Annotated in this window: 57 protein-coding genes (2 of these 57 only partly in view); 22 read left to right on the top strand and 35 right to left on the bottom strand. The window is 67.5% G+C overall.

Annotated elements, in window-relative coordinates:
- The 8 genes from HCT51_RS05715 to HCT51_RS05680 all read right to left on the bottom strand — a co-directional run.
- A protein-coding gene (locus HCT51_RS05715) for an ABC transporter permease (protein WP_370626941.1) crosses the window boundary here: on the bottom strand, positions 1-361 show its 5' portion. 857 nt of this gene lie to the left of the window's left edge; only the first 361 of its 1218 coding nucleotides appear in the window; its start codon is at positions 359-361; its stop codon lies beyond the left edge, outside the window.
- Positions 358-1080 (bottom strand): ABC transporter ATP-binding protein, encoded by a 723-nt coding sequence (locus HCT51_RS05710; protein WP_166871178.1) that lies wholly within the window; start codon positions 1078-1080, stop codon positions 358-360. The genes HCT51_RS05715 and HCT51_RS05710 overlap by 4 nt, the downstream gene beginning before the upstream one ends.
- Positions 1081-1082: 2 nt before the next feature.
- Entirely contained in the window at positions 1083-2102 is a 1020-nt protein-coding gene (locus HCT51_RS05705; RefSeq protein ID WP_191413777.1) for an efflux RND transporter periplasmic adaptor subunit, read from the bottom strand.
- A 185-nt stretch (positions 2103-2287) separates the two neighbouring features.
- A complete protein-coding gene (locus tag HCT51_RS05700; protein ID WP_166871176.1) occupies positions 2288-3964 on the bottom strand; it encodes a ribonuclease J in 1677 nt (558 codons plus the stop codon).
- Positions 3965-4014: 50 nt separating this feature from the next.
- Positions 4015-4992, bottom strand: coding sequence for a 4-hydroxy-tetrahydrodipicolinate synthase (gene dapA / locus HCT51_RS05695; RefSeq protein WP_166871174.1), 978 nt, complete (start codon positions 4990-4992; stop codon positions 4015-4017).
- 53 nt (positions 4993-5045) lie between these two features.
- Positions 5046-5777 (bottom strand): DedA family protein, encoded by a 732-nt coding sequence (locus HCT51_RS05690; RefSeq protein ID WP_166871172.1) that lies wholly within the window; start codon positions 5775-5777, stop codon positions 5046-5048.
- Positions 5778-6005: 228 nt separating this feature from the next.
- The gene (locus tag HCT51_RS05685; protein WP_166871170.1) at positions 6006-6524 is read right to left on the bottom strand and encodes a dihydrofolate reductase; all 519 of its coding nucleotides are present in this window, start codon (positions 6522-6524) and stop codon (positions 6006-6008) included.
- 11 nt (positions 6525-6535) lie between these two features.
- Positions 6536-7339: a thymidylate synthase gene (locus HCT51_RS05680; protein ID WP_166871400.1), complete on the bottom strand. Its 804-nt coding sequence runs from the start codon at positions 7337-7339 to the stop codon at positions 6536-6538.
- Between the two features lie 176 nt (positions 7340-7515).
- Here HCT51_RS05680 and HCT51_RS05675 point away from each other — a divergent pair, with 176 nt between their 5' ends.
- Both HCT51_RS05675 and HCT51_RS05670 read left to right on the top strand, forming a co-directional pair.
- Positions 7516-7941, top strand: a complete 426-nt coding sequence (locus tag HCT51_RS05675; RefSeq protein WP_166871168.1) for an OsmC family peroxiredoxin — start codon at positions 7516-7518, stop codon at positions 7939-7941.
- Positions 7941-8879: a TIGR01777 family oxidoreductase gene (locus tag HCT51_RS05670; protein ID WP_224760695.1), complete on the top strand. Its 939-nt coding sequence runs from the start codon at positions 7941-7943 to the stop codon at positions 8877-8879. The genes HCT51_RS05675 and HCT51_RS05670 overlap by 1 nt, the downstream gene beginning before the upstream one ends.
- Positions 8880-8882: 3 nt before the next feature.
- Here the strand turns inward: HCT51_RS05670 and HCT51_RS05665 are convergent, their stop codons facing one another.
- Both HCT51_RS05665 and dapB read right to left on the bottom strand, forming a co-directional pair.
- Positions 8883-9317, bottom strand: a complete 435-nt coding sequence (locus HCT51_RS05665) for a tetratricopeptide repeat protein (protein WP_370626938.1) — start codon at positions 9315-9317, stop codon at positions 8883-8885.
- A complete protein-coding gene (gene dapB / locus HCT51_RS05660; RefSeq protein WP_166871166.1) occupies positions 9314-10054 on the bottom strand; it encodes a 4-hydroxy-tetrahydrodipicolinate reductase in 741 nt (246 codons plus the stop codon). The genes HCT51_RS05665 and dapB overlap by 4 nt, the downstream gene beginning before the upstream one ends.
- Positions 10055-10080: 26 nt before the next feature.
- On the opposite strand from dapB, the gene HCT51_RS05655 reads away from it, so the two are divergent.
- The 3 genes from HCT51_RS05655 (at position 10081) to HCT51_RS05645 (ending at position 13211) form a co-directional block, all read left to right on the top strand.
- Positions 10081-10611, top strand: coding sequence for a GNAT family N-acetyltransferase (locus HCT51_RS05655; RefSeq protein ID WP_166871163.1), 531 nt, complete (start codon positions 10081-10083; stop codon positions 10609-10611).
- Positions 10592-11524: a Ppx/GppA family phosphatase gene (locus HCT51_RS05650; protein ID WP_166871161.1), complete on the top strand. Its 933-nt coding sequence runs from the start codon at positions 10592-10594 to the stop codon at positions 11522-11524. Before HCT51_RS05655 ends, HCT51_RS05650 begins: the two co-directional genes overlap by 20 nt.
- Before the next feature lie 256 nt (positions 11525-11780).
- Positions 11781-13211 carry an HNH endonuclease signature motif containing protein gene (locus tag HCT51_RS05645; RefSeq protein WP_166871159.1) on the top strand — a complete coding sequence of 477 codons (1431 nt, stop codon included), beginning with the start codon at positions 11781-11783 and terminating at the stop codon, positions 13209-13211.
- Between the two features lie 20 nt (positions 13212-13231).
- On the opposite strand, the gene HCT51_RS05640 is transcribed toward HCT51_RS05645, so the two are convergent.
- Positions 13232-13834: a histidine phosphatase family protein gene (locus HCT51_RS05640; protein ID WP_166871157.1), complete on the bottom strand. Its 603-nt coding sequence runs from the start codon at positions 13832-13834 to the stop codon at positions 13232-13234.
- A gap of 15 nt (positions 13835-13849) precedes the next feature.
- Positions 13850-15205, bottom strand: coding sequence for a M16 family metallopeptidase (locus HCT51_RS05635; protein ID WP_166871155.1), 1356 nt, complete (start codon positions 15203-15205; stop codon positions 13850-13852).
- Between the two features lie 336 nt (positions 15206-15541).
- On the opposite strand from HCT51_RS05635, the gene HCT51_RS05630 reads away from it, so the two are divergent.
- Positions 15542-16138, top strand: coding sequence for a TetR/AcrR family transcriptional regulator (locus HCT51_RS05630; protein ID WP_166871153.1), 597 nt, complete (start codon positions 15542-15544; stop codon positions 16136-16138).
- A gap of 46 nt (positions 16139-16184) precedes the next feature.
- Here HCT51_RS05630 and HCT51_RS05625 read toward each other — a convergent pair whose 3' ends face one another.
- A complete protein-coding gene (locus HCT51_RS05625) occupies positions 16185-17204 on the bottom strand; it encodes an aldo/keto reductase (RefSeq protein WP_166871151.1) in 1020 nt (339 codons plus the stop codon).
- A gap of 146 nt (positions 17205-17350) precedes the next feature.
- Between HCT51_RS05625 and HCT51_RS05620 the strand changes: the two genes are divergently transcribed.
- Positions 17351-17755, top strand: coding sequence for a hypothetical protein (locus tag HCT51_RS05620; RefSeq protein WP_166871149.1), 405 nt, complete (start codon positions 17351-17353; stop codon positions 17753-17755).
- Positions 17756-17788: 33 nt separating this feature from the next.
- Here HCT51_RS05620 and HCT51_RS05615 read toward each other — a convergent pair whose 3' ends face one another.
- From HCT51_RS05615 to HCT51_RS05580, 8 genes are all read right to left on the bottom strand, one after another.
- Positions 17789-18820, bottom strand: coding sequence for an aldo/keto reductase (locus HCT51_RS05615; protein ID WP_166871147.1), 1032 nt, complete (start codon positions 18818-18820; stop codon positions 17789-17791).
- Positions 18821-18982: 162 nt separating this feature from the next.
- On the bottom strand, positions 18983-19153 hold the full coding sequence (locus HCT51_RS05610) for a hypothetical protein (RefSeq protein ID WP_166871145.1): 171 nt from the start codon (positions 19151-19153) through the stop codon (positions 18983-18985).
- A 144-nt stretch (positions 19154-19297) separates the two neighbouring features.
- Positions 19298-21586 carry a polyribonucleotide nucleotidyltransferase gene (locus HCT51_RS05605; protein WP_166871143.1) on the bottom strand — a complete coding sequence of 763 codons (2289 nt, stop codon included), beginning with the start codon at positions 21584-21586 and terminating at the stop codon, positions 19298-19300.
- A gap of 262 nt (positions 21587-21848) precedes the next feature.
- Positions 21849-22556: a TetR/AcrR family transcriptional regulator gene (locus HCT51_RS05600; protein WP_224760694.1), complete on the bottom strand. Its 708-nt coding sequence runs from the start codon at positions 22554-22556 to the stop codon at positions 21849-21851.
- Positions 22504-23271 (bottom strand): tyrosine-protein phosphatase, encoded by a 768-nt coding sequence (locus HCT51_RS05595; RefSeq protein WP_166871140.1) that lies wholly within the window; start codon positions 23269-23271, stop codon positions 22504-22506. Before HCT51_RS05595 ends, HCT51_RS05600 begins: the two co-directional genes overlap by 53 nt.
- Positions 23268-24125: a phosphonate ABC transporter, permease protein PhnE gene (gene phnE / locus HCT51_RS05590; RefSeq protein ID WP_224760693.1), complete on the bottom strand. Its 858-nt coding sequence runs from the start codon at positions 24123-24125 to the stop codon at positions 23268-23270. The genes HCT51_RS05595 and phnE overlap by 4 nt, the downstream gene beginning before the upstream one ends.
- Positions 24118-24930, bottom strand: coding sequence for a phosphonate ABC transporter ATP-binding protein (phnC, locus tag HCT51_RS05585; RefSeq protein WP_166871138.1), 813 nt, complete (start codon positions 24928-24930; stop codon positions 24118-24120). Before phnC ends, phnE begins: the two co-directional genes overlap by 8 nt.
- Positions 24927-25823, bottom strand: coding sequence for a phosphate/phosphite/phosphonate ABC transporter substrate-binding protein (locus HCT51_RS05580; RefSeq protein WP_166871136.1), 897 nt, complete (start codon positions 25821-25823; stop codon positions 24927-24929). Before HCT51_RS05580 ends, phnC begins: the two co-directional genes overlap by 4 nt.
- 179 nt (positions 25824-26002) lie before the next feature.
- On the opposite strand from HCT51_RS05580, the gene HCT51_RS05575 reads away from it, so the two are divergent.
- The 4 genes from HCT51_RS05575 (at position 26003) to HCT51_RS05560 (ending at position 29227) form a co-directional block, all read left to right on the top strand.
- Complete coding sequence (locus tag HCT51_RS05575) at positions 26003-26206, top strand: dodecin family protein (RefSeq protein WP_166871134.1); 204 nt, start codon at positions 26003-26005, stop codon at positions 26204-26206.
- Positions 26207-26379: 173 nt separating this feature from the next.
- Positions 26380-27525 (top strand): Re/Si-specific NAD(P)(+) transhydrogenase subunit alpha, encoded by a 1146-nt coding sequence (locus HCT51_RS05570; protein WP_166871132.1) that lies wholly within the window; start codon positions 26380-26382, stop codon positions 27523-27525.
- Positions 27525-27854, top strand: a complete 330-nt coding sequence (locus HCT51_RS05565) for an NAD(P) transhydrogenase subunit alpha part 2 (protein WP_166871130.1) — start codon at positions 27525-27527, stop codon at positions 27852-27854. The genes HCT51_RS05570 and HCT51_RS05565 overlap by 1 nt, the downstream gene beginning before the upstream one ends.
- Positions 27851-29227: an NAD(P)(+) transhydrogenase (Re/Si-specific) subunit beta gene (locus HCT51_RS05560; protein WP_166871129.1), complete on the top strand. Its 1377-nt coding sequence runs from the start codon at positions 27851-27853 to the stop codon at positions 29225-29227. The genes HCT51_RS05565 and HCT51_RS05560 overlap by 4 nt, the downstream gene beginning before the upstream one ends.
- A 78-nt stretch (positions 29228-29305) precedes the next feature.
- Here HCT51_RS05560 and HCT51_RS05555 read toward each other — a convergent pair whose 3' ends face one another.
- Positions 29306-29932, bottom strand: coding sequence for an FMN reductase (locus HCT51_RS05555; protein ID WP_166871127.1), 627 nt, complete (start codon positions 29930-29932; stop codon positions 29306-29308).
- Positions 29932-31047, bottom strand: coding sequence for an LLM class flavin-dependent oxidoreductase (locus HCT51_RS05550; protein ID WP_166871125.1), 1116 nt, complete (start codon positions 31045-31047; stop codon positions 29932-29934). Before HCT51_RS05550 ends, HCT51_RS05555 begins: the two co-directional genes overlap by 1 nt.
- Before the next feature lie 190 nt (positions 31048-31237).
- On the opposite strand from HCT51_RS05550, the gene HCT51_RS05545 reads away from it, so the two are divergent.
- Positions 31238-31792, top strand: coding sequence for a type 1 glutamine amidotransferase domain-containing protein (locus HCT51_RS05545; protein ID WP_166871123.1), 555 nt, complete (start codon positions 31238-31240; stop codon positions 31790-31792).
- A 6-nt stretch (positions 31793-31798) separates the two neighbouring features.
- Here the strand turns inward: HCT51_RS05545 and HCT51_RS05540 are convergent, their stop codons facing one another.
- Positions 31799-32620 carry an aldo/keto reductase gene (locus HCT51_RS05540; RefSeq protein ID WP_166871121.1) on the bottom strand — a complete coding sequence of 274 codons (822 nt, stop codon included), beginning with the start codon at positions 32618-32620 and terminating at the stop codon, positions 31799-31801.
- 29 nt (positions 32621-32649) lie between these two features.
- Positions 32650-33699 carry an LLM class flavin-dependent oxidoreductase gene (locus HCT51_RS05535; RefSeq protein ID WP_224760692.1) on the bottom strand — a complete coding sequence of 350 codons (1050 nt, stop codon included), beginning with the start codon at positions 33697-33699 and terminating at the stop codon, positions 32650-32652.
- A gap of 182 nt (positions 33700-33881) precedes the next feature.
- Here HCT51_RS05535 and HCT51_RS05530 point away from each other — a divergent pair, with 182 nt between their 5' ends.
- The gene (locus tag HCT51_RS05530; protein ID WP_166871119.1) at positions 33882-34997 is read left to right on the top strand and encodes a baeRF11 domain-containing protein; all 1116 of its coding nucleotides are present in this window, start codon (positions 33882-33884) and stop codon (positions 34995-34997) included.
- Positions 34998-35472: 475 nt separating this feature from the next.
- Here the strand turns inward: HCT51_RS05530 and rpsO are convergent, their stop codons facing one another.
- Positions 35473-35742, bottom strand: coding sequence for a 30S ribosomal protein S15 (gene rpsO, locus HCT51_RS05525; RefSeq protein ID WP_166871117.1), 270 nt, complete (start codon positions 35740-35742; stop codon positions 35473-35475).
- 213 nt (positions 35743-35955) lie between these two features.
- On the opposite strand from rpsO, the gene HCT51_RS05520 reads away from it, so the two are divergent.
- The 4 genes from HCT51_RS05520 to HCT51_RS05505 all read left to right on the top strand — a co-directional run bounded on the left by HCT51_RS05520 (position 35956) and on the right by HCT51_RS05505 (position 39941).
- Positions 35956-37140: a MarP family serine protease gene (locus HCT51_RS05520; RefSeq protein WP_166871115.1), complete on the top strand. Its 1185-nt coding sequence runs from the start codon at positions 35956-35958 to the stop codon at positions 37138-37140.
- 33 nt (positions 37141-37173) lie between these two features.
- The gene (locus HCT51_RS05515) at positions 37174-37974 is read left to right on the top strand and encodes an SDR family NAD(P)-dependent oxidoreductase (RefSeq protein WP_166871113.1); all 801 of its coding nucleotides are present in this window, start codon (positions 37174-37176) and stop codon (positions 37972-37974) included.
- Between the two features lie 98 nt (positions 37975-38072).
- Complete coding sequence (locus HCT51_RS05510) at positions 38073-38636, top strand: HdeD family acid-resistance protein (protein ID WP_166871111.1); 564 nt, start codon at positions 38073-38075, stop codon at positions 38634-38636.
- An 81-nt stretch (positions 38637-38717) separates the two neighbouring features.
- Positions 38718-39941, top strand: coding sequence for a cobalamin-independent methionine synthase II family protein (locus HCT51_RS05505; protein WP_166871110.1), 1224 nt, complete (start codon positions 38718-38720; stop codon positions 39939-39941).
- A gap of 12 nt (positions 39942-39953) precedes the next feature.
- Here the strand turns inward: HCT51_RS05505 and HCT51_RS05500 are convergent, their stop codons facing one another.
- The 7 genes from HCT51_RS05500 to HCT51_RS05470 all read right to left on the bottom strand — a co-directional run bounded on the left by HCT51_RS05500 (position 39954) and on the right by HCT51_RS05470 (position 46852).
- On the bottom strand, positions 39954-40427 hold the full coding sequence (locus tag HCT51_RS05500) for a VanZ family protein (RefSeq protein WP_166871107.1): 474 nt from the start codon (positions 40425-40427) through the stop codon (positions 39954-39956).
- 43 nt (positions 40428-40470) lie between these two features.
- On the bottom strand, positions 40471-41337 hold the full coding sequence (locus HCT51_RS05495) for a nuclease-related domain-containing protein (protein WP_166871105.1): 867 nt from the start codon (positions 41335-41337) through the stop codon (positions 40471-40473).
- A 126-nt stretch (positions 41338-41463) separates the two neighbouring features.
- Positions 41464-42372, bottom strand: a complete 909-nt coding sequence (locus HCT51_RS05490) for an NADP-dependent oxidoreductase (RefSeq protein ID WP_166871103.1) — start codon at positions 42370-42372, stop codon at positions 41464-41466.
- Between the two features lie 6 nt (positions 42373-42378).
- The gene (locus HCT51_RS05485) at positions 42379-43104 is read right to left on the bottom strand and encodes a GntR family transcriptional regulator (protein ID WP_166871101.1); all 726 of its coding nucleotides are present in this window, start codon (positions 43102-43104) and stop codon (positions 42379-42381) included.
- 71 nt (positions 43105-43175) lie between these two features.
- On the bottom strand, positions 43176-44126 hold the full coding sequence (locus HCT51_RS05480) for a 3-carboxyethylcatechol 2,3-dioxygenase (RefSeq protein WP_166871099.1): 951 nt from the start codon (positions 44124-44126) through the stop codon (positions 43176-43178).
- A 30-nt stretch (positions 44127-44156) separates the two neighbouring features.
- Positions 44157-45029: an alpha/beta fold hydrolase gene (locus HCT51_RS05475; RefSeq protein ID WP_166871097.1), complete on the bottom strand. Its 873-nt coding sequence runs from the start codon at positions 45027-45029 to the stop codon at positions 44157-44159.
- Positions 45026-46852, bottom strand: a complete 1827-nt coding sequence (locus tag HCT51_RS05470; RefSeq protein WP_224760691.1) for an FAD-dependent oxidoreductase — start codon at positions 46850-46852, stop codon at positions 45026-45028. Before HCT51_RS05470 ends, HCT51_RS05475 begins: the two co-directional genes overlap by 4 nt.
- 181 nt (positions 46853-47033) lie before the next feature.
- Here HCT51_RS05470 and HCT51_RS05465 point away from each other — a divergent pair, with 181 nt between their 5' ends.
- Both HCT51_RS05465 and HCT51_RS05460 read left to right on the top strand, forming a co-directional pair.
- Positions 47034-47846, top strand: a complete 813-nt coding sequence (locus tag HCT51_RS05465) for a 2-keto-4-pentenoate hydratase (RefSeq protein ID WP_166871092.1) — start codon at positions 47034-47036, stop codon at positions 47844-47846.
- A gap of 41 nt (positions 47847-47887) precedes the next feature.
- Positions 47888-49246 carry an MFS transporter gene (locus tag HCT51_RS05460; protein WP_166871090.1) on the top strand — a complete coding sequence of 453 codons (1359 nt, stop codon included), beginning with the start codon at positions 47888-47890 and terminating at the stop codon, positions 49244-49246.
- 63 nt (positions 49247-49309) lie between these two features.
- Here the strand turns inward: HCT51_RS05460 and HCT51_RS05455 are convergent, their stop codons facing one another.
- Positions 49310-51514 (bottom strand): HelD family protein, encoded by a 2205-nt coding sequence (locus HCT51_RS05455; RefSeq protein ID WP_166871088.1) that lies wholly within the window; start codon positions 51512-51514, stop codon positions 49310-49312.
- Between the two features lie 178 nt (positions 51515-51692).
- Complete coding sequence (locus tag HCT51_RS05450; protein WP_224760690.1) at positions 51693-52886, bottom strand: PrsW family intramembrane metalloprotease; 1194 nt, start codon at positions 52884-52886, stop codon at positions 51693-51695.
- 106 nt (positions 52887-52992) lie between these two features.
- Between HCT51_RS05450 and HCT51_RS05445 the strand changes: the two genes are divergently transcribed.
- The 3 genes from HCT51_RS05445 to HCT51_RS05435 form a co-directional block, all read left to right on the top strand.
- The gene (locus tag HCT51_RS05445; RefSeq protein ID WP_166871086.1) at positions 52993-53472 is read left to right on the top strand and encodes a DUF6328 family protein; all 480 of its coding nucleotides are present in this window, start codon (positions 52993-52995) and stop codon (positions 53470-53472) included.
- Positions 53473-53479: 7 nt separating this feature from the next.
- Entirely contained in the window at positions 53480-54505 is a 1026-nt protein-coding gene (locus tag HCT51_RS05440; RefSeq protein WP_224760689.1) for a YihY/virulence factor BrkB family protein, read from the top strand.
- A 70-nt stretch (positions 54506-54575) separates the two neighbouring features.
- Positions 54576-55321: the 5' portion of an SDR family oxidoreductase gene (locus HCT51_RS05435; protein ID WP_166871083.1), read on the top strand. It continues 127 nt past the right edge of the window; the window shows 746 of its 873 coding nt (coding positions 1-746); the start codon lies at positions 54576-54578; its stop codon lies beyond the right edge, outside the window.

The raw sequence follows: 55321 nt of genomic DNA, 5'->3' as shown, positions 1-55321 counted from the left end.
GCGCCTGCACCGGTTCGGTGCCCTCGGTGAACTGCGTGGACACGCTCGAGTAGACGGATCGGGAGGCGAAACTGATCTCGTATCGGTCGATCGCCGTCTGCATGGCGGCGTTGAAGTCGTCCGGGTTGGGCTGCCCCTGCATCTGGTTGGCCATCACCACGACCGTCGCCGGACGCCCGCCGGACCGCTCGTACCCCTCCTGCATCGCCTGCCGAGCCATCGAGCTGACGCCGACGACCGAGGTGAGGGCGGCCACGGCCACGGCAACCCCGATCAGGCTGAGCAGCACGCGGGTGCGGTGGATCCGCAGCTCCGACCACGCCTCGAGGACGGCGCCGACGAAGCCGGTCAGCCAGCTCACGAGGCGACCCCCACCAGGGAGGCCAGCTCCGGGGTCGCGACGACGGGCGTGAGCACCCCGTTATCCAGCCGATAGTGCCGTCTGGCCAGGGCCGCGACGTTCACGTCGTGTGTGATGGTGATCAGGGCCGCCCCGGACTGCTCGGCGACGTCGTCGAGCAGGCGCATCACGGTGGCGCCGGTCTCCACATCGAGCGCGCCGGTCGGTTCGTCGGCGAGGATCAGCCGCGGCCCACGCACCAGCGCCCTGGCGATCGACACCCGCTGCTGCTCACCGCCGGACAGCTTGTCCGGCATCGACTGCAGCCGGTGGCCGAGGCCGACCCGCTCGAGCATCTCGGTGGCGATCCGCTCCCGCTGCCAGAACTGCTTGCCCCGCGCGTAGAGCAGCGGCATCATCGCGTTCTCGAGCGCCGTGCGGCCCTGCAGCAGGTTGAACTGCTGGAAGATGAAGCCGATGTCGCGTCCGCGGCGCTTGTCGCGGGTGCCGGAGCTGAGCCCGCCGACCGGTTGGTCGTCGAGGTAGAGGGCTCCGGATGTCGGTTCGTCCAGCAGCCCGAGCAGGTTCAGCAGCGTGGTCTTGCCGCTACCGGATCGTCCGACGATGCTGACGTGGTCGCCGACGTTGACCTCCAGGTCAACTCCTTTGAGGATGTCGAGGCGAGCGTCATCCGGAAGCTCGACCGTGCGGGTCACCGCCTCGAGACGTAACAGGCTCATGCTCAGCCGCCCATGCAGGTCATGCTGCCGTCAGGATTTACCATGCAGCCATCCGGACCCATCATCCCTTGCTGAGCCGGGGCGCCCGGAATGAACTGCAGCACCATGTCGCCCTCGGCGAGCCCGTCGAGCACCTGCACGTTGATGCCGTCGGTGAGGCCCAGCGCGACGGTGCGTTCCTCGGCGGCGCCGTCGGCGCTGAACACGTGCACGATGCCGCTGCCCGCTGATCCTTCGACCGCGGTGGTCGGCACGATGAGCACGTTCTCGGCGAGACCGCCGGCGATGGTGAGCTTCGCGGCGAGGCCGGCGAACACCGTGATGTCGGCGGGCACGGCGCAGCGCACGGTGGTGCCGCTGGTGGCGCCGGCGGCGGCTTCGCCGGCGCCGGAGCCCGCCCCGGACAGTGCGGTGCTGATGCTGAGGCCGGTGCAGGTGAACGGGGCGGGGCCGCCCGCGATGGTGACGGTGGCCTCCGTGGGCTGGTTGAGCAGGCGGTACTGCTGCTCGGGGGCCAGGCTGCCGCTAACGTGGAACGACGGCGGGGCGACCTTACCGGTCTCCTCGCCCACGCTGACCAGCTGCCCGAGGATGATCGGGAAACTCGACAGGGTGCCGGCGATCGGCGACTTGACGATCTCGGTCTTCACCTTCGCGGCGCCCATCGTGCCGTCGGCGAGCATCTCCCCCGGGGTCTCCGAGCGCACCGTGTAGAGGGCGGTGCCGGCCTCGACCCACTGGCCGACCGACGCGCTGACCTTGCGCACCTCGCCGGCGAGCGTGGCGCGCACCGGGACTGCCTCGTCGGCACTGACCGTGGCCTGCAGGCTCACGTCGTTCTTGATCGTGCCGGTCGACACCGGGATCTGCGGTTCAACGATCGACCCGGTCGGCGACAGCAGTCCCTGACCGTCAGCGGTCGCCGGATCGGCGAAGAACGCGATCTTGACGAGCGCCGCGGCGATCGCGGCGAAGATCACCAGTCGGATGATCGGAAATACCCATTTGCGCGCAACGCTCACACGAGCCCCCTCGTTCGCCAATATCGAGCAAACCCTACTGGGTGCGAGAGATATTCGTCTATGCCGGGGATGCGGTGGCACCTATAAGGGGCTACTGGGTCAGCACATCGCTGAGTCAACCGAAAATGCTAGCGCTGGGCATCCAGCACTAGCATTGTCGACTCACTCACGAGGGGCGGGGCGGATTACGCCTCGATGACCACCGGCACGATCATTGGACGGCGGCGGTGCTGGGTGTTCACCCAACGGCCGACGGTGCGGCGCACCACCTGCTGGTACTGGGCAGGGTCGCGAGTGCCGTTCGCCGCGGCATCCGACATCGCCTTCAAAATCTGCGGCTTGACCGCGTCGAACACGGCCTCGTCCTCGGCGAATCCGCGGGACTGGATCTCCGGTCCGACGATCGCCTTGCCGGTCTGCGCGTCCACCGCGATAAAGATGGAGATGAAGCCCTCTTCGGCGAGGATGCGGCGGTCCTTGAGGTCGGCGTCGGTGATCTCGCCGACGCTGGAGCCGTCGACGTAGACGAAGCCGAGGTCGAGCTGGCCGACCACGCGGGCCTCGCCGTCCTTCAGGTCGACGACCATGCCGTCTTCGCCGATAAAGGTGTTCTCCGCCGGCACGCCGGTGTCGATCGCCAACTGGGCGCTGGCGCGCAGGTGCCGGTACTCGCCGTGCACCGGCAGCACGTTCTTCGGCTGGATGATGTTGTAGCAGTAGAGCAGCTCGCCGGCGGCGGCGTGGCCGGAGACGTGCACCTTGGCGTTGGCCTTGTGCACGACCTTGGCGCCGAGCTTCATCAGCCCGTTGATCACCCGGTACACGGCGTTCTCGTTGCCGGGGATGAGGCTGGAGGCCAGGATGACGGTGTCGCCCTCGCCCACCTCGATCTGGTGCTCGAGGTTCGCCATCCGCGACAGCACGGCCATCGGTTCACCCTGCGAGCCGGTGCTCATGTACACGATTTCGTTGTCCGGTAGGTGCTGCGACTTCTTGTAGTCGATCAGCACGCCCTCTGGCACGTCGAGGTAGCCGAGGTCGGCGGCGATGCCCATGTTGCGGATCATCGAGCGCCCCATCAGCGCCACCTTGCGGCCGTTGGCGGCCGCGGCATCCAGAACCTGCTGCACCCGGTGCACGTGGCTGGAGAAGCTGGCCACGATCACCCGGCGCGGAGCGCGGGCGATCACGTTCTCCAGCACCGGGCCGATGTCGCGTTCCAGCGGGGTGAACCCCGGCACGTCGGCGTTGGTGGAGTCGGGCAGGAACAGGTCGACGCCCTCCTCGCCGAGCCGGGCGAAGGCGCGCAGGTCGGTGATGCGGTCATCGAGCGGCAGCTGGTCCATCTTGAAGTCACCGGTGTGCAGCACGAGGCCCGCGGTGGTGCGGATGGCGACGGCCAGCGCGTCGGGGATGGAGTGGTTGACCGCGATGAACTCGAGATCGAACGGGCCGAGCTGCTCGCGCTGGCCTTCGGTCACCGTCAGGCTGTACGCCTTGATGCGGTGTTCCTTCAACTTCGCCTCGACAAAGGCCAGGGTCAGCTGCGAGCCGATCAGGGGGATGTCGTTCTTCAGCTTCAGCACATAGGGCACCGCGCCGATGTGGTCTTCGTGGCCGTGGGTGAGCACGATGCCCACGACGTCGTCCAGGCGCGCCTTGATCGGCGAGAGATCGGGCAGGATCAGGTCGACACCGGGCTGGTGTTCCTCGGGGAACAGCACGCCGGCGTCGACGATCAGCACCTTGCCGTCGATTTCGTACAGCGTCATGTTGCGGCCGATCTCGCCGAGACCGCCGACCGGGATGACGCGCAGGGTTCCTGGCTCGAGGGCGGGCGGATCGAAAACTGTGACTGGCATATGCACCTGACGTCGAGAGCGGTGGGACCGTGTGTCCCTGGATGAAGTTGTTAGCGGGTGGTGCCGGCGACCTTCGGCAGCGCTCCACCGGCGGCCGCGTTGCGGTCGGGTCGGAAGTTGGAGAAGTCGACGCCGGCAATGTCCTTGACCAGCGCCAGTTCGTCTTCGATCAGGGCGGCCTCGAAGTCCTCGGGGCCGACCAGGGGGAGACGCACCCGCGGGGTGTGGATGCGGCCGAGGCCGTGCAGGATGTACTTGGTCGCGACCGTACCAGGCACGTGTGTCATCGTGGCGCGTACTAGCGGTTCGAGCGCCTTGTGCGCCGCCGTGGCGGTGGGCAGGTCGCCGGCATTGACCGCGTCGACCATGTGCCGGTATGGCGCCGGGGCGATGTTCGCGGTCACCCCGATCAGGCCGCTGCCGCCGATCGCGAGGGTGGGCAGTGCGTTGGCGTCGTCGCCGGCGAAGTAGATGAGGTCGGTCTGGTTGAGCACCCGGCTGACCTCGCTGAGGTCGCCCTTGGCGTCTTTCACCGCGAGGATGTTGGGGTGCTTGGCGGCGCGCAGGATCGTTTCGTACTCGATCGGGATGCCGGTGCGCCCCGGGATGTCGTACAGGATCACCGGAAGGTCGGTGGCATCCGCGATCATCCGGAAGTGGGTGAGCACACCGGACTGGGTCGGCTTGTTGTAGTAGGGAGTGACGATCATGACGGCGTCGGCGCCGGCCTTCTCGCTGGCCTTGTACAACTCGATGGCGTGCGCGGTCTCGTTGGATCCGCCGCCGGTGATGATCTTCGCCCGTCCGGCCGCGACATCCTTCGCCACCTCAACCAGGCGGAGCTTCTCAGAGTCGGTGAGGGTGGAGGTCTCGCCGGTGGTGCCGGTGACGACGATGCCGTCGGCGCCGCCCGAGATCACGTCATCGACGTGCTTCTCGACGTCGGCCCAGTGCACTTCACCGTCGGCGGTGAACGGAGTAACGAGCGCGACGAGCACCTGACCGAAAGGATTGTTCTGGTTGACCACGGATACCAGCGTATCGGTCTCGCAGAGAGGCAGGTACCCGGAGCGGTCCGGCGTTAGCGGGCGACCGAGTCGGATTCGAGGAGATCGGCCGGGTCGGGGGTCGCGTTGGGTGTCGCGTCGGGGGTCGCGGCAGCGATCACCGCGGCTCGTCGCGAGCGCAGGATCCGCCGGGTGACCAGCCACACCACGACGCCGATGATCACCGCGTAGACGACGTAGTCGATGTAGTGCATGTACTCCTCGACCAGCTCGTGCTGGGTGCCGAGCAGGTATCCGGCGCCGACGAGCAGCAGGTTCCAGATGGCGCTGCCGACCAGGGTGTACAGGGTGAACGACCAGAGGTTCATCTTCGCCGCACCGGCGGGCAGCGAGATCAGGCTGCGCACGAGGGGCACGAACCGTCCGAAGAACACCGCCGATCGGCCGTGTCGATGGAACCAGTCTGCCGCCTTGATGAAGTCCTCCTCATCCACCAGCGGCAGCATGCCGAGCCAGCGGATTGCCCGCGCCTCACCCAGTATCGCGCCGAAGGCGTACAGGATGACGGCGCCGATGTAGCCGCCGAGGGTGGCCGCGATCATCACCCAGAGAAAGCTCATCTGCCCGGTGTGCGACAGGTAGCCGGCGAGCGGCAGGATCAGCTCGCTGGGGATGGGCGGGAACAGGGTCTCGGCGGCGGCGAGAAAGCCGACTCCGACCTCGCCGAGGGCGTCGATCGTGTCGAGCACGAACTGGGTGATTCCCCCTGAGGAGGCATCGGCGGCAGCTTGAATCACGATAGACATCCCCTCGATGTTAGACGGCGCCGGCTGACGAAAGGCTGCGTACCCCGTGTGGTGGAGCGTGGCGCGCGCGGCGCGCGTGGTGGTCGCGGCGCGCGTGGAGCGTGGTGGGCGGCGCTAAATAAGGATGGCTGCAACACGCCGCGCTGCGCCGCCACTGTGAGAGGGCAAGTCGCCGCATCTCCTCCGGGGAGTGCCGAGCGCCGCACCGACCGCGGCATCCTCAGACCCTCAGCGCGGCTCGTAGCGGAGGAAGCGGTAGTCGAGGCCGGTCTTCGAGGTGTGCCATCCGCTCTGCGGGTCGGCATCGACCTGGTGGAAGCGTTCGGTGATCGTCGGCGCGATGGTGTCGCCGCTGATCGTGGCGCGGATCTCGGTGACTTCCAGTCGATCGGCCTCGCCGATCAGCTCGGTGAACAGTTGCGCGCCGCCGATCACCCAGGTGAATCCGGTGTCGGTCGGCTGTGCCGCCGCCAGCGCGAGCGCGTCCGGCACAGAGTGCGCGGTCTCGACATCCGCTTCTCGCCAGTCCGGCTGCCGGGTGACGACGATGTTGCGGCGTCCGGGCAGCGGCCGGAACCGCGGCGGCAGCGAATCCCAGGTGCGTCGGCCCATCACCACGGCGCTGTTCAGGGTGATCGACTTGAAGTGGGCGAGGTCCTCGGGCAGGTGCCACGGCATGACGCCGTCTCGGCCGATCACTCCCCCGTCGGCTTCGGCCCAGATCAGCCCGATTTTCGGCGGTGTCATGCCGGCTCCGCTCAGACCGCGACGGCGGCGCGGATGGCGGGATGGTGCTGGTAGTTCAGCACCTCCAGGTCGGAGTACTCGTAGTCGAAGATGCTGTCGCGGGGCGCGATCCGCAGGTGCGGGTACGGGTACGGGTCGCGGCTGAGCTGCTCGGTGACCTGCTCGACGTGGTTGTCGTAGATGTGGCAGTCACCGCCGGTCCAGACGAACTCGCCGAGCTCGAGCCCGACCTGCTCTGCGACCAGCTGGGTGAGCAGCGCGTAGCTGGCGATGTTGAACGGCACCCCGAGGAACAGGTCGGCGCTGCGCTGGTAGAGCTGGCAGGACAGCTTGCCGTCTGCCACGTAGAACTGGAACAGGGCGTGGCAGGGCGCCAGTGCCATGTTCGGGATGTCGGCGGGGTTCCATGCCGACACGATCAGGCGCCGGGAATCGGGGGTGGCCTTGATCGCCTCGATCACGTCGGAGATCTGGTCGATCTGCTCACCGTTCGGCGTCGGCCAGGACCGCCACTGCACCCCATAGACCGGGCCGAGTTCGCCCGCGGCATCCGCCCATTCGTCCCAGATCGTGACGCCATGCTCCCGCAACCAGCCGACGTTGCTCTCGCCGCGCAGGAACCACAGCAGTTCGTATGCGATCGACTTGAAGTGCACCCGCTTGGTTGTAATGAGCGGGAAGCCCTTGGCCAGGTCGAAGCGGATCTGGCGGCCGAAGACGCTGCGGGTTCCGGTGCCGGTGCGGTCGGACTTGCGGGTTCCGTTCGCGAGCACGTCGCGGAGCAGGTCCTCGTACGGGGTAGGAATCGGGGTCACGGCTACAGTCTCGTCCACGTCTTTCACCCTAGCCGCCCGCGACCGACCCGTTTGTGCGCGACGTGGCGCTTAGCGCCGGGCCTGTGCGCCGCTTTGGCGCACAGGCGCCTTGCTCATTCGCAGGCGCGCCGTCGGTCGCACCGCCTAGGCTGGAGACTTCCTGAAGGAGGAGCACAATGGCAGTGACCAGCGAAGCGACCACCCTGTGGTTCGGAGACCTCGAGTCCGGCAAGGGAACCACCTCACTCGACACCTCAGACGCGGCGGAGTTCCCCGTGACCTGGGCCGCACGGTCGCAGGGGGTAGCCGGCAAGACCAACCCGGAAGAGCTCATCGGCGCCGCGCACAGCGCCTGCTACTCGATGGCGTTCTCGGGCATTCTCGCGAAGAACGGCACCCCGCCGGAGAGCCTGCAGGTGACCGCCGCGGTCACCTTCCAGCCGGGCGAGGGCATCACCGGCAGCCACCTGCTGGTCAGCGCCAAGGTCGCCGGCATCAGCGAGGAAGACTTCGAACGCCTCGCCGAAGACGCCAAGCAGAACTGCCCGGTGTCACAGGCGCTTACCGGCGTGCCGATCACGCTCGAAGCCAGCCTCGCGTAGTGACCCCGGATCGGCCCACACCGCCGCGTGATCTGCGCGGCAAACGACAACAGCGCATCCTCATCTCCGGCGCGGACGGGTTCATCGGCACCGAGCTGACCCGTCAGCTGCGGGCCGACGGGCACACCGTGCTTAAACTGGTGCGCCGTCAACCGCGGGCGGATGACGAGGTGAACTGGGCGCCGGCGGCGAAGGTGATCGATTTCCGGGTGCTCGATACGGTCGACGCCGTCGTAAACCTGTCCGGCGCGTCGGCCGGGCGCATCCCGTGGACCGCCAACTACAAGCGCACGCTGTACAGCTCGCGGGTGACCTCCACGCAGGCGTTGGCCGAGGCGATGAACATGGCCAGCAAGCCGCCCGCGGTGTTCCTCAGCGCGTCGGCGGTGGGCTACTACGGCGACCGACCCGGTGAACGCCTGACCGAGCAGTCGCCGAAGGGCGTCGGGTTCTTCTCCGACCTGGTGCAGGCGTGGGAGCAGGTGGCCGAACTGGCGCCGGAGAAGACCAGGGTGGTGTCGATGCGCTCTGGCGTCGTGATCGGCCGCGGCGGCGGGGCACTCGCGCCGCTGCTGCCGCTCACCCGGCTGGGCCTCGCTGCCCGGATCGGCAGCGGTGGTCAGCACTGGCCGTGGATCAGCCTGTACGACGAGGCGGCGGCCATCCGGCATCTGCTGGTGTCCCGGCTGCACGGACCGGTGAACCTGGCAGGTCCGGTGCCGGCAACCAGCGACCGGATCACCAGCCAGCTGGCCAAGGCCATGCACCGTTGGCAGAAGCTGGTGCTGCCGGAGAGCCTAGTGTCCACGGTGATGGGCGAGGCGGGTAGGGAACTGCTGCTGGCCAGCCAAAAGGTGGCTCCGACCCGGCTGCTGGCCGACGGGTTCGAGTTCCGTCACCAGACGGTGGACGAGGCGATCGCGGCGCTCGTTCGCTGAGCGCTACCGCCGGGCGAGCTCGATGGCCTTGCGGGTGGCCCAGCGGGCGCGCTTGCGGTCTCCGCTCGCCTCGTAGGCGATGCCCAGCCTGAACCAGGCGCGCCATGAGTCCGGGGCTGCCTCCACCTCGCCCTGGTAGCGCGGAAACACTCCGTCGGCCGCGGTCTGGTCGACCCGGCCGCTCGGCAGCAGCGGCAGCTCCTCGTCGGGCATGCCGCCCTCGGCCTCCAGCGTCTTCGCCAGCTTCTGGGCGCGCAGCATGAACAGCACCTCGGCCACCAGCGCCCAGAAGCCGACCAGCGGCAGCACAAACAGGGCGATGCCGAGCGCCAGCGTGACCGGCTGCCCGTCGAGGATGAGGATCACGGCATACTGCACCGTGAACAGCAGGTACAGCACGAGCAGGGCCGCCATGATGGCGACGCCAATACGCTTCACGCGGCGCCGCTCAGGTCGATCAGCCGGTCAAGCCCGACCACCACGCCGCGGGTGTCGCCGAGAGCGCGCAGCGCCAGCAGGATGCCGGCCTCGTATGCGGCGGGCGACAGGGTGTCGTGGGTGATGCTGAGCTGCTCGCCCAGCCCGCCGAGGATGACCTGCTGCTTGGCCACGACGCCCTGCATACGCAGGCTGTGGATCGGCACGCTGGAGACCTGCTGGCCGCGGGCTCGCTGGTCGGCGTGCGGCGCGATCACCGGGCCGAGCGCGCGGCGCGCCTCGCCGATGAGCTCGGCGGTGCGCACCGCCGTGCCGGATGGGGAGTCGATCTTGCCGGCGTGGTGCGCCTCGATGATCTCGATCGACTCGTAGAACCGGGCCGCCATGGCGGAGAAGAAGGTGGCGAGCACCGAGCCGAGCGAGAAGTTCGGCACGATGATGACCCCGACCTCTGGCGCGTCGGCGACGGTGCGCTCCAAGCTGATGATGCGCTCGGCCGACCAGCCGCTGGTGCCGACCAGCACCGACTTGCCGTGCTCGACCGCGTACTCGACGATGCCAGGCGAGACCTGCGGCACCGTGAAATCGATGACCACGTCGGCGCCGAGCAACTCGGCCAGGTCACCGCCGGAGCCGAGACGGGCGACCAGCTCGAAGCCGTCGGTCTCCTCCACCAGGCGGCACGCGAGCGTGCCCATCTTGCCCGTCGCCCCGACAACAGCAACCTTCGTAGTCATCCTGCAATGCTAGCTAGCCTTGAGACATGGTGAGTTTCCGTGAGGTTGACGTGACCGACCGTGCCGCGCAGTCGCTGCTCGACGAGTATTTCGCGAGCCGGGCGCTCGGATTCCCCGAGGACATGGGCCAGTACGAGGTGAACCGACCTGATCCGGTGCAGTTCCGGGCACCGCGCGGGGTGTTCCTGGTGGTGGAGGGTGAGGACCTCGCCGGCGACGCCGCGGATGTCGGCTGTGGCGGCATCCGGATGCTGCCGACTATGCAAGATCACCCGCTGCGCTACGAGGTGAAGCACCTGTTCCTGCAGCCGCACACCCGTGGCCGCGGGTACGGCCGGCTGCTGCTGGCAGAGCTCGAACGGCGGGCCCTGGCCTTCGGCGCGCACGAGCTGGTGCTCGATACCAACGCCAGTCTGGAGGCCGCGGGCCGGCTGTACCGCTCGAGCGGTTACACGGAGACCGAGCCGTACAACGACAACCGCAACGCCACCCACTGGTTCGTCAAATCGTTGCAACCCGGTGCCGTATCGTCGCAGGATGCGCCTCGGAGTACTTGACGTCGGCTCGAACACCGTCCACCTGCTGATCGTTGACGCCCACCCGGGCGCGCGACCGGTGCCGACGGCCTCGCAGAAGTGGGTGCTGCGGCTGATGCGGCATCTCACTCCGGAGGGCGCGATTACCGAGCAGGGCGTGCAGGCGCTGCTGAGCTCAGTGGCGGCGGCCGCGGAACAGGCCAAGGCCGCCGACGTCGACGAGTTTCTGCCGATGGCCACGTCGGCGATCCGCGAGGCCCTGAACGGCCCGGAGGTGCTGGACCGAGTGGCCCGCGAGACCGGCGTCACCCTGCGCGTGCTCTCCGGCGAGGACGAGGCCCGGCTTACCTTCCTGGCCGTGCGCCGCTGGTATGGCTGGTCGTCCGGCCACATCCTGCTGTTCGACATCGGCGGCGGGTCGCTGGAGATCACGTCGGGATCGGATGAGATTCCGGATGTCGCGTTGTCGCTGCCGCTCGGAGCCGGCCGCTCCACGGTGGGATTCTTGCGCGACGACCCGCCGCAGCCGGAACAGGTGGACGCGCTGCGGGCGCACGCCAGGGCGGTGATCCGCGACGTGCTGCCGCAGTTCCGCGGTCAGCCGGACGCCGACCACATGATCGGTTCCTCGAAGACCATCCGGTCGCTGGCCAGGCTCGCCGGGTCGACGGTGCGCGGTTTCGGTGCGGAGGATCGCAGCATCCTGCGTCTCAAGGAACTTAGCGATTGGGTGCCACGGCTGGCGCGGATTCCTGCCGATTCCCGGCCCGCCCTGCCCGGCGTGACCGAGGACAGGGCGTTCCAGATCGTCGCCGGCGCCGTGGTGCTCGAGGAGGCGATGCGCGCGTTCAAGGTGGACTCGATCGAGGTGTCACCGTGGGCGATGCGCGAGGGCGTGATGCTGCGCTACCTGGACCAGCTGGAGAGCGTGTGACCGCCTGAGGGCGGCTCCTCACTCCATCGCACGGCGCCGGCTGCTGAGCGCACCGTCGCCGGCTGCTGAGCGCACCGTCGCTGGCTGCTGAGCGCACTTTCGCTGGCTGCTGAGCGCACTGTTGCTGGCGCCACTGGGTGGCTGTTGCGCCCCTTTCTTGCGGCGTCTTCTCCTCCACAGGCGCTGGCTCGGTGACTTGTCCCAAGATTTGCGACATTCCTTCGTATCTGTGTTCTAGAGGAGGAACATAGAAGGCATGGAAACCCTCGCAGACCAGTTCGACCAGCTCGGCGCGGAACTCTCCGCCCTGCTCGGACCGGTCGGCGTCCGGACGCTGACCGATGAGGAGCTGCTGATCCTGACCGGCGCGGTGGAGCGGCTCGGCCGCGCCGTGGACGGGGCCCGGGTGCTGGCCGCCGGCGAGATCGGCGACCGCTCCCGCCGCGAGCTCGGCCCGGACGGCCTGGCCTACCAGAAGGGCTGCCGGAACGCGATCGAGCTGCTGGAACGGGTCACCCTGATCGGCGGCCTGACCGCCAACCAACGGCTGAAACTCGGCCGGCAACTGCACCCGGACACCACCCTCAGCGGCGAAGCACTGCCGGGCCGGTTCCCGCAGGTCGCCGAGGCCCTCACCGCCGGCCGGATCGGTATCGATGCCGCCGCGGCGATCGTCAAGGGCCTGCAACCGGCCAACGCCCACCCGGACGAGCTGGCCGCCGCCGAGGCCGAACTGGTCGCCGCCGCCACCGGAACCCACCCCACCAGCACCGACCCGGACACCGACCCCGATGCTGACCCTGCTGTCGATGCCGACCCGGATGCCACCGCCGTGGCGCCGTTGCCCTGCGCGGCCGATGAGATCGCCATCCAGGCCTCCGTCTGGCGGGCCGTGATCGACCCCGACGGGCTACAACCCTCCGAGGAACGCGCCATGCGCAGCCGCATGTTCGGCAAAGGCCACCTGCGCGACGGACTGGTCCGCGGCCAATACGCCCTGCTCCCCGAGATCGCCGCGAAACTGGACCGGCTCTTCGACGCCTACCTCTCCCCGAACACCACCGGGGTGTTCCTCACCGACGACGAACGCGCCACCGCCGAGGCCCTCGGCGATGACCGCACCCCCGACCAGCAACGCCACGACGTACTCGCCGCCCTGGTCGACGGCCACGCCCGCTCCGGCACGGCCCCCCGCATCGGCGGCGCCTCCCCCACCGTGCTGGTCAGCGTCAAAGCCGCCGACCTGAACAGCGGCCGCGGACCCGGCTGGATCGACGGACTCACCACCCCGATCTCGATGGCCGCGATCAACCAGATGACCTGCACCGGCGGCATCCAACCGGTCAGATTCGACTCCTTCGGCCGGATCATCGAACTCGGCACCAAACAACGCGTGTTCACCCCCGCCCAACGCCGCGCCATCAACCTCCGCGACGGCAGCTGCATCTGCTGCAACATCCCCGCCGGCTGGACCGAGATCCACCACGTCCTGGACTGGGCCAAAAACGGCCTCACCCACACCGACAACGGGGTCAGCCTGTGCTGGTTCCACCACCGCACCATCGAAACCTCCGGCTGGGACATCCGCATGATCCGCGGCGTCCCCCACCTCAAGGCACCACCCTGGATCGACCCCACCGGCACCTGGCGACCCGCCAGCAAAGCCCGCACCGACAAGGGAAACTGACCACCCCTAACCCGGGAAAGTTAGAACGGCTGGTTCTCCGGCAGCCCGGTGCGCAGTTCCGCCGGCAGGTGACCGAGGTCGTTGTGCGTCACGAGCACCGGCGGTTTGGCGCTCCGTACCCGGATGATGGTCAGCCCGCAGTGGGCCTGGTTCAGCCCCATCCACCGCCAGGTCGGGGCGCCGAACGCCTCGCGCACGAACCAGGAGATCACGAAGTTGTGCGTGATCAGCAGCTCGTGCCGGTCATCGCGCGAGGGACGCATCCATTCGGCCACAGCGTCGGCCATCTGCGCCTCACCGGCGGCGATTTCCTCCGGGGTGACCGACCCGTAGAACGGCTCGAACGCGTGCGGCATGTCTGGCGTGGGTCCGGCCGGGATGCAGTCCATCAGCAGCGCGGTCGGCTCGGGCTCGATCGCCGGCATCCGCTCAGTCATGATGCGGGCCGTCTCCTGGGCCCGCTGCAACGGCGACGTCCAGGCGGCCGTGAACGGCACGCCACCGAGACGCTCGGCGATCGCTTCGGCTTGCCGGATGCCGCGTCCGCTCAGTGGCCCGTCAGGCAGACCGTGTTCGGCGTCGACCTGTTCGCCGTGGCGAACGAGGTAGAGGTAGTGGACCATTCAATCCTGCTTCGATCAGGCCGCGGATGGCTCCTCTTCGAGTCCCGCGAACAGTGATTCGTCGACCGCGCCAACGGCGGCGATCGACAATGGACGGCTGGTGAGGTCGGAGGCAAGCTCGCGTACCCCATCGGCCGTCACCTCATCCAGACGGTGTAGCGACTCGTCCAGGTCGGCGAACTCCCCGAGGGTGAGCTCGCTGCGACCGAGACGCGTCATACGAGTGTCTGAGTCTTCGAGAGCGAGCGCCGACGCGCCGCTCAGCTGGCCCTTAGCGCGACGCAGCTCGTCATCGGTGACGCCGTCGGCGCCAATCCGGCGGAACTCGGAGCGCAGCAGCTCGGCCACCTCAGTGACCCGCGACGGCGAGCATCCGGCGTACAGGCCGAACACGCCCGCGTCGGAATAGCTCGGCGCGAACGAGTACACCGAGTAGGCAAGGCCGCGCTTCTCCCGCACCTCCTGGAACAGCCGGCTCGACATCCCGCCGCCGAGGATGCTGCTGAGCACGCTCAGCGTCGGCCGCCGCGGGTCGGTCGCCGACAGCGCGGGAACCCCCATCAGGATGTTGGCCTGCTCGATCGGGCGACGGGTGACCGACAGCGCCGATCCGCGCTCGATCACGGTATCGCCGCCGGTGCGGCGTTCGACCGGGCGGGCGGGCGTCGCGAGATCCCAGCCGGCCGCGGACAGCGCCCGCTGCGCAGCCTCGACGATGAGGTCGTGGTCGAGCGCGCCGGCGACGGTGATCACCAGGTCTTGCGGGCGGTAGTTGGCCCGGTAGTGGCGCATCACGGCGTCCCGGGTCACCGCGCGAATGGTGGCCGGGTTGCCGCCGATCGGCCGGCCGAGCGGGTGCCCACCCATCACGGCCTCGAAGAACCGCTCGCTGGTGACATCCGTCGGGTCGTCGTCGGCCATGGCCAGCTCTTCGAGGATCACGCCGCGTTCGTTCTCGAAGTCGGTGGGATCGATGACGGATGACGTGAACATGTCGGCCAGCACGTCGACGGCCATCAGCAGGTCACGGTCGCGCACCTTGGCGTAGTAGCAGGTGTACTCCTTCGCGGTCATGGCGTTGTGCTCGCCACCCACACCGTCGAAGCTGACCGCGATATCGAGGGCGCTGCGCGATGCGGTGCCCTTGAACAGCAGATGTTCCAGAAAATGGGTCGACCCGAAGGTTTCCGGCTGTTCGTCGCGGGATCCCACGGCCACCCAGAAGCCGATCGTGGCGCTGCGGGCGCCGGGAACCTGTTCGCTCAGGATGCGGACGCCGCTCGGCAGAACGCTTCGGCGAACCAGCGCGTCGCCGGTTGCCAGGAAAGACAACTCGGGCAGGTCAAGGGGAAATGCAACAGCGCCGTTCATCGTCCCCAGCCTAGGTCATCACCCGCCGGCTCCCCGAGACCTGAGCGATGCTCCCCCAAATTGGGGGTGACTAAAAATGCCGACAGACAGCTCTGTCTGTCCTCACTACGTATAGTGTGATCGCAGACAAGCAATTGGCGCGGTAACCGCCGGTGTGAGAACTCAGGATCCCCTCGTGAGCCTCGCCCGGTCGAACCCGAAACGACACGCGGCCACCGCACACCGATTGCCGGTCTCGCGACACCCCTGCTCGCGACGAAATACCCCGGCTGGACCGGGTTGCACGACACCTGAAGGCTTGGAGCACCCCGGCCGATAAGCCAGAAGGAGCACGCTGTGGCGGTCGATTTCCCCCCATCGACCGCCCAGCCTGCGCCCGGCGCCAAGGTTCGAATTCTCGAGACCGCCGACCGGCTGTTCTATCTCGAGGGCATCAACGGCGTCGGCGTCGACCGGCTAATCAGCGAGTCTGCGGTCACGAAGGCCACCTTCTACAAGCATTACGGGGCGAAAGACAGCCTGATCCTCGCGTACATCCGCGGCAGGTCGGCTGCGATGCGCGACCGGTTCGAGCAGATCGCTGCCGCGCACACACCTGACGACACGATCCGTCGCATCTTCCGCTCAGCCGGCGAAGAGATCACGGAACCCGGTTTCCGCGGCTGTGCGTTCACGAACGCCGCGGTCGAGTTCGCCCGCCCGGCGCATCCGGTACGGCTGATCGTGGCTGAGCACCGCGAGTGGTTCACCGACTTCCTGGTCGAGCGGCTGCGCGCGCTCGGGCACCCGCTGCCCGGCGACGCGGCAGACGACCTGCAACTCGCCTATGACGGTGCGATGACCGGCGGTTACGCCGGTGACCCGATCGCGGCCTCGGTGGCGCTGTCGCGCGCCGTCGACCGTGTGCTGGAGTCGGTTCCGGCCGTCGCCTGACCGGTCCGGACGTCGCCTGACCGGCCGGACGTAGTCTGACCTGCTGCTAGGTGGCGCTCACCCGGTCGAGCTCCGTAATCTGCTGACGGCTGAGCTGGATCGACGCGGATGCCGTCAGGTCGCTGACCTGATCTGGCTCGCTTGCCGACACCACCGTCGCGGCCACCAGCGGCTTGGTCAGCAGCCAGGCCAGCGCGATGCTCGCCGGTGTCGCGTCGTGCTGGGCCGCGATCCTGTCGAGCGAGGCCAGCACACGGAGCCCGCGCCGGGTCAGGTGCTGAGCCAGTTCACCGCCGCGCTCGCTGCGCTGTAGGTCGGCCTTGCTGCGGTACTTGCCGGTGAGGAACCCGCTGGCCAGCGCATAGCGCGGCAGCACGCCGAGCCCCTGCTGTCTGGCCACGTGCGCCAGCCCACCCTCGTACTCCGCCCGGTGCATCAGGTTGTACTGATTCTGCAGCGCCACCATCGGCGCCACACCCAGCTGGGCCGAGGCGATCCTGGCCTCCATCAGACGGTTGCCGGTGTGATCGGAGCCGCCGAAATAGCGCACCTTGCCCGCACGGATCAGCTCGTCGACGGCGAGGAGTGTCTCCTCGAAGTCGACGCTGGGGTCATCGATGTGCAGATACAGCAGATCGATGTGGCTGGTGCGCAATCGTTTCAGCGACGCCTCCACCGAGCGGCGCACCGCGACCGTGCCGAGACCAGGGTTCTCGGCGCTTTTGCCCACCTTGGTGGCCACGATGATCTCGGATCGGTTGCCGCGGGCGTGCATCCATTCGCCGATCAAGCTCTCGCTCTGGCCGTCAGAGTAGCTGTCGGCCGTGTCAACGAAGTTGCCGCCCTGCGACACGTACGCGTCCAGGATCGCGTGGACGGCATCGCGATCGGCGGTGAAACCGAACACGTTGCCGCTCATGGCAATCGGGAACACGCGAAGTTCAGACTGGCCGACCTGTCGTCGGCGCACGGGTATGGTTCCGACGACAGTCGCCGTTTCCGCGGTCGAGGGCGTGACCTCGTAATGCGCTGTCGTTGACGGCAACCCGGGTATCAGTTGCGTCATGAATCGTTCTCCAAAATCCACTCCTGGTACTTCGGGTCGTGGGAGCGGGTTCACTACGAGACTACGTCGGGAACGCCCCGAATATCTCGTGATTTCCGCCAATCGTTATCAACGGGTTTATCTTCGTAATAGCGGGAGGCATGAGCATGACTGATTCGCCTAATCTCTCCGACTCACCGAGGGTGACCGAGCAGGCGGCGCTGACCACATCGAGTGGTCTGATCTGGCTCGTCATCGCCGGCATCCTGAGCGTCGTGAGCATCGGCTTTCTCTGGCCGATGACCCAATTGACCCGGATGTGCCCGCTGATGGAGCCCGCAGCGGCGTACTGCTCGGACGGCACGGTGCCCACCGTGCCGCTGGTCGGCATCGCCCTGATCGTGCTCATCTACGCGGCCATGGTGGTGATCCGGTACACGGTCGAGCGGCTGCGGTTCCGGCTCGCGCTGATGGCCATCCTGACCGCGCTGATCCCGATCGTGTTCCTGATCTGCGGCAGTCTGGTGATCCTGTCGCAGGAGGGTCCGATCGATCCGATGCCGCTGGGCTGAGCCGGTCGCGCCACGTCGCCCCGGTCGTGCCGCTTAGGAGGCGGCCTTCTCCAGCTGCGCCATCTGCTGGCGGGTGAGCTGGATCGCCACCGCACCGAGGTGCTCGGCCAGTTGCTCGCGGCTCTTGGCGCGCACCAGCGCGGCAATCACGCCCGGCTTCGCCAGCAGCCAGGCCAGGGCGATGCGGCCGGGGATCTGCTCGTGCTCTGCCGCGACGGCCTCCAGCGCGTCAAGCACCTTGTTGCCGCGCTTGCCGATGTACTGCATCGCCTGGCCGAACATGGGCGATGAGGGTAGGTCGTCGCGGGTGCGGAACTGACCGGACAGGTACCCGCTCGCGAGCGGTGTCTTGGCGAACAGGCTGATCCCGCGCGGCACGGTCACCGGCAGCAGGTCCTTCTCTACGACGTCCCGTTCCATCAGCGAGTATTCGGCGACGACCGACCGGAACATCGGGTAGCCCTCGGCCTCGGCGATGGCGTGCACTTCGGCCAGACGAGTGCCGGAGTACCCGGCGGCGCTGAGGTAGCGCACCTTGCCCTCGGCCACCAGCTCGGCGGCAGCGGCCAGGCTCTCCTCCGCGGGGGTCTCGGGATGATCGCCGTCAAACGACAGGAAGTCGATGCGGTCGGTGGCCAGGCGCTCGAGGGATGCCTCGACGGCCGCCTTGATGCTGTTGGCGCCCAGGCCGGGGTGATCCGGATGCCTACCCACCTTGGTGGCGATGAGGAAACGGTCACGGTCCGGCTGGTCTCTCAACCAGTTGCCGATCATCAGTTCGCTGCGTCCAGCGGCGTAATGGTTTGAGGTGCTGATGAACGTGCCGCCGGCCTCGCTGAACGCGTCGAGCACGTCGACACTGTCCTCTGCCCCGGCGGCCCAACCGAAGATGGCGCCGTCCAGGCCGAGCGGCAGAATGCGCACACCGGTGCTGTCGATCTCTCGTTCGCCCATCACCGGCGAGGCCGGAACGAGGTGGCCTGGCTGCCCGTGCGAGTCGTCGGTAGCGACATCCGGAATCGACGCGTTCTCGATCGGTTCGACGGGGCTGTCCGAAGCGGTCATGCTGGCCCTCCGCTATGACAATGCCCGCCCCTGGGTCAGGTAGCGGGCAACTGGCTGATGCCGACAGCATAGGCTTGAGACGCGCCAGCGGCCCGGCGGCGCGCCGAAACCACCCCCCGATCGGGGGAATCCGGCACCCGGTTAGCGGATCACCGACTGCATCTACTCCTGGAACACCGGCGTGGTGCCGACCAGCAGCACGATCAGCATCGCTCCCGCCGTGGTCAGCAGCAGCGAATGCTTGCCCGCCGCAACCAGACGCTCGACCGACCCTGGCGCACGGTGGCGCGCAGTTGACCACCACGGTGACTGATACGCGCTGTGCCGACCCATGTTTTCCCCTTGTGACAAGCACCCTCTCTGTGCTGGGTCAAGTTTCACGCTCAGGTTGATGGTTAACCGCGCGACACGCCGGGACTTAACGCGGGAATGCCCGCCCCCGGTTTCGGGGGCGGGCATCACCTGCTGCGGAAGGGTTTAGCCTTCGGCCGGCTCCAGCGGGCCTTCGCTGTGTGCAGCGGAGCCCTCCTGGTCTGCGGCCTCTTCGAGCACCGGGGCGAGCGACAGCTTTCCACGGTCGTCGATCTTGGTGATCTCCACCAGGATCTTCTGGCCGACGCCGAGCACGTCTTCGACGTTCTCGACACGCTTGCCACCGGCGAGCTTGCGCACCTCAGAGATGTGCAGCAGGCCGTCCTTGCCCGGGAGCAGCGACACGAAGGCGCCAAAGGTGGCGAGCTTCACGACGGTTCCGAGGAACTGCTCGCCAACCTCGGGGTTGGTCGGGTTCGCGATGGCGTTGACCTGCGCGCGGGCGGCCTCGGCCGAGGGTCCGTCGACAGCGCCGATGTACACGGTGCCGTCTTCCTCGATCGAGATGTCTGCGCCGGTCTCGTCCTGGATGGCGTTGATCGTCTTGCCCTTCGGGCCGATCAGCTCGCCGATCTTGTCGACCGGGATCTGCACGCTGATGACGCGCGGCGCGGTGGGCGCCATCTCGTCAGGCGTGTCGATGGCCTGGTTGATCACGTTCAGGATCGCGGTACGCGCGTCCTTCGCCTGCTGCAGCGCACCATCAAGCACCGACGACGGGATGCCGTCGAGCTTGGTGTCCAGCTGGATCGCGGTGACGAATTCGCTGGTACCGGCGACCTTGAAGTCCATGTCGCCGAGTGCGTCTTCTGCACCGAGGATGTCGGTAAGTGCCGCGTAGCGGGTCTCACCGTCGACCTGGTCGGAGACGAGGCCCATGGCGATACCGGCGACGGGAGCCTTCAGCGGCACACCGGCGTTCAGCAGCGACAGGGTCGACGCGCAGACGGAGCCCATCGAGGTGGAACCGTTGGAGCTGAGCGCCTCAGACACCTGACGGATCGCGTAGGGGAACTCCTCGCGGCTCGGCAGCACCGGCACGAGGGCGCGCTCGGCGAGGAAGCCGTGCCCGATCTCGCGACGCTTCGGCGAACCAACCCGGCCGGTCTCACCGGTCGAGTAGGGCGGGAAGTTGTAGTGGTGCAGGTAACGCTTCTTCGTGATCGGGCTCAGCGAGTCGATCTGCTGCTCCATCTTGAGCATGTTCAGCGTGGTGACACCCAGGATCTGTGTCTCGCCGCGCTGGAAGATCGCGGAACCGTGCACGCGCGGGATGACCTGAACCTCGGCGTCGAGCGCGCGGATGTCGGACAGCCCACGACCGTCGATGCGGACACCCTCTGAGAGGATGCGGCCGCGGACGATCTTCTTGGTGGCCGACTTGTACGCGGCGCTGACCTGGCCGTTGGCTTCGGCAGGCAGTTCGCCCGCTTCAACCTTGGCGGCGATGGCGTCCTTGACGCGAGCCTTGAGCGCGTCATCCGCGTTCTGGCGCTCGACCTTGTCGGCGATCTTGTACACCGAGGCGAGTTCCTCGCTGGCGAGGGCGTCGACGGCGGCGAGGGTCTCGTCGCTGTACGGCAGGAACACCGGGTAGTCGGCGATCTCCTTGGCGCTCTGCGCTGCCAGCTCGGCCTGGGCCTTCACCAGCTGGGCGAGGAACGGCTTGGCCGCTTCCAGACCCTGCGCCACGACGGACTCGTCGGGCTTGACGGCGCCGCCCTTGATCAGGTCCCAGCTGTGCTCGGTGGCCTCAGCTTCGACCATCATGATCGCGACATCCTCGTTGCCGTTCTTGTCGGTGACAAGGCGGCCGGCGACGGTGAGGTCGAACACGGCGTCAGCGAGCTGCGCCACGTTCGGGAATGCGACCCACTGGCCGGAACCGTTGGTGTCGGGGATGAGCGCCAGGCGCACGCCACCGATCGGGCCGCTGAACGGCAGACCGGAGATCTGGGTCGACGCAGATGCCGCGTTGATGGCCAGCGCGTCGTAGAACTCACCGGGGGCGATCGACAGCACGGTGATAACGATCTGCACCTCGTTGCGGAGGCCGTCGACGAACGACGGACGCAGCGGGCGGTCGATCAGCCGGCAGACCAGGATCGCCTCGGTGGACGGGCGTCCTTCACGGCGGAAGAACGAGCCGGGGATCTTGCCGGCCGCGTAGCTCCGCTCTTCGACATCCACCGTCAGCGGGAAGAAGTCGAAGTTCTCTTTGGGGTGCTTGCTGGCGCTGGTGGCGCTCAGCAGCATGGTTTCTTCGTCGAGGTAGGCAGCAACGGCGCCCTGCGCCTGCTGGGCGAGTCGTCCGGTTTCGAACCGGATGGTGCGCTTGCCGAACTTGCCGTTATCGAGAACGGCTTCAGCGAACTTGATTTCTGGACCTTCCATTAAGGTCTCTCTCCTTTGCTAGTCACGCCCCACGTGGGGCGCGGCGTAATGCAGCGGAGCAGGAGCGGGCAGGAAGGGACACGACACATGGGTGCCGGGCGTCTGTTCTGGCCAACAGTAGAAACACACCGTTCGAGACGGGATGCCACCACCGGTGACCAGCTTCGAGCCGGCCTGCTCCGTTTTGATGCTCAATGTTAAGTTGAATGCATACTGCGATGGCTCGGCTGCCGCGAACGCGGGCCGAACCTCGGTCATCCTATCAGGGCAGCCCTGAGTGCCCCAGCGGTGACGCGCCGTCCTCACGGTCCGCGAGCATCCCCCGCCACAGCATCCGGATAGCGTCGTGCACTCGACGCTGCGTTTCCGGATCGGTTGTGCGCTCGCCGCGCACCACCATCTGGTAGTAGTAGACCCCAGCGATCAGGTCCAGTGCGGCATCGATGTCGAGGTCCGTCCGCAGGAGACCGGAGTCGATGCCCCGCCGAAGCGCTGCCGCGACCGGCACTCGGCGACGCGATACATGTGCCCGCCAGTATGTGAGCTGCAACTCACGATCTTCGAGGGCAAGCACGAGCCGCTTGCGGAGCAGCTGGTCAAACCCGCGTGGCGTTGACGTCAGATCAATTGTGTACGCGGTGATGATATCGGCTAGCAGGTCACCTGTATCGAGCATTTGCACGTCGCTGCGAACACTGTCGAGGGCGGCCGCGATCAGTTCCTCGCGACTCATCCACCGTCGGTAAAGCGCCGCACGACTCACGCCGCTCCGGGCCACGATCGCGGCGACGGTCAACGGTGCGCCATCTTCGCTCTCGATCAGCAGTTCCACGGTGGCCGCGATGAGCCGGTCATCGATGTCCTCAGCGCGCGGACGCCCCGGTCGTCGCACGGGATCATCGCGACCGGTCTCCAGGTCAAGCATCCCGCTGCCCCACGAGGCGGCTTCGCAGTACCGCGATCGTGTCATCGCTCAGCCCGGCACCCTGCAGCACGGCGAGCACGCCGCCATGCTCCTCATTGACGCACGCGAGCATGGCCGCCATCGTCTCTGCGGAGGCCGACAGGAGCGGACTCTCTATGCTCAGCTCTCCCGATTCGATCAGCGCCAGCGACGCCCCCGCTCGAAGACGCTCCAGAATCGCCGGGAGTGCGGCGTGCGTTAGGGCATAGTCGGCAATGATTTCGTGATCAGGCACTTCCAGCACCGACAGCACGCTCGCCGCGAAAACGCCGGTTCGATCCTTCCCTGCGGCGCAGTGGAAGAGTGTCGCACCGGTCGTTGTCGCGATGGCGTCGAGCCCCCGAACCACTGATCCGGCAGTGCGAACCAGCATGGCGGCGTACCACTGCCCCATCAGTTCCTTGCTCGAAAGTTCTGACAGGAGGAGCCGCATTGCGTCGGGGTCCGTGGCGTTCTCTGTGAGGGGCAGCGAAAGGTAGTCCGCCCCATGCCCGGCAAGGTGACCGCGGCCGCTGTCGGCGACTTCCTCGCGCGAGCGGAGATCGAGGACGAGGCTCAGTCCGTCCCCGATCAGCCGCGCCGCCTGCTCCGGTGTGGTGCGCGAGACGTCGTCGCTGCGCCAAAGCATTCCCGTGCGCACAGCACCGTCTGGAGTGGGTAGGCCCCCGAGGTCTCGCAAGTTGGCGAGGTCGGACGCGACGTGGGGTGACTCGAGGCTCATGTGACCTTCTTTCTGATGATGGCGCTGATGCGGTCGATCACCGTGACGAGCACGATGATGCTGATGAGGATGGCGAGCAGGTGCCCGTAGTCGTACATGCGCATCGCGGTGGTGAGCTCCATGCCGATGCCGCCCGCTCCGACGAGTCCCAGGATGGTGGCTCCCCGCACGTTGCCCTCGAACAGCAGCAGCGAGTAGCTGACCAGCAATGGAGACGCCTGCGGAAGCACGCCATAGGTGATCACCTGGCGTTTGGACGCGCCGGATGCGTTGAGCGCCTCCAGTGGGCCGTTCGGCACCGACTCCATTGCCTCGGCGTAGATCTTGCCGATCGAACCGATCGAACCGAGGATGAGAGCGAGGATCCCGGCGAACGGCCCGAGCCCGACGGCGGACACGAACATGAGGGCGAAGATCAGGTCAGGAACCGAGCGCAGCACATTCAGCACGAACCGGCTGATGCCGTAAAGCCAGCGGGGTGCGATATTACTGGCCGCGCCGAAGCTCACGATGAGCGAGAGCAGCGCTCCGATCAGTGTGCCGACGACGGCCATCTGCAGGGTTTCGATGAGCAGCTCGACGATGGTGCCGAACTTGTCGAACGACGGCGGCCACATGCGTGAGAGGAACTCCCCCATGCGCGGGAGGCCGGTGAGGAAGCGTTCGAGGTTCACGCCGGAGCCCGCGACGCTCCACGCAACCAGCGCAACCACGACAACAAGGCCGATGACTCCGCCGGTGCCGGGCACTTGCAGACTGCGCGATAACCGTGCCCGGTCGGCGGCGGACAGCCGCTCATCGAACCGCGGCCCGTTGTCGGAGGTGTCCCGCGGTCGAATCAACGTTTCAGGCACCAAATTCTCCTTCGAATCCGTAGATGTCAGAGACAACGGCAGGCGTCAGCTCCGCGGGAGTGCCGTCGAACACCGTGCGCCCGGCGTGCAGACCAACAATTCGGTCGGCATATCGCTTGGCGAGCGCCACGACATGCAAGCTCACGATCACGGGGATGTTCTGTTCATGAGCGATCTCGCGCAGCAGCCCGAGCACAGAACCTGCCAGACGCGGGTCGAGGGATGCCACCGGCTCGTCGGCGAGGATCAGTTTCGGCTGCTGCATCAGGGCACGTGCGATGGCGACACGCTGCTGCTGGCCGCCACTCAGCGTGCGCGCCTGCTGACGTGCCTTGTGTTCCAAGCCCACACGGTCAAGGAGGCGCAGTGCCTCGTCACGCTGGGTGGAGCTGAACCCACCGAACAGGTTCACGGTTCCCGACCGGTACAGCCCACCCGTCAGCACATTGGTCAGCGCGCTCAGGTTGGGCACCAGGTTGAAGTGCTGGAAGACGTAGCCCACTTCAGACCTGAGTGCCCGGAGCTCGGCGCCGTGCTGGGCCAGCACGTCGCGACCGCCGACCCGCAGTTCATCTGCTGTCGCCGGCGCCATCTGGGTGAGCGAGCGCATCAGCGTCGACTTTCCGGAACCGGAATGACCGAGCAACGCGACGACCTCACCCGGTGAAACGCTGAGGTCGAGCCCGTCGAGCGCAAGCGTGTTGCCGTAGTGGACGCGCACATTGCGCGCAGTCACCACCGCCTCGGCGGCAGCCGGGAGCACGAGGCTCCCCGCTGCCGACGAGGTGTTGATCAGATGGGTCATCGCATGTCCTCGAGAGACACACCAACATCTTTCGCGACCTGCAGCAGGGGCGCGTACACGTCAGCGTCCGGGTTCACGATGTACTCACGGCTGCCACCGAAGAGGTCAAGCGTGCCCTCATCCGCCATCAACTTGCCGGGCAGTCCATCGATGAGCTGCTGCCGCGTGGCATCATCCAGGTCGGTGCGCACCACCAGAGATATGCCGATCGGGATGGGGTCCGTTTCAGCGAGCTGCCGAACCTGATCCTCGGCGAACAGCCCACCCTCAAGGAAAACGGGGTACAGCTGGCTCGCGGTGCAAGCCATGTCGACTGACCCGTTCACCATGGCGAGGATTGCGGAGTCGTGACTGCCAGCAAACGTCGATTCGTAGTCCTTGCCGTCGATCAGGCCGTTCTGCGTGAGCATCGACTTGGGCATGAAGTGACCGGTTGTCGATCCCGGATCGACGAAGGCGATCGAGTGCCCGGCGAAGTCATCGATTGTCTGAATCTCGCTGTCCGCACGGACGAGACACACCGCAGCGGGTCGCTTCTCGGACTCCCACACCAGGATTGGGGAGACAGCTCCGTTCTCGACAGCGAGCGCTGTTGAGAATTGACTCATCAGCGCGACATCCACGAAACCACTGCGTACAGCCTCGACAACGGCCATGTAATCCGCGGGGTTTTCGACCTCGACCTCGCGGCCGGTGGCCTCTTCGATCATCGCGGCTACCGCGTCGACTTGAAGGAGAGTGTCGGGGTCGTCGGTTCCCGGCGGCATCGCGAACGTGAGCGGCCCTGTGGTGTCTTCGGCCTCTGCAGTGGCTGCGTCACCGGCGCAGCTGGCGAGCATCAGCACGGCGGCAACCGATGCCGCTACGGCGATCGTGGCTCTCTGGCGAATCATGGGTGTCCTTCCAACGGGAGACGAGGTGTCGGAATTACGGAACCAGCCGTCTCTATACGGGAATTACGAGACTGCTGTACTCGGAATGGAGCACAGGTGAACAGTTGGCGGGCGAGGGCTGGACAGGTGCGACCCGTGGGCGTTGACTGAACGCACGTCAGCCGATTCAAGGAGGAATCATGGGATCAGTCGCACGAGTCACCACCATCAGCGCCCGCTCGGAGACGAGCTTCGAAGACGCCATCAAGGTGGGTGTTGAGCGGGCTAGCGCGACACTGCGTCATGTCCAGGGCGCCTGGGTCAAGGAACAGGAAGTCGAGATCAATGAGGGCCAGATCGTGGCCTGGCAGGTGGTTCTCGAGGTCACCTTCGTTCTGGAGTAGCCAGCGCGCATCGACAGGATGCCCGTTTCTCAACGCCGAGAGACGGGCTTTTGGCGTGCGCACCGTCGCTTTTTCGAAAGATCGAGGATTCTTTCACGTCGTGTCTTGGCAATCAGGCCCGGGCGCGCTGTGGCGGATCACTACGCTGGGGGCCGTCAGAGAGGACACACCCCGTGCACGTTGGAATAGTACGAGAGAGACGCCCCGGCGAACGGCGCGTCTCAGCAACACCAGAAACGGTCAAGCAACTGCAATCGCTTGGGCTCGACGTGATCGTCGAAGCCGGAGCGGGCAGTGAGGCAGGATACGCGGATGCCGCGTACGGTGAGGCGGGAGCGCGGATCACACCGACGCTCGCCCTCGCCGAGCTAGACGTGCTCTGCCACGTGGCGCCGCTCACCCCCGAGACCGCGTCGCAGCTGAAGCGCGGCGCGGTGACGGTCGGACTCGCCTCCCCCGCGTCCGAGCGCGACACCGTGCGCGCCCTCGCCGACGCGGAGGTGACCGCGTTCGCCCTGGAGCTGGTGCCGCGCATCTCGCGGGCGCAGTCGATGGACGCGCTCAGCTCGCAGGCGCTGGTCGCCGGCTACCGCGCCGTACTTGAGGCGGCAACCCGGTTCCCCCGGTTCTTCCCGCTCTACATGACCGCCGCCGGCACCATCCCGCCGGCCAAGGTGCTCGTGCTCGGCGCGGGAGTTGCCGGGCTGCAGGCGATCGGCACCGCGAAGCGCCTCGGCGCACGGGTGTCGGCGAACGACATCCGCCCCTCCTCGGCCGATGAGGTCACCTCGATGGGCGGCACGTTCATCAACCTCGATGTGGAAACCGCGCAGGACACCAGCGGGTACGCGAAGAGTCTGAGCGATGACCGCGCGGAACGGCAGCGGCAACTGCTGGCGCCGCATGTGGCGGCCGCCGACATCCTGATCACCACGGCCGCGATCCCCGGCCGCCCTGCTCCGCTGCTGGTGACCGCCGACATGGTGGCCGGCATGCGCGCCGGATCCGTCATCGTCGACCTCGCCGCCGAGACCGGCGGCAACGTGGAGGGCGTGATCGCCGGCCGCGACGTCGCCGTGCCGACCGCCGCCGGTGACGGGCACGTCACCCTGGTCGGGCTGAAGGATGCGGCATCCGCAATTCCCTTCGACGCCTCGCGGCTGTTCGCGAAGAACGTGGCGAATCTGCTCGCGTTGATGACCGAGCAGGGCGTGGTCGCCCCCGACTTCGACGATGAGGTCATCGCCGGAGCGTGCCTCACCCACGACGGTGCCGTGCGTCACGCACCCACCGCCGAACTGCTGCAAGGAGCCAAGTAATGGATGCCGTGACCCTGCTCACCGTGGTGGTGCTCGCCGTGTTCGTCGGCTTCGAGGTGGTCTCGAAGGTGACGAGCAAGCTGCACACACCGCTGATGTCTGGCGCGAACGCGATCCACGGCATCATCCTGGTCGGCGCCATCATCGTCGCCGGTCAGGCGACGGATGCCTGGCTGCTGACGATCGCGCTGGTCGCCGTGGTGCTGGCGACCGCGAACCTGGTCGGCGGCTTCGTTGTCACCGACCGGATGCTTGAGATGTTCCGGCAGCGGAAGCCCGCGCCGAAGGATGCTGCAGCCCAGGCTGTGGCGAAGGAGGAGGCGAAGTGAGCATTCTGTCACCGGAATGGACCGCATTCCTCTATCTCATTGCGGCGGTGTGCTTCATCCTCGCGCTGAAGGGGCTGAGCTCTCCGCACTCCGCCAGGCGCGGTAACGCGATCGGCGCGGCCGGAGCCCTGCTCGCCGTGATCACTGTGTTCCTGGCCTCACGGCTGGAGAACATCCCGTTCATCCTCGCGGCGATCGCGGTCGGGTCGGCGATCGCCGTGCCGATCGCCCGGCGCGTGCAGATGACGCAGATGCCGCAACTGGTGGCGCTGTTCAACGGCGTCGGCGGTGGCGCCGCGGCTCTGGTGGCGGTGCTCGAGCTCGGGCACAGCGACGATGGCTGGACGCGACTCGCGGTGGTGTTCACCATGCTGGTCGGCGCGGTCTCGTTCTCCGGCTCCGCGGTCACCGTGGCCAAGCTGCAGGAACTGATCAGCACCCGCCCGCTCACCTTCCCCGGGATGCCCGTGGTGATGACCCTGGCGCTGATCGCCTCGGTCGCCGCATCCGGCATGGTCGTCGCGACCGGCTCGTGGGAGTGGGCGGTCGCCGTGCTGCTGCTGGGGCTGGCCACCGGGCTGCTGCTGGTGCTGCCGGTCGGCGGCGCCGACGTGCCCATCGTGATCTCGCTGCTGAACGCCTTCACCGGGCTCGCGGTGGCGGCATCCGGAATCGTGCTCGGCAACGTGCTGCTGCTGGTGGCCGGCACCCTGGTCGGCGCCAGCGGAACGATCCTCACCCAGGCGATGGCCCAGGCGATGGGCCGGAGCGTTGCCGGCATCCTGTTCGGCGCGTTCCGCGGCGGCTCCACCGCCGGCTCCACCACGGTCAGCGACCGCCCGGTGCGGTCGTCGACGGCCGAGGATGTCGCGATCGAGCTGGGTTACGCGCAGCGGGTGGTGATCGTGCCCGGCTACGGCCTCGCCGTGGCGCAGGGTCAGCACACCATCGCGGAACTCGCCGAGACCCTGCAGGAACGTGGCGTGCAGGTGGTGTTCGGCATCCACCCGGTGGCCGGGCGCATGCCGGGTCACATGAACGTGCTGCTCGCCGAGGCGAACGTGCCGTACGAGTCGCTGCGCGAGCTCGGTGAGGTGAACCCGGAGTTCAAGCACACCGACGTGGTGCTGGTGGTCGGCGCCAACGACGTGGTGAACCCGGCGGCGAAGACCGCGCCCGGCTCCCCCATCTACGGCATGCCGATCCTCGAGGTGTCGCAGGCGAATCAGGTGGTGTTCCTCAAGCGGTCGATGCGGCCGGGCTTCGCGGGCATCGAGAACGAGTTGCTCTACGACCCGAAGACGACGCTGCTGTTCGGCGACGCCAAGGACTCGCTGACCAAGGTGCTCGGGGCGATCAAGGCGCTCGTCTAAACATCCCGTGTGTGAACACGAAGAGGCCGTCATGCGATTCGCATGACGGCCTCTTCGTCGGGTTGTAGCGATGTTCGGTCAGTCGATGACGTATGCGCCGGTCGGGCTGAACGACGGGTCCAGCGCGAACGGGTCCTTCACCTGGCTGGAGCGGGTGGACGCGGCAACCAGCGGGGCAAGCTCGGCGGCGGCGCGCTCGATCCGGTCGTGCAGGGTCTTCACCTTGTCTGCGCCGCTGCCCCAGTCCGACGAGGCGGCGAACACGCCGGTCGGCACCACGATGGCGTGCAAGTAGGTGAACAGCGGGCGCATCGCATAGTCCAGCACCAGCGAGTGCCGGGCGGTGCCCGCCGTAGCTCCCATCAGCACCGGCATGTCGGTGAGCGCCTGAGCGTCGATCACGTCGAAGAACGACTTGAACAGCCCGTTGTAGCTGGTGGTGAACACCGGGGTCACGGCGATCAGTCCATCGGCCGAGGTGACCGTGTCGATCATCGTCTCGAGCTTGGTGCTCGGGAATCCAGTGAGCATGTTGTTGGTCACATCCTGCGCGAAATCGCGCAGCTCGAAGACGTCGACGGCGGTCTCAATGCCCTGCTCGTTCAGCCGGGCCACGGTCGCGGCGACCATCCGGTCGGCGAGCATGCGGGTCGATGACGGCTTGCCGAGGCCGGCCGAGACGACGGCGATTCTGCGGACGGTCATTACTTCACCTCTGCGGGTTCGGCGGCTGCGGTCGCTGCGGCCTGCTTGGCGGCGGCGACGCGGGCCTGGTGGGTGGGGGCATCCGGAACATCGGCCGGACGGTTCTTCGCGAACTCCTCCCGCAGCACCGGAACGACCTCGCCGCCGAGCAGGTCGAGCTGTTCGAGCACGGTCTTCAGCGGCAGGCCGGCGTGGTCCATCAGCCAGAGCTGGCGCTGGTAGTCGCCGGCGTAGTCGCGGAAGCCGAGGGTGCGGTCGATGACCTGCTGCGGGCTGCCCACGGTCAGTGGGGTCTGCTCGGTGAACTCTTCCAGGCTCGGGCCGTGGCCGTACACCGGCGCGTTGTTGAAGTAGGGGCGGAACTCGTTGACGGCGTCCTGCGAGTTCTTGCGCATGAACGCCTGGCCGCCGAGTCCGACGATCGCCTGCGCGGCGGTGCCGTGGCCGTAGTGCTCGAAGCGTCCGCGGTAGAACTGGATCATCTTCGCGGTGTGCGAGGCGGGCCAGAAGATGTGGTTGGAGAAGAAGCCGTCGCCATAGAACGCGGCCTGCTCGGCGATTTCGGGGCTACGGATGCTGCCGTGCCAGACGAACGGGGCGACCCCGTCAAGCGGACGCGGGGTGGACTGGAAGCCCTGCAGCGGGGTACGGAACTGGCCCTCCCAGTCGACGTACTCTTCGCTCCAGAGGCGACGCAGCAGTCCGTACTTCTCGATGGCGAGCGGGATGCCCTGACGGATGTCCTCACCGAACCAGGGGTAGACCGGGCCGGTGTTGCCGCGGCCGAGGGTGAGGTCCATGCGGCCGCCGGAGACGTGCTGCAGCATGGCGTAGTCCTCGGCGAGGCGCACCGGGTCGTTGGTGGTGATCAACGTGGTGGCGGTGGAGAGGATGATCCGCTCGGTCTTGGCGGCGAGCCAGCTGTTGATCGCGATCGGGCTGGAGGGGAAGAACGGGGGGTTGTGGTGCTCGCCCATGGCGAAGACGTCGAGGCCTACCTCTTCGGCGTGTTGCGCGATGGTCAGAATGTTCTGAATGCGCTCGGCGTCGGTGGGGGTGTAGCCGGTGGTGGGGTCGGTGGTGATGTCACCGACGCTGAAGATTCCGAACTGCATGCTGACCATTCCTAATGTCGATACGTTTGCATGGATATCCTACAGAACTATCGGCACGCTCGCACTATTCCCGGTAAATCGGCCCAATCGGTCACGACCTCCGTGTTTCCTCACAGGTTCGTGAATGCGCGGGCGTCGCGTCGGGGGTCCGTCATACGGTGGAGGGACAAACGAACCAAGGGAGGGAACCATGGGATCTCAGAACTTGACGGGCAAGCGCTACGCGTTCCTCGTGACCAACGGGTACGAGGACAGCGAGCTGACCAGCCCCTGGCAGGCGGTGACCGAGGCCGGAGGGCAGCCGGTGCTGGTGGCGCCGAAGCCCGGCGTGGTGACGGGAAAGCACGGGCACGAACAGCAGGTCGATCAGGCGGTGAATGCCGCGACATCCGCCGATTTCGACGGTCTGATGCTGCCCGGCGGCGTCGTGAATGCCGACCACCTGCGGATGGATCTGAATGCGGCGGCCTTCGTGCGGGCGTTCTTCGAGGAGCACAAACCCGTCGGAGTGATCTGCCACGGCGCGTGGATCCTGATCGAGGCAGGCGTCGTCGACGGCCGTACGATCACCTCGTACCCGAGCCTGAAGACCGACCTGCGGAATGCCGGCGCGGTCTGGGTGGACGAGGAGGTCGTGGTCGATAACGGGCTGGTCTCCAGTCGCCGGCCCGATGACCTGCCGGCCTTCAACGGCAAGCTGGTGGAGGAGTTCGCGGAGGGCAAGCACGCGGCGCAGGCCGTGTAGCGCTCGCTAGAACTCCTCGTTGGTGTCGGGGTCGCCGCCCCAGAGGCGGCCGCGCTCCAAGGCGGAGATGTCGCTGATCTCACGCTCGGTGAGCTGGAAGCGGAACACGTCGAGGTTCTCGCGCTGCCGGGCCGTGTTCCGGGAGCGCGGGATCGGCACCGACCCGACCTCGATGTGCCACCGCAGCACCGCTTGGGCCGGGGTCACGCCATGGTTGCCGGCGACCCGGTTGACGACATCCGAGGTCAGCAGGTCGGAGCCGCGGCCGAGCGGGCTCCAGCTCTCGGTGAGGATGCCGTGCTCGACGTGGAACGCGCGCAGCTCCGTCTGCGGGAAGTACGGGTGCAGCTCCACCTGGTTGACCGCCGGAACCACCCCGGTCTCCTCGATCAGCCGGGTGAGGTGCTCGATGGTGAAGTTGGAGACGCCGATCGAGCGGGCAAGGCCGGCCTCGCGCAGGTCGATCATCGCCTTCCAGCTGTCGACGTAGAGGTCAAGCCGCGGCATCGGCCAGTGGATCAGGTAGAGGTCGATGTACTCGAGAGCCAGGTTGCCGAGCGATTCGGACAGCGATGCGGTGGTCTCGTCATAGCCGTGGTGGCGGCCCGGCACCTTGGTGGTGACGAACAGCCGCTCGCGGGGCACGTCCGCGGCGAGGATGGCACGCCCGACGTCCGCCTCGTTGCCGTAGTTGAGCGCGGTGTCAAGCAGCCGGTAGCCCATCTCGATGGCCGTTGCCGTCTCGGCCTCCCCCACCCGGTAGGTGCCAAAGCCCAGCGCCGGGATCTCGCGCCCGTCGTTCATGATGTGCCGGGGAATCTCGGTCATGCCGCCAGCCTAGCCAGCGGCCGCACGCGCTAGCGCAGCAGTTCCGCCGCGAGCAGCTCCAGCGCGCGCACCCTGCCCGGCGCCGTGGCGGGGTCGACGCCGTGGTGCGCCGACGCGTTCGGCACCACCATCACCTCGTCGACGCCGAATTGCTCTGCGAGGGCGCGGATCCGGGATGCCGCGTTCTGCGGCGTCTCGATCACCCAGGTCTGCAGCATCCCGTCCACCAGCTGCTGCTGCGCGGGGGTCAGCTGGTAGGCCGCCGCCTCCTCCACGGTGGCGAGCGCGGTGAGCGGCTGCCCGGTGCGAAGCCTCGCCATGTGCTGCAGCTGCGGCAACGCGAGGGCGTAAGCCTCATCGGCGGTCTCGGCGACCGACACGTTCACCGTCAGGAACGTGCGCGGCGTATCCGACGCCTCCGAGGGGGTGAAACCGCGCCGGTACAGGTCGAGCGCGTGGGTGGTGCTGCCACCGGAGAAGTGGTGCGCGAACACATAGGGCAGACCGAGCCCCGCGGCCAGCTGGGCGGAGTAGTCGCTGGAGCCGAGCAGCCAGACATCCGGTGCCGACGCGGCGTGCGGGGTGGCCCGCAGCTCGTACAGCTGGCCCGACGTGAGACGCAGGCCAGCGCCATCCGGATGCAGCAGCGAACGGATGTCGGTGATGTGGTTGGGGAAGGTGTCGACGTCGCTCGTGGTGCCGCTCGAGCGCAGCAGCGAGGTGATCACCGGGTCGCTGCCGGGCGCCCGGCCGATGCCCAGGTCGATGCGGCCCGGGAACGCGGCCTCGAGGATGCCGAACTGCTCGGCAACCACCAGCGGCGCGTGGTTCGGCAGCATCACTCCCCCGGAGCCGACCCGGATCCGCTCGGTGTTCGCGGCGAGGATCCCGATGAGCACCGCCGGGTTGGTCGAGGCGACCGACGGCATGTTGTGGTGCTCGGCGACCCAGTAGCGGGTGTAGCCGAGCTCGTCCGCCCGCTTGGCGAGGGCGACGGATGACGCGATGGCGTCTCGGGAGGTCTGGTCGTGGCGGACGGGAATCAGATCGAGCACGGAGAGGCGCAGCGGAGAAGTCATCACCTGATCGAACCACAGGCGAGGTGCGGGTATTCCTCGGCTCCCTACGAGTCTCCTGCACGTTCCCCGCCGAAGCCTCGCGTGTCTGCAACGTGAGGCGTACGGTCGAATCAGCGACCGCCGTGGCGTCTGTCGCCCGGTGGCCGTTTGCCACATCAGGCTCCGACACAGAGGGGTGTTTCATGCTTCCAGTTCTACCCAGTCCGTCCGATCTCGAGCAGTTGGCCAGTCATCGCGATGAAGCGAGCGTCACGATATACGTGCCGTCGTCGCCGATTCCTCGAGAACGTGATGAGGCGCGCATCGCCTTCAAGTCGTGTGTGGCCGACGCGGCCCGCCAGCTCAAGGCGACGGGCGCGAATCCGGAGCGAGCGCGCGAGGTGATCTCCTCGCTGGAGGCGCTCGACATGGATGAGGAGTTTTGGATGCGGCAGGCTCGCGGTTTGGCCGTGTTCGCCTCGCCCGGACTACTGCAGGTGTACCGCCTGCTCACGGATGTGAAACCCCGCGTGAGCGTGAACCACCGCTTCGACATCGGCACGCTGTTGCGCGCCGTCACCTTCTCGCATGCGGCGTACGTGCTGACGCTGAGCGAGGGTCGGGTGCAATTGTTCGGCGTGACGAACGACAGCGAACCGGCGCGCGAACTGCAGCTCAGCCTGCCGGACGACCTGCACTCGGTACTCGAGTACACCACCACCGAGGATCAGCTGGCACGCGGCCGGGCGCTCGGCGCCAACGGGGAGAAGACCGAGCAGCAGCGATATTGCCGGCTGGTTCAGGATGCCGTGCTCGCGCGGATTGGCAACACGTCGCTTCCGCTGATCCTGGCCGCGAGCAAGGAGCTCGGGCCGGCCTACCGCGCGATCAACACCTACCAGCATCTGTGCGCGCGCGGAATCGATGCCAACCCGGAGGGTGTGACCGTGCCGCAGCTCACCGACCGGGCCCGTGCAGTGCTCGACGAGCTGAACGAGTCAGACACCAAGGCGTGGAGCGAACGCTACGAGACCCAGCGGGCCAAGGACCGCGCCACCAGCGACCTCGGCCACGTGGCGAGAGCCGCCACGGCATCCGCGATCGACGAGCTGGTGTTCGACATGGATGCCGCGCTGTCCGGCTCGATCGACGACGACGGCACCCTGCACCTCGACCACGAACCCACCACCGGCAGCTACGGCGTGATCGATGAGATCGCGGCGCGGGTGTTGCGCTCCGACGGACGGGTGCGGGCGCTCCGCACCGAGGACGTGCCGAACGGGTCACCGGTGGCGGCGATTCTGCGGTACCCGTTCTAGGGGGCTCGTACTCGCGGATGCCGCTACTTGCGGCATCCGCACCAAATCCGGCCTCGGGCTAGCGAAGTTCCGCTATCCCGAGGCCGCTCCCCCGCGAGCGCCGTACTTTCTCACGAGCGCCGCCGCTAATGCAGCGGCGCTCGTGAGAAAGTACGGCGCTCACTGGTGCACCGCTCGCAGAAACGCAAAACGGGCCGCCACCCACGCGCCCGCCGGGCTGAGGTCTGGCAATTGGTCGCTCCGCGAGCCCGGGAACCACCAAACGGCAGACCTCACCGCCAGGAGACCGGGCACGGCTCAAGCCCGGCGCGGCGCTCAGCGCTGCACCGCACGCGGAAACGCAAAACGGGCCGCCACCCGAAGGTGACGGCCCGTCCAAGAAGTTCGCGGTATCAGCGAAGACCCTTCTACAAGCTCCGGGAGCGCGTGGCGCTCACAGAGCGAGGATGGGACCCGCCTGTCGTGCGACCTGAGGTTATCGACGCAGCCCGAGACGCTCAATCAGCGAGCGGTAACGGTTGATGTCGACATCCTGGAGGTAGCCGAGCAGACGACGACGCTGACCAACCAGCAGAAGCAGGCCACGACGTGAGTGGTGGTCGTGCTTGTGCTCCTTGAGGTGTTCGGTGAGGTCCTTGATCCGACGGGACAGGACTGCAACCTGAACCTCGGGGGATCCGGTGTCACCGGGGTGGGTCGCGTACTCTTCGATGATCGCCTTCTTGACATCAGCTTCAAGTGCCATAGATGGGATCCCCTTTCTCTCGTTGCGCGGCGCCCGAAACCTTATTGTCTGAGCTCTCTTTATCCGCGGCCGATCTAACGGCAACCTGAAGAGTCTACCAGCGTTCGGCCCGCGCATCCGGCCCGCGCCGTTTTCGGTCCAGCCCGCCCACCAATCCGGCAAGGTCAGCGGCGTGACGTATGGTCGAATCACCGGACCAGCGGAGGGAGACGCATGGGGATTGTCCTCGACATCCTGCTCATTCTGCTGCTCATCGGCTACCTGGTTTACGGCTTCCGCGCGGGCTTCTTCCGCAGCCTCGGCGGCATTCTCGGTGTGGCTGCCGGAGGCGTGGCCGCGTTCTTCGCCATCCCCGTGGTGAGCACCTGGGTTCCCGCTCCGGAGTGGCGCACCCCGGCGATCATCGCCACCCTGTTGCTGCTCATCGCGCTCGGCAACACCCTCGGCGCGACGCTCGGCAACGCCATCGGCCGGCAGTTCGATCGCGGGCCGCTGCGCATCATCGAGCGGCTGTTCGGTGCCGCGGTGAGTGTGGCCGTGGCCGCGCTCGTGATCTCCGCGGTCTCGGTCAGCGTCGGCGCTCTCGGCATTCCCCTGCTCACCCCGGCGATCGCCTCGTCGTCTGTGCTGCGCAGCATCGAGTCGGTGACGCCCGCCCCGGTCAAGGTCGTCGCGTCGCAGCTGCGGTCGCTGGTGCTTGAGGAAGGTATTCCGCGGCTCAGTCAGGCGATCGGCGGGACGCCTGCCGAACCTCCGACGGTTCCGGATGTCGCGAGCGACAGCCCCGGTTTGGCGCGAGCGGCGCAATCCGTGGTGCGCGTCACCGGCGCGGCATACTCCTGCGGGCAGAACCAGACCGGCACCGGTTTCGTGATCGCCCCCGACCGGGTGATCACCAACGCGCACGTGGTCTCCGGAGTGACCGAGCCGATCATGGAGGCGCCGAACGGTGAGGTGCATTCCGGCGAGATCGTGTACTTCGACCCGGTGGACGACCTCGCCGTGCTGGCATTCGACGACCTCGATACCGCACCGCTGGAGTTCGCGCCGACCCTCGCCCCGGGCAGCGACGCGGTGTTCAACGGCTACCCGTTCGGTGGCCCGTTCAGCTCGAAGCCTGCCGGCGTGATCTCGGTGGGTCCGGCGGCGGTGGCTGATATCTACGGTCAGAATCCCACGCCGCGGGAGGTGTACACCCTCGCCGCGGACGTGCAGCAGGGCAACTCCGGCGGACCGCTGCTGTCGGCCGACGGCGCGGTGGTGGGCGTGATCTTCGCGAAGAGCGCGACGACCGCCGACGTGGGGTTCGCGCTGACGATGGAAGAGGTCGCTCCCGTGATCGCCCAGGCTCCCGGGCTTGACGACCCGGTGGCGTCCGGCAGCTGCACGAGCGGCTGACCGCAGAGCCGCGCACCGCGTAGCGTGGGCGGCATGGCCCGATCCGCCGCATCCTCCCGTCCGGCAGCATCCGACGCCGCTCCGCCCTGCGCGCTAATCACCGGCGCGACCGCCGGCATCGGCGCCGAGTTCGCCCGGCAGTTGGCCGCGCGCGGCTTCGACCTGGTGCTGGTCGCCCGCGACCGCGAACGGCTCGACCGGGTGGCCACCGATCTGGCGGAACGTTTCCGGATCGACGTGGAGGTGATCGATGCCGAGCTGGCGGATGCCGGCGGCCTCGCCGATGTGGAGGCTCGGGCGGCTGATCAGACCCGGCCGATCGACCTGCTGGTGAACAACGCCGGCTACGGGTTGAAGGGTGACTTCGAGGCCAACGACGTCGACCAGGAGCAGCGCCTGCTCGCCGTGCTCGTGACCGCGCCGATGCGGCTCACCCACGCCGCACTGACCCAGATGCTGCCGCGGCGCCGCGGAACCGTGATCAACGTGGCGAGCATCGCCGCCTTCACCCCGCGCGGCACCTATGGTGCGGCCAAGGCGTGGGTGGTGAGCTTCAGCCGCTGGGCGAATCTGCACTATCGCAAGCACGGCGTCACGGTGACCGCCCTCGCGCCGGGACTGGTGCGCACCGAGTTCCACCAGCGGATGGGAACCCAGGCCAGCGGGGTTCCGCGGGTCGCCTGGCTCACCCCGCGCCGGGTGGTGCGGATCGCGCTGCGCGACGCCGCGCGCGGGAAGGCGCTCTCGGTGCCCTCGCTGCGCTACAAGCTCGCCATGCTGGCCACCCGAGTACTTCCGGCGCGCTGGGTCGCGGTGGGCCGACTCGGCGACTGACCGGCGGCGCGAGGACCGCCCGCGACCGGTCGGCTGCCCCCTTGGGCGGCCGGGCGTCAGCATGGCACACTGTGAAACACCGTACGGAAGGATTTCTGATGTCCTCGTTCGATACTCGCCCCGAGTCCACCGGCTCCGACAGAACAACTCGTGGGGGCATGATCGCCGTCGGTGTGATCGCCATCATTCTGGGCATCGTTACGCTGGTTTGGCCGAACGCCACCCTTTTCACCATCGCCGTACTCTTCGGCATTTACCTCGTCCTGTCGGGGATCGCCCGGATCGCGTTTGCGGTCAGCGCGACACCGCTCGGCACCGGGGCACGTTGGCTGATCGGCATCCTGGGCGGACTGATCGCCATCGCCGGCATCATCTGCCTGTTCAGCCCGTTCGAGTCGCTGATGCTGCTGGCCATCGTGATCGGTATCGGCTGGATCATCGAGGGGATCTTCGACCTCGTCGCCGGCATCACCGGCCACACGATCACTCCGCGCTGGTGGGCAATCGTCGTCGGCGTGATCACCCTGCTCGCCGGTATCGCGGTGCTGATCCTGCCGGGGCTGGCCCTGGCCACCTTTGTGATCACCGGCGGCTTCCTCCTCATCCTGATCGGTGTGGTCACGGTGATCGCGGCGCTCACCCGGCAGCGGCAACGGGCCTGAGCCTCCTGTCTTAACGCGTGTTACGTCGCGGGTGACAGCGCGCGGCATCCGTGTGACGCTGGACTCGAATTGGAGGCTTCCATGCAGAACAGCGCCACCCGCATCCAGACCACCCACGCCGGCAGTCTGCCCCGCACGCCGGAACTGATCGCCGCCAACGAGGCACGCGAGTTCAGCGACGACGGCTTCACCCTGAAGCGCACCGCAGAGTTCGACGCGCTGCTCACCGCCGCGGTCATCGACCTGGTGCAGCGCCAGAAGGATGCCGGCATCACCGTGCCCGGTGACGGCGAGTACGGCAAGGCCATGTCGAACCCGGTCGATTACGGTGTCTGGTGGACGTACTCGTTCCAGCGCACCGGCGGTCTGCAGCTGACCGATTTCAACCCGCTGTTCACCGAGCCGGTGCGGAGCTCCCCCGGCAACGTGCGGCTCACCAGCTTCGTCGACCGACGCGACTGGACCCGCTTCGCCGACGCATACCAGGACCCGACCAGCGGCATCTCGGTCGGTAAGAACGCCACCGGGTTTCCGAGCGCGACCGGGCTGCTCCGCTACACCGGCCAGGCGGCCGTCGCCAGTGACATCGCCAATCTGAAGGCGGGACTGGATGCCGCGGACCTGACCGAGGGGTTCCTCACCGCGCTTTCGCCGGGGTCGGCCAGCCGCATCGGCAACGAGTACTACGCCAGCGAGGAAGAGTTCATCTGGGCGTGGGCCGACGTGCTGCGCGAGGAGTACACGGCGATCATCGACGCCGGCCTGATCCTGCAGATCGACGACCCGTCCATCGCCGAGAACTGGGATCAGATCAACCCGGAGCCCAGCATCGAGGATTACCGGGCGTTCACCCGCATCCGCGTCGAGGCCCTGAACCATGCCCTGCGTGGCCTGCCGGAGGACCGCATCCGCTTCCACCTGTGTTGGGGAAGCTGGCACGGACCGCACACCACGGACATTGAGCTGAAGCACATCGTCGACCTGATGCTGGAGATCAACGCCGGCGCGTACTCGTTCGAGGCGGCGAACGCGCGGCACGAACACGAGTGGCGGGTTTGGGAGGACGTCACGCTCCCCGACGGCAAGCTCATCCTGCCCGGGGTGATCAGTCACGCCACCAATGTGGTGGAGCATCCCGAGCTCGTCGCGGAACGCATCGAACGCTTCGCGTCGGTGGTCGGCCGCGAGAACGTGATCGCCTCCAGCGACTGCGGCCTGGGCGGCCGGGTGTACCCGTCGATCGCGGCGGCCAAGCTGGAAGCGCTTGGGGCGGGTGCCCGCATCGCGAGCCAGCGACTGTTCTAGCTGGCCAGCTGGCTAGCCGCGAAGCGCCTCGTTCTCTCGACGCAGCTGGGCGTTCTCGGCAGTCAGGCGCAGGCGCTTGGCGGTTCCGGCGGTCAGGGCCAGCCCCAGCAGCGCGCCGAGCAGGGTGCCCATCCCGTTGGCGAACACGTCACGCGGGTCGGGGAACCTGCTCGGCAGCACGATCTGGATCAGCTCGATGCCCACCGACAGGCCGAGTCCGCCCAGCGTCACGATCCACCACCACCGGCGGCCGAACAGCAGCACCAGGAACACCCCGACCGGCACGAACATGGCGATGTTCGCGGCGAACTCCACCAGGTCGAAGGTGATCCACGACGTGCGGTCATCGCGCGAGAAGAACAGCAGCAACCGATCCAGCGGGCCGAAGGCGCGCGGGTCGTCGGGCTCGGGGTTCAGCGTCACCCAGCCGACGAATATTAGGTACGCCATCGTGAGCGGGCTGAGAAACGGATGGCGGCGCAGCATCCGTCCATCATGTCGGATGCCCGCTGAGAGGAGGCGGGTTTACTCAGTGCAGGTGGCCGAGCGTCACCGCGAACGCCACAGACCAGGCGCCCGCGAGCACCAGGATGGCGGCGGCGGCCACCCACAGGCGCCGCGGCTTGCCGGCCAGCGTCACCGCATGCTGCAGCGCGTCGAACGCGGAGGTGACTCCGCCCTGCAGCATCCGATCGGTGGGCTGCTGGTTCCAGGTGGCAGCGGTTTCCGCTGCCTCGGACAGCGCGGCAACGTCGTCACCGCAGTAACGAATCGGCTGGCTCAGCAGCCAGGTGACGAACTCACGGTTCGAGAGCACGATCAGCGCTCCGTTGTCGGTGCGGGTCCAGATGTGTCCGGGGTCGAGCAGCACGACGATGGGGCGCACTTCAACCGGGAGCGCAGTCGCCTGCCGCAGCATCCGGCTCGCATACTCCGCCTGTTCCTGCAGATCGTCCATCGGGTGGCGATGACGGCGCGCGACGAGCGTCACGCCGCGCACCCACACATCGCCCGATCCGGCATCGAGGCCGCGGATCACGAACACGCCGGCCGGGCCGATGATCAGGTGTTCCAGCGGCGAATCCGGCTCGGTGCGAGGAATCGCGTGCAGCGCGTCCCACTGGCTGCCGAGTTCGTCGAGCAGCAGGCCGACCCGGCGTTCCGCGAGCGCCCGCAGAAACAGTGGCCGGGCGGTCGGCGTCAGCGGGTCGATTCCCAGCCAGCGGGCCACCGCACCGCGGCGGGCCGGGGCGAGCTCTTGCGCGTCGAGGCACGCGCGCATGGTTCCGTATCCGGCGGTGCCGATCCGCAGCGACTCGGACCACCCGACGGTGACATAGGTCGGGGGCCCCGTAAGGCCCCCGACTGTGTCAACGTCTGAAACCCCCTCAGACATTTGTGCCGCCCCCCAGCGGTTGTGTTTCTATGGGCAACGCTAGACCGACGCAGCGCCGGCGGCAGCCCCCCGAACAGGAGGTAACCCGCCCCCAGTTCAGGGGGTTTACGCGTGTCGGTGCACGGCTCAGTCGATGATGATGGAGATCTTGCCGCGCACGTGTCCACGCTCAAACCGTTCGAAGGCTGCCACGATCTCGGTGAGCGGGTACTCCGCGGCGATCGGCAGCACGATGCTGCCGTCGGCGATCATCTCCGCGAGGATCTCGAGCCGTTCTGGGTCGGCCTTGCCCTGCCCGACGGCTTGCACGCCCAGCTCTTTCGCCTCGTCCACGGTGGTGTTGATCCGGGCGGGGTCGATTCCGAGTTCCAGCGCGGCCCGCACCGTGTCGGGGCCGGCCTGGTCGAAGACCACGGTGACGTCCTGCCCGGTTTCGAGGATGCGTTCGGCAAGCGACGCCCCGTACTCCACCGGAATCACCCCGATGGAGCGCAGGAACTCGGCGTTGTCGGCGCTGGCGGTGCCGAGCACGGTGGCGCCTTCGAGGCGTGCGAGTTGCGCGACCAGCACTCCCACTCCCCCGGTGGCGCCGCTCACCATAACGATGTCGGCGTCGGTGAGGTGCTGCGAGGCCACCACGTCCAACGCGGTCTGTCCGACGGTCGCGAGTGCTCCGGCGGCCTGCCATGACAGCGCTGCCGGTTTTCTGGCCACGGATGTCGCGCGCGCGACGGCGTATTCGGCGAGGCCGCGCAGCAGCACCAACGCGAACACCTCGTCGCCCGGGGCGAACCCGGTGACGCCCTCGCCCACCTCGTCGATGACGCCGGCCGCATCGAAGCCGAGCCCGGACGGCAGCGACTTCGGCAGCCCCGGCCGCATGAGCCCGCGTCGCACTTTGACGTCGGCCCGGTTCAACGCAGACGTGTGAACGCGGATGCGCACCTGGCCGGCACCCGGCGTGGGCTGTGGCACGTCGTCGATCGTGATGACCGACGCCTCACCGAAGTCGTGAAAGCGTGCCGCGCGTGCCATACCTGCCTAACCCTGCATGTGAGGAGGCTGGTTCCCCCTGCTGCCACTATAGGCAGCCGTCTCGTCGCGGCGGATCACCGCGGGCGTTGCCCGGATGTGCTCCTCCATTGCGGTGCGCGCGCCCTCGACATCCCCTGCCTTGATTGCCTCGATGATGCGCTCGTGCTCTTCGTGCCGTTCCCCGGTCACGTACCCGAGCGGCAACTCTCGGCCGGTGGTGTTGATCAGGAGGTCGCTGAGGTCCCACATGCGCCGGCTGGAATCAGCCATGATGCGGGAGCCGACCACGCTGTGGATTGCCTCGTGGAACAGCCGGTTCTGCACTCGATACACCGACGAACGGGTGTGCGGATTCGGTTCGTCGGTGAGCCGTTCGATCTCGCGGGAGACCGCTTCGATCCTGGCGATGTCCGCCTCGGTGCGACGCGCGGCGGCGGCACCGGCAAGGGCACCTTCGAACGCCGCAAAGATCTCGAAGAAGTCGTCGACCTCCTTGCTGCTGTACTGCATGACCACGCAGCCGATCTGCGGCAGGATCTCGACGAGGCCCTCCGCGGCGAGCAGCCGCAGCGCCTCCATCACCGGTTGCTTGCTAACGCCGAACTCGGCGCGGATCTCATTCACCGAGAGCTTGGCGCCGGCCGGGTAGTCGCCGTCGAGCAACCGCGTCTTGACGGTCTCGTAGACCTGCCCAGACAGGCGACCGCGATTGCGCTGGGGTTCGAGGGTCATGGACACGCCTCCAGTATGGCTGAACGACTGACCGCCGGCCGGGAAGGCTGGCACCGGCCGGCGGTCGTGCATCAGGCGTTGAGAGTGGCGATGGTGACGCCGAATCCGGCGATGTACTCGGGGATCGGCTTGTAGAACGAGTAGTCGACCGTGTAGTCACCGACGGCGCCGAGGGCGGCGTAGGCGGCGATCCAGGTGCGCACCTCGTGCGAGGAGTTGCCGGCGACCTCGCTCATCCAGTCCGGGGACCAGGCATCGAGCGGGGTCAGGTCGCCGGAGGCGAGGATGCGCATCAGTTCCCGGTCCCATTCCGGGGCCAGCGGCTTGACCACGTTGATCCCGGCGGCGAAGTCGCGCGCCGCGTTGATCACCCGCTGCTGCCTCGCGTCGCGGGCCTCCGGGGTGAGGTGTCGGCCGCCGCCGAGCAGCGCCTCGCGCACCTCGGGGGTTGCGGTCGCGATCTGCGGCACCGGCGGCTCGTGGGAGAGTCCGCCGGAGCCGATCAGCAGCACCTTCTTGTCGGCCAGTTCGGTGCTGGCGAAGCGGCCGATTAGCTCGCCGAGCTGCCGGATCCGCTTCAGCGGGGCGAACGGCGGAGCCACCGAGTTGATGAAGATCGGCAGCACCGGCTTCGCGGTGAAATCACCGTAGATGATCTCCATCGGCTGCACCGCGCCGTGGTCGACCTCCATCCGCAGCGACACCGTCATGTCGATGCCGTGCTCCATCAGGTACTCGGTGAGTGCCCGGGCGGTGTCGGTGTCCACGTCCAGCGGGCCCGCCTGGGTGCCGAAATCCCCCACCCCGACCGCCTCATAGCCGATGCAGAACGGCGGCATGATGTCGTAGAAGAAGCCGTTGTAATGGTCGGGCCCGATGTTGATCACCAGGTCGGGATCGTACTCGTGTACGAACGAGCGGACCTGGTCGAAGGCTGCCTCGACGGCGGCCTTCACGTCGGCGGGCGGGTCGACGTACTCCAGCAGGGGGCTGTGCGACATGGTCACCAGTGCGAGCGTCATTGCTTCTGTCCTCTTCTTTCGGGATGCCGGTCAGTTGCGGTTCAGCAGGAAGTCCAGGTGGATCTGGTCGAAGATCTCGGTCTGCTCGTACTGCGGCCAGTGCCCGGCGTTCTCGATCACCGCCAGGGACCCGTTGGGCAGCAGGTCCGCGATCCGGCGGCCCTCATCGACCGGGCCGGACGGGTCCTTGGTGGTCCAGATCACCAGCGCCTCCGCCTGGATGGCGCGCAGGTCATCGTCGGAGAGCATGTTGCGCTTCCGGGTTTCGAGGTCCTGCAGGGCCATGTTCATCTGGCACGCCATCGGCCAGTCCGGCTGCTGGAAGATCGCCTGCCGGGTCTTGATCAGGTCATCGGTGACCATGGTCGGGTCGGCCATCAACCATTCCAGCCGGGTCTTCACCCGCGCCCAGGATGGGTCCTTCGCCGCCTCGGTGGACAGGGTGTAGAGCCGCTCCATCACCTGCGGGTTCGCCATGGTGCCGCCCATGGTGTTCAGCGCGATCCGCTCCACCCGATCCGGGTACAGCTGCGCCAGCTTCGCGGTCACCCAGCCGCCCAGCGACTCGCCGCTGAAGTACGCCTTCTGCACGCCGATGGCGTCCATGAAGGTCAGCACCTGGTCGATGTAGTGCTTGATCTCCAGCGGATGTTCCGGCTTCGAGGAGTACCCGTGTCCGATGAAATCGATCGCCCACGCCGAGAAATGCTCCCCGTGCGAGCGCAGGTTCCGGGCGTACGCCTCCGCGTGCCCGGTGATGCCATGCAGCATCAGCAGGGTCGGCTTCGACGTGTCGCCGGTATGCAGGTAGCGGGTGCGGTAGCCGGCGTGCTCGATGAAACCCTGGCTGAACGACACCTCGGCCAGATCGGACCAGACACTGGTGAACGGGCGTTCGGTCATGAGATTTCTCCTTCGTAAGAGGTTGCGGGTGACGCGGCGAGGAGGCCGCTGATGTCGCGATCAAAGTCGTCCGAGGTGCGGGCGAGCACCTCGTCGAGGGCTGCTGACAACTGCTGGGTCGCTTCCGCGACATCCGTCACCGCGGCTGGCTGCCGCCAGGCGATGTAGCCGTCCGGTCGCACCAGCAACGCGCCCGCCTCGTGGATCTCGCGCTGCGCGTGCCACTCGCCGTATGCGTCGGCGAAGCCGGGCGCACCGATGGCGACGGTGCGGAGGTAGTCTGCGTCGAGCGCGCGCGCCGCCTGCACCCAGGCGGTGCCGGCGAGGCCGGTGACGAGGCTGAACTTGCCGCGCCCGGTGACGTCGAGGGTCGAGATGCGCTCGCCCGCGGCATCCACCAGCCAGGCGTGTGGGATCTTGGCGCCCGGCCGGGTTGTGGCCTGCACGTACAGCTGCGGGTCGCGGCGCCATTCCTCGGTTCCGGCGGCCGGATCGCCAAGCACCGCGCTCGACTCGTAGCGCTGGTTCAGCTCCACGCCCTGCGCGTTGAACTCGGTGTTCTTCAGCTTCAGGGCCGCGTAGAGCGCATCGCGCGCGGCAACGCCGTCGGTGGTCGCCGATTGGATCTTCGCGAGCATGGCGGCCAGCGGGTCGTCGGAGTCGTCGATCGCCAGTGCCTCCCGGATGGCGCCGTAGTCCTTGCGGGACTGGTTCGCCCTGGCGACGATCTGCTTGCCCACCGGCACCCGCTCGTCGGAGTACGAGTCGAGCAGCCGGGGACCGGCGTCACCGCGGATGACGAAGGCCAGCTTCCAGGCGAGGTTGAAGGCATCCTGCATGCAGGTGTTCGAGCCCAGCCCGGAGCTCGGTGGGTGCCGGTGCACGGCGTCGCCGGCGCAGAACACGCGGCCGCGGTGGTAGAGCTCGGCGTGCTGCTGGTTCACGTACCAGACCATGGTGCGGTCGATGTCGAAGTCGAGGTCGTCGTCGCCGATGAGGGTGCGGATCTGGCTGCGCAGGAACTCCTCGGAGAGGTCCGGCTCGCCCTTGCTGATGTCGAAGCCCCAGCCCATGATCCACTGGTCCCACGGCCGGATGGCCCGGAACGTGGCCATGCCGATCTCACCGAAGCTGGCGGCCGGGTTGATGATCCAGTGCAGGATGCTCGGCCGGTGCTCGACGTAACGAGTGAGGTCCGCGTTGAACAGCACGTACACGGTGCCGGCACGGGCTTTCTCGCCGACGATCGGCAGCTCGAGTTCCTCGGCGACGAGGGAGTTCGCGCCGTCAGCGCCAACGAGGTAGCGGGCGCGCTGCGTGTACTCCTGCCCGGTGATTCGGTTGAGGAGCCGCACCGTCACCCCATCGGCGTCCTGCTCGTGGCCCAGGTACTCGGTGTTGAACGAGACGTCGGCGCCCCGCGCCGCCGCGTTCTTGACGAGGATCGGCTCCATCACCGTCTGCGGGATGTCGAGCATCGGCGATGGGCTGCCGGTCAGGTAGTCGGTGGCCCGGTCGGGACCGGTGCCCCAGGTGCGCAGGCGGGCGATCTCAGGACCCGTCAGGCTGGTCGTGAACAGCGTGTCGCCCATCCACTCCCACGGGGTGGCCGCCTGCTTGGCTTCATCCTCGATGCCGAGGTCGCGCAACACCTCGACGGCGCGCTGGTTGGTGATGTGCGCCCGCGGCGTGTTCGCCAGCCAGTTCCACTTCGAGACCACGTGCACGCGCACCCCGTAAGTGGCCAGGGCCAGTGCGCAGGTTGCACCGGTGGGCCCGGTCCCCACGATTAGGACGTCAGTATCGAATTCCGAGTCGACCACGATCGCTCTCTTCCTTGAGATGGTTCTGTGCGGACCTGCTGTTGGTCCTCCGTGCTGGGATACTAGCATGCTAGTTCCTCGAGGCAACCAAACCCCGGCTTGCGCTGCGGCGGGCGCTGCTCTACGCTCGCCGTTACCCGCTAGCATGCAAGTCACGCCGGCACAGCAAAGGAGCTACGCGATGATCCGCCACCCTTCCCCGACCGTCAGCCCTCAGCTCGAGGCGTCGGCTCGGCTGCGAGATGCGACGCTCACTACCGTGCCGTGCGCTCCCGTTCGCGACCTGCTCGGCACCGACCTGGATGCGGCCTACGCGACGCAAGAACTGATCATCCGTTCACTCGAGTCGGCCGAGAACCCTCGGGTCGGGCGCAAGGTGGGCCTGACCGCCCCGGCGGTGCAGCGGCAGCTCGGCGTCGACCAGCCCGATTTCGGGGTGCTGCTCGCTGACATGGAGATCGCCGAGGATGCCCTGATCCCCCACGAGACGCTGCTGCAGCCGCGGATCGAGGCCGAGATCGCGTTCGTGATGGCGCGGGATGTCACGGACACCGACCGCGCCTCGGTGATGGCGTCCGTGTCCTATGTCGTGCCGGCGCTCGAGATCGTCGACAGCCGCGTCGCGGCCTGGGACATTTCCATCGTCGACACCGTCGCCGACAACGCGTCCAGCGCCTATTACGTGCTCGGAGCGGCGCGACTGCCGCTCGCCGACTACTCCCCGATCGACGCCACCATGTCGATGAGCATCGACGGCGAGGTGGTCTCCACTGGATCGGGCGCGGCTTGCCTCGGCGATCCGGTGAACGCGCTGGTCTGGGTGGCAGAGACCGCTGCCCGTCTCGGACGGCCGCTCCGCGCCGGCGAGATTGTGCTGTCCGGCGCTCTCGGCCCGATGGTGCCGCTGCTGCCCGGCGCGACCGTCGAAGCCACCATCAGCGGCCTCGGCTCCGTCTCGGCGACCGCCTCCGCCTCGGCCTCGGCCTCGGCCTGAACTTTCCCCTCCCCCACACCACCAAAAAAGGAAATGCATCAATGTCAACGTTGACAACGCGTCGCCAAGACCGGGCTCCCGCCGCGAAGAAGCAAGGCGGCCCGCTGAAGGTTGCCCTCGCCAGCTTCATCGGCACCACGGTCGAGTACTACGACTTCTTCATCTACGGCACGGCCGCAGCACTGGTCTTCCCGGCGATCTTCTTCCCCGAGGCCACGCCGCTGATGGGTTCGCTGCTGTCCTTCGCCACCTTCGGCGTCGGCTTCCTCGCCCGCCCGCTCGGCGGCATCATCTTCGGCCACTTCGGTGACCGGGTGGGCCGCAAGAAGATGCTCGTCATCTCGCTGCTCGGCATGGGCGCGGCGACGCTACTGATGGGCATGCTGCCCACCTACGCGCAGATCGGAATCTGGGCGCCAATCCTGCTGACCGTGCTGCGCCTGTTCCAGGGCATCATGGTGGGCGGCGAGTGGGGCGGCGCGACACTGATGGCAGTCGAGCATGCCCCGCGCGGCAAGCGCGGCTTCTACGGCGCATTCCCGCAGACCGGCGCCCCTGCCGGCACCTTCCTCGCCACCGGCGCATTCATGCTCGTCTCGCAGCTGCCGGATGACGCTTTCATCAGCTGGGGCTGGCGAGTGCCGTTCCTCGCGAGCATCGTCCTCGTGCTCGTCGGGCTGTTCATCCGACTGTCCGTGGCAGAGAGCCCCGCCTTCGCCGCGGCACGCGAGCAGCAGGAGATCGTCAAGGTTCCGGTGGCAGTCGCGTTCCGTCGTCACTGGCGCGAAATCCTGCTGGTCGCCGGCACCTACCTCAGCCAGGGTGTGCTCGCCTACATCACCATGGCGTTCCTGGTGAACTACAGCGGCGGCGTCGGCATCGACCGCACCTCCGCGCTGCTCGGCGTCATGCTCGCCGCGATCATCGCCGTCTTCCTCTACCCGGTGTTCGGGTCGCTGTCCGACACCTTCGGTCGCAAGACGTTGTACTTCGCCGGGGCGGTCGGCATGCTGATCGCCACCCCGATCGGCTTCATGCTGATCAACACCGGCGAGGCGTGGGCCTTCACCCTCGCTGTCGTGCTGATCTTCGGCGTCACCATGTCAATGTCGGCGGGCGTCACCGGGTCGCTGTTCTCGATGGTATTTTCCCGTGAGGTGCGCTACTCCGGCTCATCCGTCGGCTATACGATCTCGCAGATCGCCGGCCCGGCGTTCGCGCCGACCATCGCGACCGGCCTGCTGGCCTCGACCGGTTCGAGCGACGCCGTCGTGATCTACCTCGTCATCATCTGCGTGATCTCAGTGATCTCTGTCGCGCTCATCCCCGGCGGCTGGGGCCGCGCGGAAGCGGAGCACATCAGGAAGCGCGAGCTGGCTGAAGAGACCAGCGCAGCGTAACCACCCGCAAAACAACGCAGTGCCGTGACCCCCAGGGGTCACGGCACTGCCTTGTTTCCGCGGTCAGCCGAGGGTTTGGGCGCCGGTGGTCACGATATGCAGGCGTTGGGTCGGACGAGTCGCGGCAACATACAGAGCGCTCGCCCCGCGGCTGCCGGCACGTTCGATGCTGTCTGGGTCGACGAGCACGACGGCGTCGAACTCGAGGCCCTTCGACGTCTGCGGCGACAGCACCGAGATCGGCCGGGCAAGCGACGCCGAGCCGAGCGCGACGTCAGCACCGAGCGCGGTCCGCAGGTGCTGGTACAGCTCGGGGACGAGGGCGTCGTCGGCGATGACCGCGACGGTGCCCCGGTCATCGATGCCGCGATCCTCCTGCACCGCGGCGAGCGCGGCGTCGAGCAGCCCCCCGTCGTCGATGCCGCGCCGGAAGATCTCCCACTCCGAGCGGCGGACCGCCGTGGACGGGGTGATCGGCAGTCCGTGCGCGCGGGCGAAGCGTTCCGCGGCATCGGTGATCTGCGATGGCGTGCGGTAGTTGACGGTGAGTTCCTCGAGCCGGAACTCCGTGGTGAGCGTGCCGAGGGCGTCGGACCAGCTGGCGGCGGCCGCGGCCGAACTGGCCTGGGCGATGTCGCCGACGATGGTGAAGCTGCGCATCGGGCCGCGGCGCAACAGCACCCGCCACTGCATCGACGACAGCTCCTGCGCCTCGTCAACCACGATGTGGCCGTAGGTCCAGGTGCGGTCGGATGAGGCACGCTCCGCGGCGCTCAGCCGTTCGGCGCTGGGTGCGAACCCGGCGGCGAGCGCCTCGGCGCTCACCATCCCTTCGACATCCATGTTCTGGATCGCCTGCTCGGCATTCTCGACGTCCCGCTTGCGCTGCGCCTTCTCCTCGCGTTTGCGGGCGTCGGAGACGGTGTCCATCTCACCCAGCAGCTCGGCTGCCTCATCGAGCAACGGGATGTCGGACACCGTGAACTCGGCGTCGCGGCTGCGCCGGAGCAGTGCCCGTTTCGCGGGCGACCATCCGGGCGTGAGGCTCGCCAGCCAGGTCGGCCGGGCATAGAGGTCCTGGATCAGTTTCTCGGGGGTTAGCGGCAGCCAGGCCGTGTTCAACGCCACCCGCACGTCGTAGCTGGAGCGCAGGTCTTCGCGCAGCATCGACAGGTCGGAGTCGTCGATGGCGTTGCCCTGTTCCCGCAACTGCGAGGCAAGCTGCCGGGCGAGGGCCTTCAGGGCGGCCTTGTTGAAGGTGACCCGTGCCACGTTGTGCGGTTTACGGCTCTGCCAGGCCTCGCGCATGGCGTCGGCGATCAGTTGCGGCTGCACCACCAGGCGTTCCCCGCTGACGTCGAGGGTTTGCGGCTCGGTCGGCACGATCTGCCGGCTCTTCACCGCACGCTTGATGAGGTCGGCCATCTGCCGGCTGCCCTTCAGGGCCGCGACATCCGTTGTGTCCTCGTTCTGGGCATCGACGCCCGGATACAGCTGGCCGACGCTTGCCAGCACCACCCCGGTCTCACCGAGGGACGGCAGCACCTGTTCGATGTACTGCAGGAAGCTGCGCGACGGGCCCACGATGAGCACACCGCTGCGCGCCAGCTGTTCCCGATTCTCATAGAGCAGGTAGGCGGCGCGGTGCAGCGCCACCGCGGTCTTGCCGGTGCCCGGTCCCCCCTGAACCACCAGCACGCCGCGCAGTTCGCTGCGGATGATGCGGTCCTGCTCGGCCTGGATCGTCGCGACGATGTCGTGCATGCGGCCGGTGCGCTGGGCGGTGAGTGCGGCCAGCAGTGCGGAGTCGCCGCTGACCTGCTCGCTGAGCAGGGACTCGTCGAAGATGTCGTCGCTGATCGACACCACCTTGCGGCCCTTACTGGAGAGGTGACGGCGGGCGCGCATGCCCAGCGGAGTCGCCGCGGTGGCCTGGTAGAACGCGCTCGCCTGCGGGGCGCGCCAGTCGAGCAGGATTGGGTCGCGGTTGTCGTCGCGCAGTCCGATCCGTCCGATGTACCGCACCGACCCGGACTGGGGTGTCAGCTTGCCGAAGGCCAGCCGTTCGTCGACCTCACGCAGTTGGGCGATGCGGTCCTCGTAGATGCGCGCAAACGAGTCACGCTCCGAGCGGTGCTGGTGGGTGCCGCCCGGCGTTTGGCGGCGCACCGCCGCGAGGGCGTCCTCCGCCTCCTGACGTACATCGTCGAGCCGTCGGTAAAGGCGCTCGACGTAGTCGCGCTCGCGCTCAAGTTCGGAATTTGTCACAGATGCACCTCGGGATTCAAGGCCATCAAGCTTACGCGGTCTCGTTGAACGCCGGATTGCTCTCGAACTATTGCGTCGCCCTATTGCGTCACCGACAGTTTTGTCGCATCCTTGAAGCACATACTCAATCCCCCGTGGAGACTCGCAGGCAGTGCCGCAGCCCCGGGGGTTGAGTTTGTTAACGGAGCGGAATGCCCTGCAAAGCCCGTCGAGATGCCACGACCGCGCGCAGCAGTTCCGCCTCGTGCGCCTGAGGGTCGAGCGGAACCTGACCGGTCACCATCCGCTGCCGGAAGAACGCCAACCGGGTGGAGTCGCGAATGTATCGGCGCATCTGGCTCGACAGCCCGTGGGACGCCGCCCAACGCTTCGCGGTGCGCCGGCCGGTCGCGGTGGCGAGAGCGGCGACCTCAGCCGGGTTGAACCAGCCGGTTGCCGCGTACTCGTGCAGGCGGGCGAAGGTGAGACGCTGCTCCTGACGCCGCAGATACACCACGAACAGGGTGCCGAGCACGAACAGGGGCACCTGCACCAGCACGTAGTAGCCGAAGAAGTCGGGCACGATGAACAGCGCCCCGTTCCAGAACGCGTGCAGCAGTATTGCCGCGACCAGGCCCACCACGAACGCGCCGAGCCCGGCCGCGATACCCGCTCGGCGCGCGGCGAGCCCGATCGCGAAACCGGTGAGTGCCGTGAACATCACGTGGGCGAACGGCGACATCAGCCCGCGCACGATGAACACCCCGGCGATGTCGCCGAAGCTGCCTTCGCTCTCGAGGATGGCAATGGCGAAGTACTGGATGTTCTCGGTGAAGGCGAAACCGGCACCGATGCAGGCGGCATAGACGATGCCATCCACCGGGCCATCGAAATGGCGGCGGGCGACCAGGAAGATCAGCAGCACGCCGAGGCCCTTGGCCGTCTCCTCCACGATCGGCGCCTGCACGGCGGCCTGCAGGAACACAAAGGAGTCGGTCGAGCCGCCGAACGACGCGATCACGCTCTGAATCTCACCATCGATGATGAGCGCGAGCAGCACGGATACTCCGGCGCCCCAGAGGAACGCGAAGAGCAGGATGACCCGCGGCTCGGGTTCCCAGGTGTCGACCCAGCGCACCCCAAGCGCCACGATGCCGAGCGGCACCAGCGCGATGACGGCCGACACGACGAAACCGGCCACGCCGAGCACGGCGACGAAATACCCGAACACGGTGAGCAGCGCAAGCGCACCAAGCAGGATGCCGACGACCGCCAGGGCGCCGAGCGCTCCATTGGCGCGCACCGGGCGGGCGAGCACCGGCTGCGTGGCTAAATGGGTTCCCTGCTGAACGGAGATCGGAGCCTCAGGGATGCGCGACTCAGACGAATCCATGCCACTCAGGTTAGTGGTCTCTGCCTGTCACTCGATGCGCTCGCCCGGCCGCACGATATGCCCGTGCCACGAAACATTCCGGGACCACTCGGGATACCGTATGTTCATGCAGCACCACGAGGAGCCGTACGAGCGCAGCGAGACCGAGAGCGAGCGGCTCGACCGCAATTGGGGCGAAATCCTGCAGGAGTTGCGGGTCACCCAGACCGGCACGCAGATCCTCACCGGTTTCCTGCTCACACTCGCCTTCCAGCCTCGCTTCGCCGAGCTAGATGCGTTCCAGGTGGGTGTGTATCTGACCTTGCTGTCGGCCGCGGTGATTACCACCACTCTCGCGCTGGCGCCGGTCAGCATGCACCGCGCCCTGTTTCGTCAGCGGGCGAAGCACCAGATCGTGCGCACCAGCAACGCGGTCCTCAAGATCACTCTGGTGATGGTCGCCCTGATCCTCACCGGCACCATGCTGCTGATCTTCGACGTCGTGCTCGGCCACACGCAGGGCATCATCGCCGCGGCCGTCACCCTCATCCTCACGGCCGTCGCCTGGCTCGTCCTGCCGCTTGCCACTCGGCCGGATCGCGACTGACCCGGCCGTGACAGGCACATCAGGCCCAGCAGGGTCGCTGCCCGCCCCGCCGACCAGTCGCGCGATGAGCCGGCGGGAGTGGCGCTATGCCGCACGGCGGGCCTGGCACGGGTTCCTGCGCCATCGAGGCCTGGACTCCGCCGCGGCGCTCACCTTCTTCGCGGCGCTCAGCTTGTTCCCGGCGGCGCTCGTGCTGGTGTCGGTGTTCGCCATCGCCGACAGCCGCACCAACGCCGCCGAGGATGTCCTGGCGGTCATCGGTGAATTCGCCCAGCAGTCGACCGTGGACACCCTGCGGGATCCGCTGCAGCAACTGGTGCAGATCCCGAACCCGGGCATCGCGCTCCTGGTCGGACTGGCGTCGACGATCTGGACGGCGTCCGCCTACGCGACGGCGTTCGGACGGGCGATGAACGCCGTCTACGAGGTGCAAGAGGGCCGGCACATCTGGCGGTTCCGTGGCCTGATGCTGCTGGTCACGGTGGTGTTGCTCGTCGGCTTCGCGCTGGTAGTGACGCTGCTGCTTCTGACGCCGAGCATTGCCGCCGCGGTCGCGGCGGAGGCCGGCTTCGGCGAGCCGTGGATCACGCTGTTCAACGTACTGAAATGGGTCGTGATCGCCGGACTCGCGTTCGCCCTGGTGGCCATGCTGTACTACTTCACCCCGAACGTGAAGCACACCCGCAAGCGCTGGGTGAGCTACGGCTCGGCGTTCGCGGTCATCGTCTGGGCGCTCGGCACCGCGGGTTTCGCCGTGTACATCTTCACCGTGGGCCAGTACGAGCGGGTGTACGGCTGGCTGGGCGGCGCGGTGGTCACGCTGCTCTGGCTTTACCTGACGAACGTGGTCATGGTGCTTGGAGCTGAGGTAGATGCGGAGATCGTGCGGGCGCGGCAGCTGCTCGCCGGCATCCAGTCGGAAGAAGTGATCCGACTACCAGCACGAGATACGGCGCGCACCCTGATGCTGGCGCGGCAACGTTCGGCGGATGTCGCGGAGGGACGGGAGATCCGGGAGAGCGCCGCCGAGTAACGGCCCGCCGGTTGTGCCCCCTATTCGGGGGGCGTAGCGTGTGGGAACACGCCAGCTGAGAGGAGCGCCCATGCCCGTCGATCCCGCCACCCGGTACCGCACCGAAGGCTTCCCCCCGCAGCACCAGGAGCAACCAGGGCTCACCTCGCGCACCGAACCGAGGCCCGATCACGGCGAGGAGAGCTACGTCGGTCATGGCCGGTTGCAGGGTTACCGGGCGCTGATCACCGGCGGAGACTCCGGCATCGGTCGGGCCACCGCGATCGCGTTCGCCAGAGAAGGGGCGGATGTCGCCATTTCGTACCTTCCCGAGGAGCAGGAGGATGCCGAAGACACCGCACGCTGGATCGACCGCGCCGGGCAGCGCGCCGTCCTGCTGCCGGGAGATGCCCGCGACGAGGCATACTGCACCAGCCTGGTCAGCCGCACGGTCGACGCCTTGGGCGGACTGGACGTGCTGGTTCTGAACGCCGCATACCAAGAGAACCGCGACAGCCTCGAGGATCTATCGACCGACGAGTTGGACCGCGTCTTTCGCACCAACCTGTACGGCACGGTGTGGATCGCCCGCGCAGCCCTCCCGCACCTGAGCGCCGGCTCGTCGATCATCGTGACCTCGTCGATCCAGGCGTTCAACCCGTCGCCGCAGTTGATCGACTATGCGATGACCAAGGCGGCGCAGGTGGCGTTCGTCAAGGCGCTGGCGCAGCAGCTCGGCGGCCGCGGCATCAGGGTCAATGCGGTGGCGCCCGGTCCGATCTGGACGCCGCTCATTCCGGCGACGAATTGGCCGGAGAAACTGCCAGAGTTCGGCCA

Source organism: Salinibacterium sp. ZJ450, assembly GCF_011751885.2.
In the GTDB taxonomy this organism is placed as follows: domain Bacteria; phylum Actinomycetota; class Actinomycetes; order Actinomycetales; family Microbacteriaceae; genus Ruicaihuangia.
Note: the sequence above shows the minus strand (reverse complement) of the source record. Positions and strands in the feature narration are given on the sequence as shown.

Coding starts and splice junctions, on each gene's coding strand:
- HCT51_RS05645 (WP_166871159.1), top strand. CDS start 11,781: ATGGAAACCCTCGCAGACCAGTTCGACCAGCTCGGCGCGGAACTCTCC.
- HCT51_RS05535 (WP_224760692.1), bottom strand. CDS start 33,699: ATGACTTCTCCGCTGCGCCTCTCCGTGCTCGATCTGATTCCCGTCCGC.
- HCT51_RS05510 (WP_166871111.1), top strand. CDS start 38,073: ATGTCCTCGTTCGATACTCGCCCCGAGTCCACCGGCTCCGACAGAACA.
- HCT51_RS05575 (WP_166871134.1), top strand. CDS start 26,003: ATGGGATCAGTCGCACGAGTCACCACCATCAGCGCCCGCTCGGAGACG.
- HCT51_RS05610 (WP_166871145.1), bottom strand. CDS start 19,153: ATGGGTCGGCACAGCGCGTATCAGTCACCGTGGTGGTCAACTGCGCGC.
- HCT51_RS05445 (WP_166871086.1), top strand. CDS start 52,993: ATGCAGCACCACGAGGAGCCGTACGAGCGCAGCGAGACCGAGAGCGAG.
- HCT51_RS05540 (WP_166871121.1), bottom strand. CDS start 32,620: ATGACCGAGATTCCCCGGCACATCATGAACGACGGGCGCGAGATCCCG.
- HCT51_RS05515 (WP_166871113.1), top strand. CDS start 37,174: ATGGCCCGATCCGCCGCATCCTCCCGTCCGGCAGCATCCGACGCCGCT.
- HCT51_RS05555 (WP_166871127.1), bottom strand. CDS start 29,932: ATGACCGTCCGCAGAATCGCCGTCGTCTCGGCCGGCCTCGGCAAGCCG.
- HCT51_RS05490 (WP_166871103.1), bottom strand. CDS start 42,372: ATGGCACGCGCGGCACGCTTTCACGACTTCGGTGAGGCGTCGGTCATC.
- HCT51_RS05550 (WP_166871125.1), bottom strand. CDS start 31,047: ATGCAGTTCGGAATCTTCAGCGTCGGTGACATCACCACCGACCCCACC.
- HCT51_RS05485 (WP_166871101.1), bottom strand. CDS start 43,104: ATGACCCTCGAACCCCAGCGCAATCGCGGTCGCCTGTCTGGGCAGGTC.
- HCT51_RS05500 (WP_166871107.1), bottom strand. CDS start 40,427: ATGCTGCGCCGCCATCCGTTTCTCAGCCCGCTCACGATGGCGTACCTA.
- HCT51_RS05460 (WP_166871090.1), top strand. CDS start 47,888: ATGTCAACGTTGACAACGCGTCGCCAAGACCGGGCTCCCGCCGCGAAG.
- HCT51_RS05675 (WP_166871168.1), top strand. CDS start 7,516: ATGGCAGTGACCAGCGAAGCGACCACCCTGTGGTTCGGAGACCTCGAG.
- HCT51_RS05475 (WP_166871097.1), bottom strand. CDS start 45,029: ATGACCGAACGCCCGTTCACCAGTGTCTGGTCCGATCTGGCCGAGGTG.
- HCT51_RS05495 (WP_166871105.1), bottom strand. CDS start 41,337: ATGTCTGAGGGGGTTTCAGACGTTGACACAGTCGGGGGCCTTACGGGG.
- HCT51_RS05565 (WP_166871130.1), top strand. CDS start 27,525: ATGGATGCCGTGACCCTGCTCACCGTGGTGGTGCTCGCCGTGTTCGTC.
- HCT51_RS05685 (WP_166871170.1), bottom strand. CDS start 6,524: ATGACACCGCCGAAAATCGGGCTGATCTGGGCCGAAGCCGACGGGGGA.
- phnC (WP_166871138.1), bottom strand. CDS start 24,930: ATGACCCATCTGATCAACACCTCGTCGGCAGCGGGGAGCCTCGTGCTC.
- HCT51_RS05710 (WP_166871178.1), bottom strand. CDS start 1,080: ATGAGCCTGTTACGTCTCGAGGCGGTGACCCGCACGGTCGAGCTTCCG.
- HCT51_RS05450 (WP_224760690.1), bottom strand. CDS start 52,886: ATGGATTCGTCTGAGTCGCGCATCCCTGAGGCTCCGATCTCCGTTCAG.
- HCT51_RS05480 (WP_166871099.1), bottom strand. CDS start 44,126: ATGACGCTCGCACTGGTGACCATGTCGCACAGCCCCCTGCTGGAGTAC.
- HCT51_RS05620 (WP_166871149.1), top strand. CDS start 17,351: ATGACTGATTCGCCTAATCTCTCCGACTCACCGAGGGTGACCGAGCAG.
- HCT51_RS05595 (WP_166871140.1), bottom strand. CDS start 23,271: ATGAGCCTCGAGTCACCCCACGTCGCGTCCGACCTCGCCAACTTGCGA.
- HCT51_RS05600 (WP_224760694.1), bottom strand. CDS start 22,556: ATGACACGATCGCGGTACTGCGAAGCCGCCTCGTGGGGCAGCGGGATG.
- HCT51_RS05700 (WP_166871176.1), bottom strand. CDS start 3,964: ATGCCAGTCACAGTTTTCGATCCGCCCGCCCTCGAGCCAGGAACCCTG.
- HCT51_RS05615 (WP_166871147.1), bottom strand. CDS start 18,820: ATGACCGCTTCGGACAGCCCCGTCGAACCGATCGAGAACGCGTCGATT.
- HCT51_RS05625 (WP_166871151.1), bottom strand. CDS start 17,204: ATGACGCAACTGATACCCGGGTTGCCGTCAACGACAGCGCATTACGAG.
- HCT51_RS05530 (WP_166871119.1), top strand. CDS start 33,882: ATGCTTCCAGTTCTACCCAGTCCGTCCGATCTCGAGCAGTTGGCCAGT.
- dapB (WP_166871166.1), bottom strand. CDS start 10,054: ATGACTACGAAGGTTGCTGTTGTCGGGGCGACGGGCAAGATGGGCACG.
- HCT51_RS05520 (WP_166871115.1), top strand. CDS start 35,956: ATGGGGATTGTCCTCGACATCCTGCTCATTCTGCTGCTCATCGGCTAC.
- HCT51_RS05605 (WP_166871143.1), bottom strand. CDS start 21,586: ATGGAAGGTCCAGAAATCAAGTTCGCTGAAGCCGTTCTCGATAACGGC.
- HCT51_RS05505 (WP_166871110.1), top strand. CDS start 38,718: ATGCAGAACAGCGCCACCCGCATCCAGACCACCCACGCCGGCAGTCTG.
- HCT51_RS05655 (WP_166871163.1), top strand. CDS start 10,081: ATGGTGAGTTTCCGTGAGGTTGACGTGACCGACCGTGCCGCGCAGTCG.
- rpsO (WP_166871117.1), bottom strand. CDS start 35,742: ATGGCACTTGAAGCTGATGTCAAGAAGGCGATCATCGAAGAGTACGCG.
- HCT51_RS05465 (WP_166871092.1), top strand. CDS start 47,034: ATGATCCGCCACCCTTCCCCGACCGTCAGCCCTCAGCTCGAGGCGTCG.
- HCT51_RS05650 (WP_166871161.1), top strand. CDS start 10,592: ATGCGCCTCGGAGTACTTGACGTCGGCTCGAACACCGTCCACCTGCTG.
- HCT51_RS05690 (WP_166871172.1), bottom strand. CDS start 5,777: ATGTCTATCGTGATTCAAGCTGCCGCCGATGCCTCCTCAGGGGGAATC.
- HCT51_RS05635 (WP_166871155.1), bottom strand. CDS start 15,205: ATGAACGGCGCTGTTGCATTTCCCCTTGACCTGCCCGAGTTGTCTTTC.
- HCT51_RS05545 (WP_166871123.1), top strand. CDS start 31,238: ATGGGATCTCAGAACTTGACGGGCAAGCGCTACGCGTTCCTCGTGACC.
- HCT51_RS05640 (WP_166871157.1), bottom strand. CDS start 13,834: ATGGTCCACTACCTCTACCTCGTTCGCCACGGCGAACAGGTCGACGCC.
- HCT51_RS05580 (WP_166871136.1), bottom strand. CDS start 25,823: ATGATTCGCCAGAGAGCCACGATCGCCGTAGCGGCATCGGTTGCCGCC.